The sequence below is a fragment of the Nostoc sp. LEGE 12454 genome (assembly GCF_056620565.1).
Genome location: NZ_JBWQXL010000001.1, coordinates 115344 through 173014 on the forward strand (window position 1 = coordinate 115344; position 57671 = coordinate 173014).

General features: G+C 42.9%; 52 protein-coding genes, 1 tRNA gene and 2 pseudogenes (2 of these 55 cut by a window edge). 16 read left to right on the top strand and 39 right to left on the bottom strand.

All coding sequences use genetic code 11. From position 1 onward, the window contains the following. From AC1F2U_RS00495 to AC1F2U_RS00505, 3 genes are all read right to left on the bottom strand, one after another. Nucleotides 1–860, bottom strand: the 5' portion of a protein-coding gene (locus tag AC1F2U_RS00495; RefSeq protein ID WP_480259356.1) for an SfnB family sulfur acquisition oxidoreductase. Its footprint begins 349 nt before the window's first position; only the first 860 of its 1209 coding nucleotides appear in the window; its start codon is at nt 858–860; its stop codon lies beyond the left edge, outside the window. A gap of 167 nt (nt 861–1027) precedes the next feature. Continuing rightward, on the bottom strand, nt 1028–2125 hold the full coding sequence (sfnG, locus tag AC1F2U_RS00500) for a dimethylsulfone monooxygenase SfnG (RefSeq protein ID WP_480259357.1): 1098 nt from the start codon (nt 2123–2125) through the stop codon (nt 1028–1030). Nucleotides 2126–3090: 965 nt separating this feature from the next. Beyond that, complete coding sequence (locus tag AC1F2U_RS00505) at nt 3091–3807, bottom strand: biliverdin-producing heme oxygenase (RefSeq protein WP_480259358.1); 717 nt, start codon at nt 3805–3807, stop codon at nt 3091–3093. Between the two features lie 572 nt (nt 3808–4379). On the opposite strand from AC1F2U_RS00505, the gene glmM reads away from it, so the two are divergent. Beyond that, nucleotides 4380–5852, top strand: coding sequence for a phosphoglucosamine mutase (glmM, locus tag AC1F2U_RS00510; RefSeq protein ID WP_480259359.1), 1473 nt, complete (start codon nt 4380–4382; stop codon nt 5850–5852). Between the two features lie 186 nt (nt 5853–6038). On the opposite strand, the gene AC1F2U_RS00515 is transcribed toward glmM, so the two are convergent. The 23 genes and pseudogenes from AC1F2U_RS00515 to AC1F2U_RS00625 all read right to left on the bottom strand — a co-directional run bounded on the left by AC1F2U_RS00515 (nt 6039) and on the right by AC1F2U_RS00625 (nt 33443). After that, nucleotides 6039–7322, bottom strand: coding sequence for a glycosyltransferase family 2 protein (locus tag AC1F2U_RS00515; protein WP_480259360.1), 1284 nt, complete (start codon nt 7320–7322; stop codon nt 6039–6041). 8 nt (nt 7323–7330) lie between these two features. Continuing rightward, complete coding sequence (locus AC1F2U_RS00520) at nt 7331–7906, bottom strand: YybH family protein (RefSeq protein ID WP_480259361.1); 576 nt, start codon at nt 7904–7906, stop codon at nt 7331–7333. Nucleotides 7907–8092: 186 nt separating this feature from the next. Then, a complete protein-coding gene (locus AC1F2U_RS00525) occupies nt 8093–8215 on the bottom strand; it encodes a hypothetical protein (protein WP_480259362.1) in 123 nt (40 codons plus the stop codon). Nucleotides 8216–8340: 125 nt separating this feature from the next. Further along, a complete protein-coding gene (gene metX, locus AC1F2U_RS00530) occupies nt 8341–9420 on the bottom strand; it encodes a homoserine O-acetyltransferase MetX (RefSeq protein ID WP_480259363.1) in 1080 nt (359 codons plus the stop codon). Between the two features lie 172 nt (nt 9421–9592). Beyond that, nucleotides 9593–10897 carry an O-acetylhomoserine aminocarboxypropyltransferase/cysteine synthase family protein gene (locus AC1F2U_RS00535; RefSeq protein ID WP_480259364.1) on the bottom strand — a complete coding sequence of 435 codons (1305 nt, stop codon included), beginning with the start codon at nt 10895–10897 and terminating at the stop codon, nt 9593–9595. Nucleotides 10898–11068: 171 nt separating this feature from the next. Continuing rightward, nucleotides 11069–11629: a GNAT family N-acetyltransferase gene (locus tag AC1F2U_RS00540; RefSeq protein WP_480259365.1), complete on the bottom strand. Its 561-nt coding sequence runs from the start codon at nt 11627–11629 to the stop codon at nt 11069–11071. 66 nt (nt 11630–11695) lie between these two features. Then, nucleotides 11696–12415, bottom strand: a complete 720-nt coding sequence (locus tag AC1F2U_RS00545; RefSeq protein ID WP_480259366.1) for a glutathione binding-like protein — start codon at nt 12413–12415, stop codon at nt 11696–11698. Nucleotides 12416–12480: 65 nt separating this feature from the next. Continuing rightward, on the bottom strand, nt 12481–13257 hold the full coding sequence (locus AC1F2U_RS00550) for a class I SAM-dependent methyltransferase (protein WP_480259367.1): 777 nt from the start codon (nt 13255–13257) through the stop codon (nt 12481–12483). A gap of 142 nt (nt 13258–13399) precedes the next feature. Further along, complete coding sequence (locus AC1F2U_RS00555) at nt 13400–14002, bottom strand: SDR family NAD(P)-dependent oxidoreductase (protein WP_480259368.1); 603 nt, start codon at nt 14000–14002, stop codon at nt 13400–13402. A 60-nt stretch (nt 14003–14062) separates the two neighbouring features. Continuing rightward, a pseudogene (locus AC1F2U_RS00560) lies at nt 14063–14374 on the bottom strand (endonuclease domain-containing protein); the annotation flags it as partial. Between the two features lie 123 nt (nt 14375–14497). Beyond that, complete coding sequence (locus AC1F2U_RS00565) at nt 14498–15382, bottom strand: Arm DNA-binding domain-containing protein (protein WP_480259369.1); 885 nt, start codon at nt 15380–15382, stop codon at nt 14498–14500. 124 nt (nt 15383–15506) lie between these two features. Then, nucleotides 15507–15580 (bottom strand) — tRNA-Met (locus tag AC1F2U_RS00570). 165 nt (nt 15581–15745) lie between these two features. Further along, nucleotides 15746–18067, bottom strand: a complete 2322-nt coding sequence (locus tag AC1F2U_RS00575) for a peptidoglycan DD-metalloendopeptidase family protein (protein ID WP_480259370.1) — start codon at nt 18065–18067, stop codon at nt 15746–15748. Between the two features lie 791 nt (nt 18068–18858). Beyond that, nucleotides 18859–19320 (bottom strand): tRNA (cytidine(34)-2'-O)-methyltransferase, encoded by a 462-nt coding sequence (locus AC1F2U_RS00580; protein ID WP_480259371.1) that lies wholly within the window; start codon nt 19318–19320, stop codon nt 18859–18861. 345 nt (nt 19321–19665) lie between these two features. Further along, nucleotides 19666–20805 (bottom strand): glutamate--cysteine ligase, encoded by a 1140-nt coding sequence (gene gshA, locus AC1F2U_RS00585; RefSeq protein WP_480259372.1) that lies wholly within the window; start codon nt 20803–20805, stop codon nt 19666–19668. Between the two features lie 199 nt (nt 20806–21004). After that, nucleotides 21005–22825, bottom strand: coding sequence for a hypothetical protein (locus AC1F2U_RS00590; protein WP_480259373.1), 1821 nt, complete (start codon nt 22823–22825; stop codon nt 21005–21007). 379 nt (nt 22826–23204) lie between these two features. After that, complete coding sequence (locus tag AC1F2U_RS00595) at nt 23205–23438, bottom strand: hypothetical protein (protein WP_480259374.1); 234 nt, start codon at nt 23436–23438, stop codon at nt 23205–23207. 503 nt (nt 23439–23941) lie between these two features. Next, a complete protein-coding gene (locus AC1F2U_RS00600; RefSeq protein ID WP_480259375.1) occupies nt 23942–24070 on the bottom strand; it encodes a hypothetical protein in 129 nt (42 codons plus the stop codon). Nucleotides 24071–24188: 118 nt separating this feature from the next. Further along, nucleotides 24189–24320: pseudogene (locus AC1F2U_RS00605) on the bottom strand (ABC transporter); the annotation flags it as partial. Then, entirely contained in the window at nt 24289–26040 is a 1752-nt protein-coding gene (locus AC1F2U_RS00610) for a KR domain-containing protein (protein ID WP_480259376.1), read from the bottom strand. The pseudogene AC1F2U_RS00605 and the gene AC1F2U_RS00610, both read right to left, overlap by 32 nt. 26 nt (nt 26041–26066) lie before the next feature. After that, a complete protein-coding gene (locus AC1F2U_RS00615; RefSeq protein ID WP_480259377.1) occupies nt 26067–31826 on the bottom strand; it encodes an acyltransferase domain-containing protein in 5760 nt (1919 codons plus the stop codon). Continuing rightward, nucleotides 31729–32727: a beta-ketoacyl synthase N-terminal-like domain-containing protein gene (locus AC1F2U_RS00620; protein WP_480259378.1), complete on the bottom strand. Its 999-nt coding sequence runs from the start codon at nt 32725–32727 to the stop codon at nt 31729–31731. The genes AC1F2U_RS00615 and AC1F2U_RS00620 overlap by 98 nt, the downstream gene beginning before the upstream one ends. A 557-nt stretch (nt 32728–33284) precedes the next feature. Further along, the gene (locus tag AC1F2U_RS00625; protein WP_480259379.1) at nt 33285–33443 is read right to left on the bottom strand and encodes a hypothetical protein; all 159 of its coding nucleotides are present in this window, start codon (nt 33441–33443) and stop codon (nt 33285–33287) included. 1 nt (nt 33444) lies between these two features. Here AC1F2U_RS00625 and AC1F2U_RS00630 point away from each other — a divergent pair, with 1 nt between their 5' ends. Continuing rightward, the gene (locus AC1F2U_RS00630; protein ID WP_480259380.1) at nt 33445–33606 is read left to right on the top strand and encodes a hypothetical protein; all 162 of its coding nucleotides are present in this window, start codon (nt 33445–33447) and stop codon (nt 33604–33606) included. A gap of 296 nt (nt 33607–33902) precedes the next feature. Here the strand turns inward: AC1F2U_RS00630 and AC1F2U_RS00635 are convergent, their stop codons facing one another. Then, on the bottom strand, nt 33903–34085 hold the full coding sequence (locus AC1F2U_RS00635; protein WP_480259381.1) for a hypothetical protein: 183 nt from the start codon (nt 34083–34085) through the stop codon (nt 33903–33905). A gap of 850 nt (nt 34086–34935) precedes the next feature. Between AC1F2U_RS00635 and ndhL the strand changes: the two genes are divergently transcribed. The 4 genes from ndhL (at nt 34936) to AC1F2U_RS00655 (ending at nt 37354) form a co-directional block, all read left to right on the top strand. Beyond that, on the top strand, nt 34936–35148 hold the full coding sequence (ndhL, locus tag AC1F2U_RS00640) for an NAD(P)H-quinone oxidoreductase subunit L (RefSeq protein WP_181930688.1): 213 nt from the start codon (nt 34936–34938) through the stop codon (nt 35146–35148). 24 nt (nt 35149–35172) lie between these two features. Beyond that, nucleotides 35173–35484, top strand: coding sequence for a DUF3007 family protein (locus tag AC1F2U_RS00645; protein ID WP_480259382.1), 312 nt, complete (start codon nt 35173–35175; stop codon nt 35482–35484). Nucleotides 35485–35621: 137 nt separating this feature from the next. After that, nucleotides 35622–36449, top strand: coding sequence for a tryptophan synthase subunit alpha (gene trpA / locus AC1F2U_RS00650; protein ID WP_480259383.1), 828 nt, complete (start codon nt 35622–35624; stop codon nt 36447–36449). Nucleotides 36450–36685: 236 nt separating this feature from the next. After that, nucleotides 36686–37354, top strand: a complete 669-nt coding sequence (locus AC1F2U_RS00655) for a heterocyst differentiation related protein (protein WP_480259384.1) — start codon at nt 36686–36688, stop codon at nt 37352–37354. 142 nt (nt 37355–37496) lie between these two features. On the opposite strand, the gene AC1F2U_RS00660 is transcribed toward AC1F2U_RS00655, so the two are convergent. After that, a complete protein-coding gene (locus AC1F2U_RS00660; protein WP_480259385.1) occupies nt 37497–39419 on the bottom strand; it encodes a protein kinase domain-containing protein in 1923 nt (640 codons plus the stop codon). Between the two features lie 164 nt (nt 39420–39583). Here AC1F2U_RS00660 and AC1F2U_RS00665 point away from each other — a divergent pair, with 164 nt between their 5' ends. After that, a complete protein-coding gene (locus AC1F2U_RS00665; protein ID WP_334843242.1) occupies nt 39584–40072 on the top strand; it encodes a hypothetical protein in 489 nt (162 codons plus the stop codon). Nucleotides 40073–40143: 71 nt separating this feature from the next. Here AC1F2U_RS00665 and AC1F2U_RS00670 read toward each other — a convergent pair whose 3' ends face one another. After that, a complete protein-coding gene (locus AC1F2U_RS00670) occupies nt 40144–40404 on the bottom strand; it encodes a hypothetical protein (protein WP_480259386.1) in 261 nt (86 codons plus the stop codon). A gap of 136 nt (nt 40405–40540) precedes the next feature. Between AC1F2U_RS00670 and AC1F2U_RS00675 the strand changes: the two genes are divergently transcribed. The 4 genes from AC1F2U_RS00675 (at nt 40541) to AC1F2U_RS00690 (ending at nt 42104) form a co-directional block, all read left to right on the top strand. Continuing rightward, the gene (locus AC1F2U_RS00675; RefSeq protein ID WP_480259387.1) at nt 40541–40747 is read left to right on the top strand and encodes a helix-turn-helix domain-containing protein; all 207 of its coding nucleotides are present in this window, start codon (nt 40541–40543) and stop codon (nt 40745–40747) included. A gap of 113 nt (nt 40748–40860) precedes the next feature. Continuing rightward, a complete protein-coding gene (locus tag AC1F2U_RS00680; RefSeq protein WP_480259388.1) occupies nt 40861–41421 on the top strand; it encodes a hypothetical protein in 561 nt (186 codons plus the stop codon). Nucleotides 41422–41477: 56 nt separating this feature from the next. Next, on the top strand, nt 41478–41765 hold the full coding sequence (locus AC1F2U_RS00685; RefSeq protein WP_480259389.1) for a type II toxin-antitoxin system Phd/YefM family antitoxin: 288 nt from the start codon (nt 41478–41480) through the stop codon (nt 41763–41765). 9 nt (nt 41766–41774) lie between these two features. Further along, complete coding sequence (locus AC1F2U_RS00690) at nt 41775–42104, top strand: Txe/YoeB family addiction module toxin (protein WP_480259390.1); 330 nt, start codon at nt 41775–41777, stop codon at nt 42102–42104. Nucleotides 42105–42162: 58 nt separating this feature from the next. Here AC1F2U_RS00690 and AC1F2U_RS00695 read toward each other — a convergent pair whose 3' ends face one another. After that, entirely contained in the window at nt 42163–42369 is a 207-nt protein-coding gene (locus tag AC1F2U_RS00695) for a type II toxin-antitoxin system HicB family antitoxin (protein WP_480259391.1), read from the bottom strand. Nucleotides 42370–42505: 136 nt separating this feature from the next. On the opposite strand from AC1F2U_RS00695, the gene ygfZ reads away from it, so the two are divergent. Beyond that, complete coding sequence (gene ygfZ / locus AC1F2U_RS00700) at nt 42506–43501, top strand: CAF17-like 4Fe-4S cluster assembly/insertion protein YgfZ (protein ID WP_480259392.1); 996 nt, start codon at nt 42506–42508, stop codon at nt 43499–43501. Between the two features lie 5 nt (nt 43502–43506). On the opposite strand, the gene AC1F2U_RS00705 is transcribed toward ygfZ, so the two are convergent. The 4 genes from AC1F2U_RS00705 to AC1F2U_RS00720 form a co-directional block, all read right to left on the bottom strand. After that, complete coding sequence (locus tag AC1F2U_RS00705; RefSeq protein WP_480259393.1) at nt 43507–44439, bottom strand: DUF5331 domain-containing protein; 933 nt, start codon at nt 44437–44439, stop codon at nt 43507–43509. A 48-nt stretch (nt 44440–44487) separates the two neighbouring features. After that, nucleotides 44488–44826, bottom strand: coding sequence for a (2Fe-2S) ferredoxin domain-containing protein (locus AC1F2U_RS00710; RefSeq protein ID WP_480259632.1), 339 nt, complete (start codon nt 44824–44826; stop codon nt 44488–44490). 86 nt (nt 44827–44912) lie between these two features. Then, the gene (locus AC1F2U_RS00715) at nt 44913–45887 is read right to left on the bottom strand and encodes a cysteine synthase A (protein WP_480259394.1); all 975 of its coding nucleotides are present in this window, start codon (nt 45885–45887) and stop codon (nt 44913–44915) included. Between the two features lie 148 nt (nt 45888–46035). Then, nucleotides 46036–46956, bottom strand: coding sequence for a hypothetical protein (locus AC1F2U_RS00720; protein ID WP_480259395.1), 921 nt, complete (start codon nt 46954–46956; stop codon nt 46036–46038). A gap of 416 nt (nt 46957–47372) precedes the next feature. Between AC1F2U_RS00720 and mnmA the strand changes: the two genes are divergently transcribed. Beyond that, on the top strand, nt 47373–48428 hold the full coding sequence (gene mnmA / locus AC1F2U_RS00725; RefSeq protein ID WP_480259396.1) for a tRNA 2-thiouridine(34) synthase MnmA: 1056 nt from the start codon (nt 47373–47375) through the stop codon (nt 48426–48428). 413 nt (nt 48429–48841) lie between these two features. Here the strand turns inward: mnmA and AC1F2U_RS00730 are convergent, their stop codons facing one another. After that, on the bottom strand, nt 48842–49273 hold the full coding sequence (locus AC1F2U_RS00730; protein ID WP_480259397.1) for a hypothetical protein: 432 nt from the start codon (nt 49271–49273) through the stop codon (nt 48842–48844). Between the two features lie 555 nt (nt 49274–49828). Here AC1F2U_RS00730 and AC1F2U_RS00735 point away from each other — a divergent pair. Further along, complete coding sequence (locus AC1F2U_RS00735; protein WP_480259398.1) at nt 49829–50569, top strand: dienelactone hydrolase family protein; 741 nt, start codon at nt 49829–49831, stop codon at nt 50567–50569. A gap of 26 nt (nt 50570–50595) precedes the next feature. Here AC1F2U_RS00735 and AC1F2U_RS00740 read toward each other — a convergent pair whose 3' ends face one another. From AC1F2U_RS00740 to AC1F2U_RS00750, 3 genes are all read right to left on the bottom strand, one after another. Further along, nucleotides 50596–51552, bottom strand: coding sequence for an N-acetylglucosamine kinase (locus AC1F2U_RS00740; protein ID WP_480259399.1), 957 nt, complete (start codon nt 51550–51552; stop codon nt 50596–50598). A gap of 127 nt (nt 51553–51679) precedes the next feature. Beyond that, on the bottom strand, nt 51680–52945 hold the full coding sequence (locus tag AC1F2U_RS00745) for an MFS transporter (RefSeq protein WP_480259400.1): 1266 nt from the start codon (nt 52943–52945) through the stop codon (nt 51680–51682). Nucleotides 52946–52991: 46 nt separating this feature from the next. Continuing rightward, on the bottom strand, nt 52992–53414 hold the full coding sequence (locus AC1F2U_RS00750; RefSeq protein WP_480259401.1) for a GxxExxY protein: 423 nt from the start codon (nt 53412–53414) through the stop codon (nt 52992–52994). A 57-nt stretch (nt 53415–53471) separates the two neighbouring features. On the opposite strand from AC1F2U_RS00750, the gene AC1F2U_RS00755 reads away from it, so the two are divergent. Continuing rightward, nucleotides 53472–56456 carry a valine--tRNA ligase gene (locus AC1F2U_RS00755; RefSeq protein ID WP_480259402.1) on the top strand — a complete coding sequence of 995 codons (2985 nt, stop codon included), beginning with the start codon at nt 53472–53474 and terminating at the stop codon, nt 56454–56456. A gap of 169 nt (nt 56457–56625) precedes the next feature. Further along, nucleotides 56626–57060: a hypothetical protein gene (locus AC1F2U_RS00760; RefSeq protein ID WP_480259403.1), complete on the top strand. Its 435-nt coding sequence runs from the start codon at nt 56626–56628 to the stop codon at nt 57058–57060. Nucleotides 57061–57170: 110 nt separating this feature from the next. On the opposite strand, the gene AC1F2U_RS00765 is transcribed toward AC1F2U_RS00760, so the two are convergent. Further along, nucleotides 57171–57671: the final stretch of a beta strand repeat-containing protein gene (locus AC1F2U_RS00765; protein ID WP_480259404.1), read on the bottom strand. It continues 4254 nt past the right edge of the window; 501 of the gene's 4755 nt are visible here — the last part of the coding sequence; its start codon lies beyond the right edge, outside the window — the gene reads right to left on this strand; its stop codon occupies nt 57171–57173.

A 57671-nucleotide genomic window follows, 5' to 3' on the forward strand; every position in this document is an offset into this window, starting at 1 on the left:
TAGAGTGTCAGAGGGTCTTCGTAGCCTTTTTCTAAATTGCTGTCAACCCAAGGGCGGGTATAGTTGCGAACAAAGTGGATGGTGTCACGGACTGCGGCTTTAGCAATTCCTACGTCTACGGCGGCTTGGATGATTTGCGCGATCGCACCCATTGGTGTTGCCCTCTCAAAGGCTAAGTAGTGCGGAATCACGTATTCTGCCTTAACTTTCACATTTTCAATAATGGTAGTGCCACTAGCAGTGGTACGCTGTCCGAAGCTCGTCCAATCATCGAGTAGGGTTAATCCTTCGGCATCTCTTTCGACAAATGCCACCACTGTCTTACCATCTGGATTACCGGCAATCACGGGAACCCAATGTGCTAATAGTGCCCCAGCAGAGTAGTATTTGCGTCCATTGAGTACGAAGTCAGATCCATCTGGTGTTAATTTTGTCTGCACATCGTTCACAGACTTGGTGCCAATTTCCGAGAAGGCGTTACCGAAGCGCTTACCTTCTAGAACCAAATCAAAGAAGAACTTCTTCTGCTCATCTGTACCATCCAACCGGACTGCTTCCACCATGTAGAGATGGTTTTGGGGAATTTGACCGAGGCTAGAGTCAGCTTCGGAGATGATTTTAACTACTTCTGCCAATGTGGCATTCGATACAAAAGCACCACCATACTCTTTCGGGACTGTAATTCCCCACAATCCACTCTGAGAAAACTTTTCTACTTCCTCAGCAGGTAAACGCCGATTTTGGTCGCGTTCTGAGTCTCCCTTAGCAAACTCAGCCGCTAATTCGTGAGCGATCGCGATCGCTTCTTTGTCATCCCGAATAATATGCGCTTTCTGGTCAGTATTAATTACTGATGTCATGGTAAAACTCCTTGATTGTGATTGAGTGACTCATAATCGCTACTACTATGAGACAACGCAAAATATATTTATTTGAGCAGAGATACGTAGATTCTTTTAAATGAGGTACAGAATGCTGGATTCCAAATCAGATATAAACAATCCACCTTCTGCCTTCTGCCTCCTGTTTACACTCCAACCAACTCATCAGATGTCCGACGATTAGCTTTAAGTTCACGCACAATTGGTATTACAGTCTTACCAAATGCTGGCAAATCATCTGTGTAGTGTAAGAAGCCACCAAGAATTAGATCCACTCCTACTGCATGGAACTGGCGAATCTTTTCAGCTACTTGTTCAGGTGTACCAATCAAGCCCGATCGGAAGCCATCGTTATACTGCACCAAGTCTTCAAAATTGGAATTCGCCCACATTCCCTGACCTTCACGAGTAGAAGATCCCGCCTGTTTCACCGCTTCGCCAAATCCTTTGACAGCTTCCACATCAGCTTGGGCAATAATATCGCGCAATACTTCATGCGCTTCTGCTTCCGTATCTCGCACGATGATAAAGGAATTCAAACCAAACTTAATTGTGCGTCCTTCAAGACTCGCTAATTCAGACACATCTGCAATCTGCTCTTTCACACCTTCTATGGTGTTGCCATTCATGAAATACCAATTAGAGACGCGGCCAGCCATGCGCCGTGCAGCTTTGGAGTTACCACCTTGGAATATCTCCGGGTGGGGATTCTGATTAATTGGTTTAGGCTTCACCCAACCGCCGTTAATGCGGTAAAAGTCGCCTTTAAAGTGAAACTCATCCTCAGTCCACAAACCCTTGAGAACGCGGATAAATTCTTCTGAACGACGATAGCGTTCGTCATGGTCTAACCAATGTTCGCCATATATAGTGAATTCATCTTTGAACCAACCGCTAACTACATTCAGAGCAAACCGGCCGTTAGAGAGAAAATCAATGCTGGCACCCATTTTGGCAACTACTCCCGGATGCCACAATCCAGGGTGAACTGCTGCAATCAATTTCAATTTCTTGGTGACAGGAGCCAGAGCCGACACAGTTGTAAGTGCCTCTAGCTGGTACTCAGCGCCATAACTAGCGATAAATCTGGCTTGTGCTAGAGCGTATTCAAATCCAACTTCTTCAGCCGTCTGAGCTAGTTGAGCATTATATTCGTAAGTCCAATCTGTGCGTTGGGGAATTTTACTAACAACTAACCCACCACTGACGTTGGGAATCCAGTACGCGAACTTAATATCTACCATAATTGTGCGTTTGTAATTGAAATTGCTTGGTTATTTGTCTAAGTTTGCAAGTGATGTAACAAAGCCTAATTTGTCATCGCTAACAAATCAGCCAAAACTCGATCGGGCAAAATTTTAGTCAAAATCGAAAGCTTGAGAGCGGCTGGAAACTACTTTGAGTTTACAAGTAGACAATTTTCTGATGGTGGTAATATACCATAAACCTATCGTATTACCGTATTTCTAATAAATCAGACTCGATCGCGACAATTTTTTCGATGTCGTGACTCGATATACTTAAATTCCATTTCCATATTCCAAAATGGAATACTGCCGACTTTTGCTGAGTATTTAATTATTTTATATTTGCTAGTTATCAGGCTGGTTCAGCCAGAATAACCAGGCGCTGAAGGAGAAGATTTGATATTGGGAACTCTCATTTAATCTTAGAAGTCTGGCTTATAGCGGTTCTCGGTTCAGCGAGTTACAAGAACCTAACCTCTTAAGAAAAAGTAAGCATTCGCAGCTAAATTTGACCCGAAGCCGATATCTGGTCTTTACTACAGAATAGGTAATCATATATATTTCACTACAGCGATAGAAAAGATGAAGCGATCGCTGCTTTTCAAGAAGTACTTAGACTCAATCCCGATCATCCAAACGCAGTACAAGACCTTAACAAAATACAGCAGAATAGCCACGAGCGCTAACAAACAGTAGTAGGTACTGTGTACTGGGGAAGAAATTATTCCAAAATTTGGTTGGCATCTGAATCTAGATACTTATCTTGCCAATTCCCAATCCAATCAAAATTGAGGGGCAATTTCCCCATGCTTGCTTTCACGAATCAAAAGCAGTCACAGGGCTATTGCCCCTAAATATTTTAAGCGTTGTTCGCTCTTTCGCCAGAAACATCTATGAATTATCCTTCATCAGGCTTTCTGGACTTATGATTCCACACACCATACTCCGCAATCTCAACACGATTACTCAGCTGTGACGAGTTCAGTACTACCACGTGTACGACGCCGTGTAAGGCTATTATACAGCATCACACCGATCGCCTTGATCAAATTACCTTCCAATTCCTGGAATAGCTTCATGTTCGTGCCAAAAGCGGCGTTAGCTTCATTAACGATGCGATCGGTTGTCGCCTCGTCAAGGGGTAATTCATCCAAAATTTGCCGATATTTGGCTTTGAATGCCTTCTCATCAGTAATTTCTGGAAACTCATAAAAGGCTGTACCTTGTCCATCAGACAAATTCATTGCTGTAACAGCAATATTTTTGAGAATTTGTCCCCCGGATAAGTCACCTAAGTAACGAGTGTATGAATGGGCGATTAACAATTCCGGTTCTGTAGCAGATATTTCTCGGATGCGCTGTACGTAAGCTTCACCTGCGGGAGATAGTTTGATTTGCTCTCTCCAGTTTGCACCAAAGTAATAAGTTAGGTCTTGTTCTAGGCTATGCTTGCGGTTTAGCTGAGGAAAGTTAATTTTAGAAACTATTGGGTGCTGGCGGTGCTTTTCCATCTCCTCTTCCATCGCTGAGTAGACGAAGTAGAAGTTAGCAACAAGTTTCCGGTAAGAGTTTTTTTCCACTACTCCTTTTAAAAAGCACTTGACAAAACCTACATTTTCTGCCATTGTGTGGGCTTTCTTAGTGCCTACACGTAATTTGGTTGCTAAATTGCTGCTCATGCTAAATTTCTCAACTTTAAAAAGTTTACTGCCGGAGTTTTAATTCACTAACGGCTAAAAAGGCCATTAAAACGTTACCTTAAAACTATTTGATGAGAATTTATATTAAAATTTTTTAAGCTGCGATGATTTTGTAGTTTTTTACACAGCGACAAGGCTAAGAGAACAGAATTTTAGATTTTAGTATTTTGATTTTTTGTTGTTATTAGCTGAATCTTGCTTTCATTCTCAGCTTGGGTGAAAAATTTTGCGATTTACCAAAAGTAATATTTATTACATACTTGCTTGGTAAGAGCATTATAAAGTGTGAATTAATACAGATAAAAATCAAAACAAAAATTGTCGGCATAAAAGGAATAATTAGCTAAGATGTGGAGACTTTACTAATAAAGTAAAAACCAATACTAATTTTATCAAAGATTTACAATCCAAGAAAGAAAAATTCAGTATTATTACGTAAAGATGGCTCGATCTAGAATGAATTTCTAAAGAGAAAAAGCATGTCAAAATTGCTGAATAAAGTCTTAAGTGCTATTTATTTTTCATTGTGATTGTGTGGAGTGTTTAAAAATATGGTTTCATCTATAACTCGGACATCGGGAATTTCTGGGGGTTCTACTTCTGAAGTTGAGGGATTGGGCAAAGGGATTGAGAGCAGTTTTGGACTGAATTTAATCCCATTACCAGCAAATCCCTTATTTGGCACAGATGGGATTCGCGGACGAGTCGGAGAATTACTGAATGCGCCTCTAGCATTGCAAGTTGGTTTTTGGACGGGGATTGTTTTACGTAACCATGCTACTCAAGTAGGGCCAGTCATTCTCGGACAGGACTCTAGAAACTCCAGCGATATGCTGGCAATGGCTTTGAGTGCAGGGTTAACAGCAGCGGGGTTAGAGGTTTGGTATTTGGGATTATGTCCCACTCCTTGCGTTGCCTATCTCACCAGTATCAGTGATGCCATTGGCGGAGTGATGATTTCTGCCAGCCACAATCCTCCAGAAGACAATGGGATTAAGGTTTTTGGTGCTAATGGTGGGAAGTTGCCGCAGATATTGCAGACAGAAATTGAAGCGGGACTGCGTGGCAAGATATCACCGATCGCTAGAGTCAGTAATTGCGGACGGCATTACTCACGTTTTGAGTTAGTGGAAGATTATAGCTCGGCGTTGAAAAAACCCTTAAACGGTGCCCTAAATCTTCAGGGAATGAAGATTGTTTTAGACTTGGCGTGGGGAGCCGCAGTTGGGTTAGCACCATCAGTATTTACACAAATGGGAGCGGAGGTAATCTGCTTGCATAACGAAGCAGATGGCGATCGCATTAATGTTAACTGCGGTTCCACTCATTTAGACATTTTGGCAGCAACGGTACAAGAACACAACGCCGATATCGGCTTTGGCTTCGATGGCGATGCCGATCGCGTCTTAGCAGTAGACAATACCGGCAGACAAGTAAACGGCGATTACATTCTCTACCTGTGGGGACGACACTTACAACAAAACCAACAATTGCCAGACAACTTGATTGTATCTACAGTCATGGCCAACTTAGGCTTTGAGAAAGCTTGGCAGCAAATTGGTGGTAACTTAATTCGTACCGCAGTTGGCGACCAATACGTACAAGCAGAAATGCAGCGCACTGGGGGAATGCTAGGTGGCGAACAATCAGGGCATATTCTTTGCCGTCACTATGCCGTGACTGGGGATGGCTTGTTAACCGCATTACACATAGCATCTTTGGTGAAAGAGGCGGGTGTTCCCTTGAGCGAATTAGTAGATCGAAGCTTCCAAACCTATCCACAATTATTGCGGAACGTGCGCGTTGTCGATCGCGATCGCCGTTTGGGATGGCAAGATTGCCAACCTGTGCAACAAGCGATCGCTCTTGCTGAAGCTGCAATGGGCGATTCCGGCAGAATTTTGGTTCGCGCTTCTGGCACAGAACCAGTCATCAGAGTAATGGTGGAAGCAGCCAATGCCGAACTCACCAACTACTGGACAAATGAACTAGTTTCCAAAGTACAGCAGCATCTGATGGATTAAATTAGCTAATATCGCATTTCATCTGCAAAAAAACGCCAAGTTTAATTACAGCTTCTACGAATTAACCACCCTTGGTTATGTCTAGAAGCTGTGACATTTTGATTACTTATTAAACCCGAATTATCCAATACGTTTCGGTTAAGGTTTTTTAGGGATACAATATTGTTTTACTAAATAATTTTTCCTTCAATTAACTCCTCCCCTATGTTCAGTTTTTACCCAGCGCGATCGCTCCTTTTGCACACACATCTTTGAAGTGGCCACAATCATCACAGGAATCCAATGCACCATGTATAATGACCCTTGAATTGTTGCCCAAACCAAAGACCATCCTCGTAAATTTTGAAATTGGTAAAGTCCAGCAATAAAGGCAATTGTCAGAATGATGCTGAGTAGTGTCTGGAGGGGAAACAGAACTGGATGATGGCTATAAAATATAGTCCAAAGTAAGTCGGGTATTAGTCCAATTGGTAGAAGAAATTGCAATATAAAAAATAATATTAAATCAATTTCTTTTGCCCAAGCTAAAGTAAGAATTTGCGGAAAATAATCTAGATAACGCTGATAGCCACCTTCAGCCCAACGACAGCGTTGATTCCAAAGTTTTTCCCAAGTAGTTACACCTTCTTCCTGAATTGATGGAAATGTAACAAACTCAATTTCCGCATCTGCTAAATAGAGTTTGAAACAAAGATCCAAATCATCGGTGACAGTGTGCTCATTCCAACCTTGACACTTTTCTAACAATTCCCGACGAACTAACATCCCATTACCACGCAGTTCAGACATTCCACCAATAGCGATGCGATGGGTTTGTAGAAAGCTATCACAATTCATTTCCATCTGCTGACAACGGGTTAAGAAATTGGTATTAGCATTAGAAATCGCTTTTCGTACTTGCACTGCACCGATACCTTGCTTCTGAAATAGAGGTACTGTTTGCTGGAGAAAATTGACAGGTAATTGAGCATCTGCATCGCAAACTAGAATAATTTCCCCTTGAGTAAAGGGAAACACCGCATTCAAAGCCCCTGATTTACCACCTTTTGATTCCCGTCGATGAACTTGTAAAGCTGGAAATTGAGTTTGTAATTCTTTCAAAACCTGGGGGGTTTCATCGGTACTACCGTCATCAACAACCCAGATATCTAGGGAATCGCTGGGATAATTCAATTGGCATAAGCTGTAAACTAGATTAGCCAAGACTGGACTTTCATTTTTAGCCGGAACTAAAATCGAGACTGGCGGTAAATAAATTTCACTCTCCATCACCGCCGGCGCTGGTTTAGCTAACAGCATCCGTAACGTTTGCACAGTCAGGATTGCCGTTAATCCCAGCATCAACCATTGTGTTTCTGGTAGCCAGTGCAGCAAACTCACACCACCCCAGACTAATAAAACTACTAGGGTTGCTTTGAGACGGCGATGAAAGCTAATATTTCTACTGGGTTGATAGGTACTTATTCCCACTTTATTTGCTATATCTTTTCGGTTCGTGGCTTAGTTCTGCGACGTAATAATAGCATCGTCACTGCTCCCAACAGAAAACCGCCTACTCCTGCTGCAATTGCTAGAATCCGCCCCAATTGTTGAGCAGCATTCAACACTGGGTTATTCAACAGATTGGAGGAGAAATGTAGCGATTGAATCATCCATTTATCTTGGAATTTTTGCAGCACTGCTGTCCATCGCAAAGCCATATCAGCCGCTTTGCCATCTTTGAAAAAGAAGGACGCGATCGCTTCTCCAGAGGCAACATCGATTTCTGGAGTGAGAAATGTTCTGAGACTATCTCCTTTTAGTTGCATTTTGATATCTTTAATGGAACTGGAAAACTGCTGATTCCAGTACTTTTCAAACTCAGGAACTTTGTGAAATATCTGATTATCAACTGTTGTGATTGTGAAGTTTGGGTGCAAGTAAGGCTGTATTTTGGAAAAATCGCGAGTGTTTAGGGCTTGCAGGGCAATATCCCGCGTGCGAGTAATTGCATTTATCTCCTGTGGGTTGACATCTGCTAAAGCGTATAGGGGTAGATTCCAAATTACCAACATTAACAAAACACTCCAAAGTAGCTGAGTGCATTTGTATATGCTCACTCGTCTCTGTTTCATCATCTAAAAAACCTGTAGATTTGGTGACGCTTACTGATAATTGTTTTAATCTTAATACCCGCATTTTGCCACTTCTGTTGACTAGGGCTGATTAAAAGAATTTTTACAAAGATGTTTCGACTACGTTCAACAACCAGGTAAGAAGCTTTCCGCAGATAGCCACCGCAAATCTGGTACACTATCTTTTAGTTGGCGCTGTCGCAAAATCTCAACTCCCGCGACTGTCGCCACTCTATAAATTTTTTCCATATACACAAGCTTTAATTTGGTAGGGTGCGTTATAGAATTTATTCCTAACTCACCGAAAATCTCTAACGGTGCGTTACGCTGACGCGATAACACACCCTACAAAACTACAAAATGAGATTATTGAGTTATGAGGCTGAGAAATCTAAACTTTGCCGAAAAGAGATCAGCAGTTCATTCAGTACAGCCATGTCAATTAAAAATGCATCATGTCCGTGGGTTGAATTCAGCCACGCCAGTTGAGCATTAGGGATTAAATTTGCCAATTCTTGTTGTTCTACTGGAGGATAGAGGATGTCAGAATCAATTGCAACAACTAAAGTTGGTTGCTGGATGCTTTGCAGAATAGATTCATAATCTGACAAATCAGGACTGGTGCGATCGCGTGCAATATCGTGGCGATCCATTGCATGGGTGAGAGTGATGTAAGTGTTGGCATCAAATCGTTCTGTTAGCTTTTGACCCTGATGCTGTAAGTAACTGGTTATAGTAAACTGCTCAGATGCATCATACTCGCGTCCAAAGCGGCTTGTAAAGCTATCCCAAGAACGGTAAGTAGACATCGCCATCATCCGCGCTACTGCTAGTCCTTGCTTTGGCGGCGCATCCAGAGTATAGTTCCCTCCTTGCCAGTTTGGATCGGCATAAATTGCCTGTCTTTGGGCTTCACTTAATCCAATACACCAAGCTGAATGTCTGCCAGAAACAGCAATGGGTGCGATCGCTTTCACCTTTTTTGGATATAACAACGCCCACTCCAGTGCTTGCATTCCACCGAGCGAGCCACCAATTACTAACCGCAGAGATTGAACACCCAGGTATTCTAATAGCGCAACTTGCAGGCAAACCATATCTCGGATTGTAATCTTAGGGAAGGATACGCCATAAGGGTTTCCCGTTATGGGGTTGACAGTAGTTGGCCCAGTTGTGCCGTAACAACTTCCCAAAATGTTGCTGCATACAATAAAGTCGCATTCTGGATTGAAGGCTTTCTCTGAACCAAATAAAGGTTCCCACCAATCATCAGCATCAGCCGAACCAGTTAAGGCATGACAAATCAGCACCCCATTATTGCCTTGAGCATTTAACTGTCCCCAGGTGCGATAAGCAATCTGAACCCCAGTTAATGTTTCGCCGCCTTCTAATTGAAATGGCATTGTCAGTTGGTAAAACTGGGTTTGCGGTGAGATGAAGTCTGAGTAGATCATATCTAGGAGTGGGGAGTGGGGGCAGGGGAGCAGGGGAGCAGGGGAGCAGGGGAGCAGGGGAGCAAGAAAGAAGTTGCAGTCAGTTTCCCCCCTCCGCACCTCTGCCCCTCCGCACCTCTGCCTCTTGTGCCCACTTGCCCTGAGCGTAGCCGAAGGGATGCCCAATTAAAAACTAAATCCTAACTTGCTGGAATGCTTGCTCAAAATCTTCTTTGATGTCGTCGATATGTTCAATTCCCACTGATACTCGCACCAAATCGGCTGTCACGCCTGCTGAAAGTTGTTCGTCATTACTTAGCTGTTGATGGGTTGTAGAAGCGGGATGAATAACGAGGGTTTTCGCATCACCAACATTTGCTAAATGACTCGCTAATTTCACATGATTAATAAAAGCTTTACCCGCCTCTAGTCCACCTTTGATACCAAAGTTTAAAACTCCCCCAAATCCATGCCGAAGATATTTCTTCGCTCGTTCATGAGAAGGGTGATTGGGAAGTCCGGGATAATTAACCCAAGATACTTGCTCTTGCTGCTCTAACCACCGAGCCAATTCTAGGGCATTGCTCGCATGACGATCTACACGCAAAGAGAGAGTTTCTAATCCTTGCAGTAACAGAAAGGCGTTAAATGGACTCAAGGACGGGCCAAAATCTCGTAACCCCTCGACTCTAGCGCGAATAATAAAGGCAATGTTACCAAAAGAACCATTGGGGCCAAACACTTCTTGAAAATTTAGCCCATGATAGCCGGGTGCTGGCTCAGTAAATAGAGGAAATTTGCCATTACCCCAATCAAATTTACCCGAATCGACAATTACACCACCAATGGAAGTACCATGTCCACCAATCCATTTAGTTGCAGATTCTACTACAATGTCTGCACCATGCTCAATGGGTCGAGCTAAATACCCACCAGCACCGAAGGTATTATCCACAATTAAAGGAATGCCGTTTTCGTGGGCAATGTGAGCTAAAGCGGCAAAGTCGGGAATATTGAATTGAGGATTGCCAATGGTTTCAACGTATAGGGCTTTGGTGCGATCGTCGAGCGCTTGACGAAAACTTTCTGGGTCATCTCCCTCAACAAACTTGACGTTAATACCTAAACGTGGCAAAGAAACTTTAAACTGGTTATATGTTCCTCCATACAGAAAACTAGTGGAAACAATATTATCCCCAGCCTGAGCGATGGTACTGATTGCCAAGAATTGTGCCGCCTGACCGCTAGCGGTTGCTAATGCTGCTACGCCTCCTTCTAAGGCAGCAATCCGCTTTTCAAATACATCCGTCGTCGGGTTCATGATGCGGGTGTAAATGTTACCAAATTCCTGGAGAGCAAATAACCGCGCTCCGTGGTCGGCGTCGTCAAAAACGTAGGAAGTCGTTTGGTAAATCGGTACAGCACGAGCATTAGTTCCAGGAGCTGGCTCTTGTCCAGCATGAACTTGCAGGGTTTCAAAACGATATTGTTCTGACATAAGCAGTTATTTGAGTTTCCAATTATACAAACAATTAATAATAATTGAGCCTTGTTTTGGATGAATCAACTGTAATTCGGAAGGCTTACCGTATTTTAGCTGCTTACGCCCAGAATTCCTCATCTTTACTCCAATTGAGAAACTAAACATCAGCCTGTATCTGTTGCTAACTTACTCACTCAGTTTTTTATTTTTAAGCACAAATTGCTCCAGATCGTGATATTGCCCTTTGAAGAAGGCATACTGTTTCTGTATACCCCGACTGTGAAAACCTAACTTTTCTAGCAACTTTTTAGAAGCGATATTTTCCAGCATGACGTGGGCAATAACGAAACGCAAACCCATTTTCTCAAACCCAAATTGCAAGATAGTACTCACTGCCTCAGTCATAATGCCTTGCCTCCAAAAAGTACTGGCAAGCTCATAACCTACTTCGGCTGAGTGTTCTTGTGGATTCCAGGTAAACCCACAAGAACCAATCAAAACGTTGTCTTGCTTATGGACAATTCCCCAGCGAATTCCATCTCCTCGCTCAAACCGCTTGGCTCTACGTCCAATGACAGCGATCGCTTCTTTAATAGAAGTGAAGGTATCAAGATCGTGAAACTGAGTCACGCTTGGATCGGAGAATACAGCAAAGGTAGCTTCAGCATCCTGTAACGTTGTCTCACGAAGAAGGAGCCTTTCTGTTTCTAATTGAGGAAAGGAAGATAGTAAGAAGCCATTGCTCATAGTTGCGACTGATGATCTGGGGTTAGAGCTAAATTAGCCATCGCCACAGTAACAATTTCATTAGGCTCAAGGCTGAATAGTCTTCGCCGACTGGTTAAATAACAAATCTCGCAACTTATCTGGATCGAGCGCTTCAGTTTTGAATGCTTCTGCTTTTTCGTAGGCACGAATTGTTGCTGGACGCGCTTTAATTGTCTCAAACCAGCGCTTGAGGTGAGGAAAATCCTCTAGGTTTTGACTTTGGAGTTCATGCGGCACAATCCAGGGGTAAGCAGCAATATCGGCGATGGAATAATCGCCAGCCACAAATTCTTTATCTGCTAGTTGTTTATTCAGCACTGCATATAAGCGTCCCGTCTCATTCACATAGCGGTTAATCGCATATTCAATCTTTTCGGGAGCATAAGTACTAAAGTGATGATTTTGTCCCGCCATTGGCCCTAATCCTGCCATTTGCCAGAACAACCATTCTAAAACTTGAGTGCGTTGGCGTAGCCCGCCGGAGGCATCGCGTAAATCTTGGGGGATTAATTTCCCGGTTTTTTCTGCCAAATATAGCAAGATTGCCCCAGACTCAAATACCGAAATTGGCGCACCTCCATCTGCTGGTTCGCGGTCAACGATCGCAGGCATACGATTGTTAGGAGAAATCTTTAAAAATTCTGGCTTAAATTGATCCCCAGCCGCAATATTCACAGGAATTATAGTGTATGGTAAGCCGACTTCTTCCAAGAAAATTGTAATTTTATGACCGTTTGGAGTTGCCCAATAGTAAAGTTCAAGCATGGTTCTTTTCCTAAAAATTGCGCGATTGTTTTGTAGGTTAATAGTGCGTTACAGACATCTCTTAATTACGAATTAGATGGCGGTGATTTGGCGATCGCAGCCCAAACTCTATGGTGAACCTGAAGAATTGGTGTAGGATATTGTGTTTCGAGCAATGTTGCCAATTCTTGGTCAAATACTTCTACCTTTTCTAGTGTCAAACTGGCTCCCACACCAGCACTAGCACGAATTCGTCCTCGCCAAGCTTCGTGTGTATAAGACACAAATAAATCGTAAGAAAATGTGCGGATTTCTCGGAATCCTCCTTCGCCAATATCTTGTAACCACAAGGGATACAAACCATTACCGCCGCCCAAATTCCACGCGGGATTATGAGCCTTAATCAGTTGTTCTGTTGCGTGAACTACATTACCTTTTAAGGGTATCCAATCAAAATGTGCGATCGCAAGCAAGCCATTTACTCTCAATATACGAGTAATTTCCTTGACAGCACGCGGACGGTCAAACCAATGCCAACACTGTCCAGCTGTCACCACATCCGCACTGGCGTCTGGTAACTCGGTATTCTCGGCACTTGCAACTCGATAATCTACTTTAAGTTGCACAGATTCGCTTAACAGTCTGGCTTGTTCTAAAAGTGAGGCTGATGGATCTAGGCCAATTACATAAGCACCTCTATCGGCAAACCCCCGCGCTAGCGTTCCTGTCCCTGTACCGAGGTCAACAATATTCTGCCCTGGTAAACCTATACCATATTCAGACAATTTGTTAAATAATGAACTAGGAAACCCAGCGCGGTGTTTTGCATAATCAGTAGCAGTTGCACCAAAATCAATTTTCATACCTACAAAACTATTCTTGTAACAATTGTCTTGGCTAGAAGTTCTCTACCCACGGACGTAGTTCTATTTCATAAGTCCAAGCACTGCGGGGTTGGCGTAGGATACTCAGATAAGTTTGAGCGATGTCTACGACGGGCTACGCCTACGCATCCGGGTCAAGGGTACTATCAGGATTATCTGCTGGATCTTGGCGAACTGCTGAACGGATTGCACCATCAATCACGAAATGCGCCACATGAATATTTTTTGGTGCTAATTCTCTAGCAATACTCTGAGCCAAACCGCGTAGTGCAAATTTACCCATTGCAAAGGGAGCAGACAGAGGATAACCCTTAACACTGGCTGAGGCTCCAGTAAAAAATATAGCACCACCACCAAGTTGCAAAAACCTTTTGGTAGCAGCTTGAGCCACAAGAAAGCCACCATAAGCAGTCACATCTAGGGTTTTTGCCACTTCACCAGGGTCTAGATCGACAAGAGGCCCCCGCACCCGAAAACTGGGATTATAAATGACAATATTTGGGGAACCGACTTTACGATCGATATCAATAAATAACTGTTCTACTTCGTCTGGCTTTGAGGCATCTGCGGCGAAACTAACCGCCCCAATTTCACTGCTCAATTGAGTAAGTTTTTCAATTTGGCGAGCCGCTAAAGCTATGGTAAATCCTTCTTTGGCAAATAAGCGAGCTAAAGAAGCGCTCAGTCCATTACCTGCACCGACAATTAAAGCTGTTGTTGCCATAAATTCAATTCTCCTTATCCTGCAAAACTTTAGTTCCCCTTTTCCCCAAAAGAGAAGGAGTTAGGGGATGAGGGTTTGTGCAATTCGATGTAAAACTAACTCGATATTATTAAATATTTGCTCATTACTAAAGCGAATCACAGTAAAGTAATTAGATTTTAACCAGTTTTCTCTGATAAAATCTTGAGCCTGCTGATTTGCATGAATACTATCATATAATTCAATAATTAGTAGTTTTTCATGACAATAAAAATCAGTGAGCTATCTACCAATATTATGTTGTCTGCGAAATTTTGTATTTAACAAACGTCTATTTCTTAAACATTCCCATAATATTTCTTCTGCTGGTGTTTGTTGTTTTCTTAACTTGCGGGCGCGTTCTAGGGCGTGTCATCAATTAGGTAAACTGGAATCAGAATTGCTAAAAAAGAATCAAGAAAACCAGTTAGTACAGGTCGCCAAACTCTATTTAAAAAGTTATGGCTGTTTAGCTCTCTACCATTGCGTGAACAAAACAATAATGTTTCCCCTCCACCCATACCCAATAGAGTTTAAGAGTTCTTTTAGCTGATTATTGATTGGGAATAATCTTGTTTGGTGAGTTTTTGTATCCTTCCTGACTCTTACATCAGAAGGAAAAGCTTCGGTAATTTTGATATGTGTTGAACTAATATGTTTCCACTTCAGCGCTACAGCTTCTTCAGGTCTACAGCCTGATAGAAATAATAGACGAACATAATTGGCATAATGTGAATGAGGCAATGGTGAATACTTAGGACAATATTTATCGCTAATAAAAGCATCAATAATAGTATTTATTTCCTCTCTGTTAAAGGTGAGTATAGTGCTATTTTTTCTTTTGGTCTTAATACTTTTAGCTAAATCTTTGAAGAGATTACTTTCTATTAGCTTAGATAGGACAGCCCAATTACAGCAAGCATTCATTTGTTTAAGAGTGCGCTTGGCTGTTTCAGCAGAATAAGTACTCAGTAAATGATTCCTTATGATCACTGCTTGATTAGGATCAGTAGTAGGTAATGCTCTGATGCGCTTCTCTATTAATGAGTAGTCACGGACAAGAGTTGATTCCTGTACTTGACCACTTTTAAACTGAGTATACTTTTCCCATAACTCAAGTAGGCTGTATACCTTTTGTTTCTTAGGGGTAGCGGTGTGGTCAGCTTTGTATTTGGCAAGGGTAGGGTCAAAATAGCCAGCTAGGATATCTAACTCTATTCGTCGTGCCTGAATCTCAGCAGCCACTCTGTTCTCTGGAGTGTCAACCAAATTCAGAGATAAGTATTTCTGATTGCCATTAAATAAAGCTCTAGGAAATCTTAATCTAAGATAACCTTTAGATACTTCAATACCAACTTTCATGGTAATCCTTTGACTATTTTGGATAGTCACTGGATAGTCAAAAGAGCCTTATTATAGAAATTCAGCTCCCTAGTACTACTGATGACTAGAAGCTGAAACTCTTATATTATCATTACTTTTAAAGTGGCTCAGGTCGGAGTTGAACCAACGACCCCAGGCTTATGAGTCCCGTGCTCTAACCAACTGAGCTACTGAGCCATATTTATTCAAGTCATTAGCTAATATAGCATAAAAATTTGCTCAAGACTAGTCCATTTTGGAATTTTGTTAGAACTTTCATCCCTATTGAGGTAATAAAAGTAGAAGAGGGAGGTAGACTCCCTCAACTAACAAGGCAATAATTTAGTTACAGACAGCCAAGAATTATAGGCGTTGCGGTAACATAGCTATTGGGTTAACAGCACCCTTGCCTGATGGATGGATTTCAAAGTGGGTGTGTGGCCCAGTACTGTGACCAGTGCTACCCATTAAAGCAATTGTTTCTCCCTGATGTACTGCCTGACCAGGTTGCACCAGAACCTTGCTGTTATGAGCATAGCGAGTCGTGCTGCCATCAGGATGGCGGATTTCGACGAGGTTGCCATAGCCACCATTGTTCCAGCCAGCTTTTTCTATCGTCCCCTCAGCTGAAGCTACAACTGGCGTGCCAGTGGAGTTAGCAACGTCAATTCCTTTGTGCATTCTACCCCAGCGCCAGCCATAGCCAGAAGTTAGGGTTCCCTTTGCTGGCCAGGTGTAAGCTAAGGTTGAGGAAGATGGAGGAGGTGTAAGTTCGTCAATGGGTCTGGGAAGATATTGATCTACTGCTGCCAAAGGTGGTAATACCTGTGGAGAAACTGTGGTTCCTCGCATATTTCCTAAGGAGTCAGAGGCATTTACTTTTCCAGCAGGCGTTGCCACCCTTGTGGCAGATTGAGTGCGAGAGGGAGTCCACTGGCTAGCAGAACCTAGATTAGGCAAGAATTCTGGGTTTACTGCTTCGCTAGGGCGTACAGTAGTACGGAATTGGGGCTTAATTGGCTGAACGCTATAGTTAGCCCGAATCGGTGTCGGAACTGGAATTGGTATTGCTACACTATTCGGTCTAGATACAGGGTTAGGTACACTGAAATTATTGGGCGTAGAAACAGGAGTGAGCATAGCAGCATTATTTGCTTCGATCGCTGCTGCTGGCACAGCTAAATTACCAGACTGTTGAGCGCGATATTTCTGCTGTAACCTCTGGATTTCTCCTTGTAAGCCCCGCAAACGGTCATTATTGTTATTGTTTACCCTTGCTACCCTATTTGCTGGTGTCTTCGGCTGTTGCATTTCGGCAAAAGCTTGTGGCACTGGAATGTCACCACCAACGCCATAAGACTTAGCTGTCGGGGGGGCAGTTTTTAAGTCGGTTGCACTATTTGCCTGAATCTGTACAGTTACCGGTGTAGGGACGGCAACGCTACTGTTGTCGGCAATAGTTGGTGATGGTGAACTAGGTAGATATGAGTTAGCACTACCAATATTCAAAGGGGAGGTAGCAACATGAGGAGTTTTGCTAGACTCTACAAAAGTCGGCTGACTCGCTACAGTTGCCTCAACTTGAACTGCCTCAACTTGAACGGCAGGAATTTGAACCGCAGGAATAACTAGTTTTTGACTAATTCGCAGTTCATTGGGATTATTGAGGTTATTTGCTTTAACTAGTTCTGATACTGAAGTGTTGTATCTGCTGGCGATCGCTGCTAGTGTATCTCCAGGTTTAACTTCATAAGCTGTATGCGTCGAGGAGGCAATCACTATTGGCGCCGATGGTACAGATGCACTTGTCTGTGTCTTCTGTTTTAACCTCGATATCAGGTTCGCTTGGCTTGCATCGCTAGAAGTGTCTGACTGGACTGCTAATGCAGTCTTCTCAACCACAGTTGTCGGCTGCGCCAATTCTATATCAGCTTGTGATAAATTTTTGGTCTCTCCAGACTGCAACTGCGCCAGACTCTTTCTTAAACGGTTCGATTTTTCTTGTAAGCGATTTAGTGCGAACTCTTGTTGCGCCTTAAGTTGTGCATTTATTTCACTGTTAGCTGCGGTTGACGTTGCCACTGTTTGTGGCTGCGCAGTTAGTGATATATTTGTACTATCAACACCATCAGCACTATAGTCAGACAGCTTATTGACTGTTGGAAAACTAGTTTCTGCTAAAGTATTGTTCAATCCCTGTGCCATTTTGGGCTTCAGGTAAGTGGAATTTTTATAACCTGCTGTTGTTTGAGAAAACGTGTTTGATGCAGGAACTTGCAAAGATATTCCACTTGCCGCTACTTGCCATTTAGCTTCAAGCCCAGGCACTTGTGATACTGCCGTTGGTTCCACGATTACAGGATTTTCCGGCACGCTCGCTGATGAGACTGCTTGGGACTCCAGCTTTGTGGAGGCGAATTTCACCTCGGTGTCAGGAACAGCAGGAATCGCTGAGGTTGCCTTTTGGCTACCTACTGGCACCGCTGCTTGGGCTTGATCGCTTTGTCGAGTCACCAAAAGGCTGGTTGCTCCCATAGAGATTGCCAAGCCAATCATCGCCGCTTTTGTCCGCACCCGGCTCTTAACTTTTGGATTCATTACATTTAGCAGTTCTACCGGGGCATCATCGCTGCTAGGGGTATTGTTCAACACAGCTTTTACTCTCTTTTTCAATGCTCGTTTCAAAGACGACCTCCTTACGATCACTAGCGCTTAACTAACCTCGATTTTTCAGTTGGATACTAGTCAATGATTTAGATCGCAACAAATGATAGATCGAGATCACATTCACCAGAGATGCTTACGCAAGATTAACCTGCTTCTCTGATTTAGACAAGTTCACATCTGTTTGCAAAACTTAAATTTTGCTGTGTTTACTTGTCCGAACCACTCCTAACACCACTTAGGACGAGATTTTACTCTTTACCATTATCCACGCTTGTCTTGCGTCAATCGCGGGGACTGGACAAATTTGCCAAGTCCAAGTCGCTGCTGAAAATTAAATTGCGGCGACTTCTGGAAAAGTTATGCCCCCTGCTGTAGATATCTTCAAGATATTTCTACCCCATCCGTCTTCATCAACACGAGACTTTACGTTGATTATTCCCTAAAAAACAACCGTATTAACTATCGGCTACTTTTGGGATGATTTCTGTCCTTGATTGAGCAAAAATAGCTCAAATGTAATACATGACTGGATTTTAGCAATTTCGTTCCTAGTTTAGGATGTTTTAAATTCATCAAAATCTATCATTCAAATTTGGCAATATCCCAAGTTTCATATACAAATTTCTTATAATAACCTTACTATACTTGTAAGTATCTTCCACTACATTTCGCGAATAAACCCAATTTTTGGTATATTGTTTTACATATTCTTGCGGCATCGAGAAAATTTTTGCAGTCACAAATAAATCGTCTAATAGGTTTCTGGAAAGCTTATAAGTAAATACACTTATAAAGAGGAATGTAAACAACTATTCTAAATAGCCTAACTGACGGCGGGTTTCAAATAAGCCGATTGCTACACTCACTGACAGATTCAAGCTGCGAACCCCTGGTTGGCTCATAGGAATATAAACGGTAGCATCGCAATCTGACAGAATTGCTGGTGGTAAGCCCGTGGTTTCACTACCGAACAGTAGCCAATCATCAGGTTTAAACTGAAAGCTTACATAATTACAATTTCCATTAACCGTATAACCCAACCATCTGCCGCCACGCCTCTGATGTACGATTTTAAAGGCTTCTAGTGATTCGTGATAGTGTAGTTTGACATAAGGCCAGTAATCTAAGCCGGCTCTTTTGAGGTAGCGATCGCTAATTTCAAACCCCAAAGGCCCCACTAAATGCAACTCTGTACCCGTAGCTGCACAAGTACGAGCAATATTACCTGTATTAGGAGGTATCTGCGGGTTAACTAAAACTACCTGAGGCATTATCCGTACAATTTAGGTATTGTATAAAAAAATTTATGGTCAATGTTAAATCTACCAAAAGATAGAGGCTATTCATAGGTTTTGTTAATAATAATCAAGCATCCTCTATCGATTAGATTTTTAAAAGGAACTACAAATTATCCCAGATCAATGCCTGAGAGGATATTTGCCTACAATCGGGAAATATTAAGTTTTGTGTAGAGAAAGTAAGTGCTTGTGTCTTTTAGGGATGGTAGTGACTGCAATAAAATCTTCCATTGGTATGAAGACGAAAGTGGGGAAATGAGGGAACAAGGGGATAAAACAAAGTGTTTTCTCAATGCTCAATCCCCAATGTCTTTTGAGTTAACCCAGCAGAGACGAACACAATTTGTCTTCGAGTTCGATTTCGCGCTCTTGGGTGGCGAGAATAGCCTGGGTGATGACGCGGTGAGTGTCAAAACCGACTGCGTGTAATTGCAACCACTGTTGAGCTTCATTGCCTTCGCGGAGGATTTTGTGCAAAGGGGAAAGGAAACAGCTAAAACCTTGTTGCTTGGCGATCGCCCAAACATCTTGGTAAATTTCGGCAATCCAATCTCTGGCTACAATGCTTCTGCCATCTTGCCAATGCCTCAACTGAGCATCAAGACTACCAGCAGCAGCAGCAGCTTCGTTGTCACCAGTGAGGGTGACGAGTTCTTCAGCAGAGAAAGTGCTTTGGGTTAACGGATCGATGCTGGGGTTTTCGATTATTTGCAACAAACGCGCTTCTAATAAGGCAGTAATAGCTAGTAAGGCAATGGGATCTGTGACTAAATCGCAAATTCGCAGTTCTAGGCGATTCAAGTCATAAGGACGGCGATCGCCATTTGGTCGCACCGATGCCCACAAATGCCGCACATTCTGCATGGTTCCGGCAACGAGTTGATCTTCCACCCACTGGATATGATCGGCGTGGCTGGCAAATAAGGGCACATGGCTGGGCGTTTGTGGGAAAACGCCCCAACGGGTGGAGTGATAGCCAGTAGCTTTGCCATCCAAGAACGGAGATGAGGCGCTGAGGGCGAGAAATAGGGGTGCTTCCATACGGATTACCCGACACGCGCGCATTAATACTTCTGGGTCGCTGATGCCTATATTTATGTGTACGCTAGCAGTGACTACTTTCGTACCGTAGGTGTTCTCAATGTAATCATGATAGGGGTTTGCTGGATCGGAACGGAGAAAGCGATCGCTCCCACCCAAAGATAAAGTACTCCCTGGTATTAAGGTGTAATCGCCCAAACGATTGAGGTAGTTTCGCAACTCCCGCCGAGGACGCAGCAAGGCACACAATAAATTTTCGTAATTATGGGATGGTTGAGTTATGTACTCGACGTTGCGGCTATCTGGTTCGCGCATAAATCCATCCAAAGCCGCAACAATCTTGTCGGAGAGGCCGACGATTTCACCTTGAGGCGTGCCCGTGTACATCTCAATCTCAAAGCCTTTTAATAAGACCACCTTGTTCTCCTCGGCTCTCTCTACCTATAAATTGTATCGAACAAGACGAATCTCTGGATCTATCTTTAAGTCAATCAAAGGTTAAGAATCATTTAATTGACATCCCCGCGAAATGCAAGCTCGGTATATTTCTGGGCTGTCTTTGATAAATTATTGATAAATTATTACTATTGGAGTATGAAAAATATCCTAGTGTAGGTTAAGTACAGGACAAAATAAAATCATTGGGTGAATCACTCTCTTGAACAATCTTGAGACGTATAAACTGCACCCATACTTCATCACTAAGTAAGTTTAAAGCAGTTTCGGGATTGTTAATTGCGATCGCACCGATAACTTTACGCCATCCCTGTTGCAATAAATCAATAAAAGCCTCTTCAATAGAAACTTGACTCAGCAAAGAAAGTGCAGTTTTAAAACTTGCTGAATCACTTGATAAGTTTTTTGACTTTAATCCCTGTATTGCTACATTCAACCATACAGGCAAAAGTTCAAGCCAATTGTTTTTCTGTATCTCTTTGAGTGCAATATCTTCCATACCTAGCACACCCCAGATACATAAAGACTCTACAGCCAGTTGAAAATCGCGGTTTTCTAGAGCATTTTGCCATAATTTTTGAGCGTGATTTTGGAAGCGATTAGCGAGAAATTCATAAGCTTCCTGTACTTGAAGGGGAATTGTCACTTTATAAACTGATTCGCCTAGTGGTAAGTAATTGCCCCGATAAGATAGCCAGTTATGAGATCCGCAAAGATAGATTTCTCGATCCACTATTACTTCTTTGACATGGGAATCTCCCAACCAAAAAACCAGTACGGATGGTAAACCATCAGGTGTTTTTATCGCTCGAAGTTTTTTTTCTACTTCTGGTGGAATTGGTTTATCTTCATCTTCTTGTCGCTGCGCAATGCCATGTCCAATTAAAATCGATACTCCGCGATTAGCTAATTTCTGTAACAGAGTTAAAAATTTTTCATTGACAACTGCTTGATTCACCCAAGGAGAATAAATAATAACTTGGTTTTTAGCCAAATTTAAAACTTCTAAAAAAGCTTGGCTAATTTGTCCATCTCGTAACTGAATAGCTTCACCTACTAATGATTTCTTACCACTTTTTATAGTAGATTTTAGCGCCTTGGTGCGAATACTTTCGAGTCTAGTTTCTATTTCAGTACTTTTCTGCTTGAGAATTGTTTCACGTTCAAAATTGCTGGTTTCAGTTGACAATTTACATAATGTTTCCAAAGATATTTTACCTTCATTATGTAGAAATTCCAACCAATTGGATGCTGACTCTAAAATTTGTTTTATATTTCTTATTTGAATGCTCAATTTATCTTCAAGGGCATCAAAAATAATCAAAAGCGATATTTTTCTCCAAATTTTTTGACTCGAAGCTAGTACCTTACAGGAAGTTACAATTTTTCCCTCTTCTGGTACATGAAGTGCTAAACCTGAAGCTTGAATGCTTTTTTGAATTTCCTCAAGCGGTAAGGAAGCAATATCAGCAATTGTATTATCAATAGTTATAAAGTCTGCCAAATCAGGCAAATTTATTACTGTCTCATTTAAAGATTCCGATTGAAAGGTTATCTCGTGGCTTAAAGGGTCTGTAACAGCATTAATTTGTATAGGATATGGTGGCTGTGGTACAGACCCTTTTTCATAAAATGAACGTCCTTCAGGAGTAACTGTTAGTGCTGATGTTGCTGATAGAGTTTGTAAGGAACGAAGAGTTGCAGTAGTAGTTTTAATAAATACAGAATCAAGCCCAAGTACGGAGGCTAATTCATCCTCTGTTGGCGGAGGTTGAAACTCAATAGCAGCACGGATGATAAACTCTTCGAGTACGTTAAACTGGCGGGGTTCTTTAATATTTATTTCTACCGGAGTTTGAAGCCAACTATAACGGAATTGGCGCGCTGCTAAAACTGATAATCTAGGACTTTGCGCTTCAATTTCGTCTACCAAATTTTTGAGATTGTCATCAATAGGTTTAGCAAAAATGGTGAAAAACATCAACTTCTACTGTAATTGCTGTAACACGTTTTACTCATAATCGGGTTAAAGTAGCGATCGCAAAACCTAAAGCCACTGCAACCACATTCAAAACTAGATTTTTCCAGGCCACATCTATGAGATAAGAAACAATAGCGTCACAGAAAGAGCAACATCACCTCCAGCCAAAAACGTAATCATATTACTTCCATCCTTAACCTGCGTTGGTAACAATAAAAGTGCTTCTGGATTTTACCGTATTCCCGTTAAAATTCTAGTTATTGCTTGTGACAATCAATATAATTAACCATAGATAAACATAGATTCTCATCGAGGCGCACAGATGTACGCCCCTAAGCAAGCCTATATTTCATTCAAATGAGAATCGCTACAGCAGGCTTTATGGAATAGGAGTGGTTTGTATCTCTTCTAAGGTTGGTGGAGATTTAGTAGAGCTAGCGCTACTTTCTGGTGTTGAAAGTTCATCATTTACAACTCCATCCCATGAATAATTGCAGATTTTAGTGCGAAGTAATGTACCAAATGTCAGGTTAATTACTACAGCGAAGGAATCGATAAAAATTAGATTCAAAAAGCGATCGATCATTAGACCCCCTTGAGCTAAATTGAGCATCAAGTGATATTTGCTTTCTTACTACACATGCTACAACGTCTATTCCAGAAATGCATGGTGTCATATATCGTGTCCGGCTAAAGACTTATCATTCAATACAGTTCAGTAAAGCCTTTCTTCCTTCTCTACGAGACGCTGCACGAAGGGGGTTCGTTAAAAAAATTAACTTTGGCAAAGGATTTAGCCTTAACCGTATTGACTTATCATTTAGACCGCAGGGGGCAGGCTTGCCATGAGCGACTAGTGCCGAGCATCTCGACTTCGCTTAATGGAACCGGAGCCGAGGTAAGCCGAACGGGAGCAGGGGAAAAGAGGCTTTTCGGAATTCTGCACAGATTAGGATGCTGTTGTACGGCGTTTTCCAATTCCTGAATACGCTGCCTAAGCTGTTGGTTCTCAGTCTCCAACTGCCGTAGCGATTCCATTTCATCTAGCCGTTGCTGTAACTGGATATTCTAGTCTTTCTGTTGCCTGTACAGGCTTTGCAAGGATTGGATTTGCTCTTATACTTGGACTTCGGCGCTGGCTGTGGCTTCTGACTGTAGCCCAATCCTCAATTCCCGATCCAGTCGCTCTAACTCTTGCTGGTGTTGTTCTTTGAGTGCTGCGTAGGCGTAGCCCGTCGTAGACATCGCTTCCGTATATTCTGCGGGATATGTTCTTTCTTTGGGGAATGGGACACTGGGGGCATCTAAATCAGTATTTAATAACTTCTACATTGAGAAAGATAGAGAACTAAATTTTCCTTAACTAAAAAATATCTGCTGGATCTGCCGAGCGTAGTTTATTCATAGCTAACAGTCCGGAAACTGTAGACATTAAAATTGTTGAGATTAAAATAATTAATATATTATTTAACCTCATTCTCATTGGTAAATTGGTATTTTTTGCGTCGATCGCTGTGCAAGAATAAATGATTGCCGCTTAACATTTGCAGCTTAAAGTTGCTGCGAGTTTGTTCGCGCCAAGCCGAAAGTAAATCTTCAGTTATCACCTTGTCTTGAATCCCTCCAAACACAGAAATAGGACAATTTAGTGGCTCTTCCTCTGTGTAGCTGTATCTTTCAGCCAACAATGTTACTTCCTTTAAAATCAGTGGTAACAATCCCACCAGTTCTGTATTGTCCCGATACAATTGGGGTAAATCATTGATAGATACTCCTTTGACTGACTCGAATTCAGGGAGCTTCTCAACAGAAGGATGTAAATAGGGTATCTGAGGAGCTTGTGAAGCACCAACGAACAAGTGAGCAGGAGTTTTACTATTTTCGCGGCGCAACTGACGGGCGAGTTCAAAGCTGACCAATGCCCCTAGACTGTGACCATAAAAAGCGAATGGTTTGTCTAGATAAGGAAGCAGAACTTGTATCAAGGTTTCCACAATAGAGGTTAGCTCGTCGAATGACTGTTCGCCCAAAAAGTCTTTACCTCCGGGAAGCTTAACGGCACAAACTTCTACATCTGATGGTAAGCAATCTGACCAAGGAAGAAATTCTGAGGAACTGCCTCCAAGGTATGGGAAGCAGAACAGACGCAAGCAGGCATCCGGATTTGGTTTGGGGAAAACAAGCCAATCGGTTGGAACTGCGGTCACTGAAGAAGGTAATTGTGTCTGGGAAGTTCCCATCAGTTGCTCAACTAGCTCCACTGCTAGTTGCGAAATACTTGGGCCCTGCATGAGTTTCATTGTGGGTACACTCACACCCAAAACGCTCTCTATTCGGTTACTCAGTTCTACTCCCATTAAGGAGTCAAGTCCCAGATTGGTCAGCGATTTTTGACTATCCAATTTGGCAGGAGAAGTTCCCAATACCCGAGCTACGAGTTCTCGCAGGTGAGATTCCAAAATTTGCAAACGCTCTGTTGGTTGGGCTGTCATCAGGTCGCCTAAGAGCAAATCTCCTTTGCTGTTGCGCCCGTCCGCCTTTGCTAGAACAGCTGCCTCGTTGACTAGCTGAGAAAATCGCGCTGATGCGCCAGCTGGGTAAATCTCGCTCAACCGTTGCCAGTTAAAAGGTGCTACCCCTGTCTGCACTGCCTCAACACGGAGTAATTGTCCTAATATCTGTAGTGCTTGGTGCGATCGCAAACCTTTCATTCCCATCTGGTCTAAATACTGACCGATTACAGTGTTATCAGCGACATAACCAACATCAGCAATCGCACCCCAGTTGACGGTCAAGGCTGGCAGTCCTAAAGCGCGGCGGTGATGTGCCAACGTATCAAGAAAAGTATTAGCGGCCACATAATTTCCCTGTCCTGCATTTCCAATAATGGAACTAAACGAGGAAAATGACACGAAGAAATCTAAGGTTGCGTTCAAGGTGTGGGTGTGTAAGTTCCAAGCTCCAATGACCTTGGGTGCGATCGCTTTTGCTAACCGTTCCTGGTTGAGGTCGAGCAGGAGAGCATCGTCCAGAACCATTGCTGCATGAATAATGCCTCGCAACGGTGGCATAGACTGGCTAATGTTTGCCAGAACACTCTTCACTTCCTCCTCGTGTGACACGTCTGCTTTAGCGACCACTACACGAACATCTGCTGACTCCAATGTTTTTACCGCTTCCTTTGCTGCTGACGAGTCAGCACCACTACGACCCATCAGTACTAAGTGCCGCGCCCCCCCTTTCACCAACCACGAGCCACTGCTAAACCAAACCCACCTAGTCCACCAGTAATTAAGTAAGTTGCGTCAGGGTGAAAAGTGACTGTTTCTTGAGATGAGGGAACTACCTTTACATCTGGCTCTTGCAACGATATGACAATCTTGCCGATGTGCTTGGCTTGCGCCATGTAGCGGAAGGCGCTTACTACCCTCGATATTGGGAAGACTCTGTGGGGAAGCGGGTGAAAGGTTTTTGCCTCAAAATATTCTATGACTTCACCAAATAAGGAGCCAGCAAAATCAGGGCGATCGCTTAACAGCTTGTCCAAATCTACCGCAAAGAAGGACAAATTATTTTGAAAAGGTCGCAGACCCAGCTTATTGTTCTGCTCAATATCGCGCTTCCCGATTTCTATAAAACGTCCATAAGCTCCCAGCACAGAGAGGCTCTTAGGGATAGCCTCTCCTGCCAAAGAGTTGAGGACAATATCTACACCTTTACCGCCAGTGATTTCCATCACCTCCGAGGCAAATGCGGTGGAGCGAGAATCCATTACATGTTCTACGCCAAGCGATCGCAAAAATTCCCGTTTTTCTGGACTACCTGCCGTCGCGAAAATCTCTGCACCCACTGTCTGAGCAATTTGGATGGCAGCAAGACCCACACCACCTGCTGCTGCATGGATGAGAACCCGCTCACCCTGACGCAGCCTTCCCAAATAGTGCAAGGCGTAGTAAGCAGTCAGAAAAGTCACAGGGATTGTGGCGGCTTCTTCAAAACTAAGATGCGCCGGCTTATGCACTACAGCGCGGGCATCTGTCGTTGTATGCGTACTAAAGCTGTGAGACGCACAAGCAATAACTTCATCACCGATCTTAAACCCTTCAACGCCAGAGCCAATGGCGGTAATGATTCCGGCACATTCTATACCAAGCGATCGCCCGGAGAAAGTCCCCTCCAAACTAGCATCATTTAACAAATTTATTGTCTTGGCAACATCCTTGAAGTTCAAACCTGTGGCGCAAACCTGAATTTCCACCTCTCCCGTCCCCGGTTTTGAGAGCGCCATCGCCCGCAGTTGCAAGTTATCTAACACTCCTGGTGCAGAGATTTCCAAACGGAAGGGTTCTCGATTTTGTGCCAGAGATTTTGATTTTTGAATCAAATTTGCTGGCGATAACCGTATTAACCGATTTACATAGCGCTGCTTACCCCGTAAGGCGATTTCATCTTCTTTATCGTCTGCCAGCAACTCTTCTATGAGAGACTGAATCTCCTCTGGGGCAATAACAGGACTCAAATCCACGCGAGTGCAGCGAAGATTGGGATGTTCATTGTTAATGACTCGGCCCAAACCCCACAAAGGAGATTGGGCAACCGAGAGAGATTTTAAACCTCCTACTGTCTGGGTAGAGTTCGTCACCAAAAATAGACGCAGAGAATCCGGCCAATTGACTTTAGCCAACGCCCCAAGCAAATGCAGTACGCCCAAACAGCTGTTTGTTAAAGTTGATTCTAGGGTAGCTGCTGTCATTTTCTCACTTGGAGGTGTGTCTAGACTCCACAGATAAACTACGTCACGACAAACGGGCTGATTTGCATCAAGAGCTTCTAGGAGTTGCTGCATATCTTCTGCATGTTCCGGGCGAATTTGGAAGCTATCTGCATCAAGGCGCTTGAAGTCAGTTCCAGGCTCTATTAAAATCGGGATTTCTTGGCGTTGTTTGAGTTGTTCTGCTAGCTGTTGCCCGACTCCAGAACTGTCAGCAAAAATTAACCAAGTTCCTGAATTTTCAGGCTTTAGAGGAATTGCTGATTCGGGCTGAACTTCTTGCCTAAGCTTTGGACTAGTAGCCAGAATAACGGTTTGGAGAGACTTATGTGTTTCGGGTGGTGTATCTGCAATGCTAGCAACTTCCGCAAACCCGACATCTTTTAGCAAATCTCGCCACTGAGTCTGGCAAAGCCAAGGGTGCGATCGCCGTAGTTGGACATCAGTAAATGACCACCAGCCCTTGAGCAATCCAAATACTAAATCCTGCCAATAGTCATCGGCTGTTAGTTCGAGCAAAACCAGCAAACCCCCAGATGCAAGAAGCTGTTTAACATTTTCCAAGGTCTGACGAAGGTCACTGGTGGCGTGCAGTGCGTCCGATGCTAAAATCAGGTCAAAAGAATGGGGCTGGAAGCCTTGTGCTATGACATCGGCCTCAATATCTAAAATTTGGTACTCAACGAAGGAATAATCGCGAAACTTTTGTTCGGCAGAGATTGTAAATTGTCGAGAAATGTCAGTAAATACATATTCCGTCCGATGTGGCATCAGCTTTGGCAGCACGTAGGATGTCATTGAGCCTGTACGTGCACCAATTTCTAAAATCCGCACTGTTCGTCCTTCTGGTAAACGTTCCAGCGCAATAGCGATCGCTTTCTCAACCAGCAGGTTATAGATCCGATAACTAGGTGAATCTTGGTACAGATGCTCAGATGTTGTCACAGAACCTTTAGGGAAAATCAATTGCAGAGGATCGACCTCCCCAATCATTACCAAAGCCAGCTTCTGACCGCACCGCCCTAACAACGTCAGTTCCGCTTGGTAAGCAGGAAATTCTGCTAAAAGTGCTTTCCAAACCTCAATAGGTTGCTTCATTTCTGGTAGGCGGCAGACCTCCCACTGGTCATCTACTTGATGCAGCAGGCCATCTTCAGCTAGGATTTCTAACAACCGCCTTAAAAGACGTAGATGCACAGACAGTATGCCTAATTGTTGGGCAAGAGTTTCCGCACTTATACGAGTATGCAATTTCGGCTTCCACCCGAGTTGCTCGAAAGCTTTGAGAATGTAAAAAGCACATAAAGCATCCATTTGTGGCTTTACCTGCGAGTAGTACTGCTTCCTTCCTAATTGCACGCTCAATTGAGCTGCTTCAGATTGGAGATTCTGAGCGATTTGCATTGGGAAGGGCAGATAATCAGGGGTGAGGCGAACTAACTCTTGAGTAGGACGCGCCTTCATCTCCCATTGGTATTCGTAGAGGTAATCTGCTTTCTCTAAACTTTCCTGCTTGCTCTCCAGGGACTGGCAGACAAATCCGAGAATTTCTACCAGTACGTTTCCCGCATCATCGATTAGTTGCATATCTCCTTTGAGACGGGTAGCGCTTTGCTCGCTCAGACGGGCATAGCTCCACATTTGCAGCTTTGGACGACCGTAAACTCTTACTTGGTCTATCTGTACTGGCAAGTAAGTTACTTGAACACAGACAGTGGCGAGGGACACCTGAAAACAAGTATCAAGGATAGCTGGGTGTAACTGGTATTCCTCGACTTCTGTCTGTAAAGCATTACTGACCTGAATTTTAGCCAGCGCTTCGCCTTCACCGCTCCAAAGCTGCTCTATTCCTTGAAAACAAGCACCATATTCGAGTCCTATTTCCTGGAATTGCCGATATAAATCGCTCTTCAAAATTTCGTTGGGACAACGGCTCTTAATTTCATCCAGTACAACCTGCTTAGATACAAAGTGATTTTGAACGCGAGTTAGCTTACCTGTTGCGTGTCGAACCCACTCTGATTGGCTACCTTTGACATTGCTGTTAATCTCGAAGGATGTTTGGCTTGGCTCCAGACTTAACTGAAGTATTGACGCACTATTTTCTGGTAAGAAGAGAGCTTTTTGAAATTCAATTTCCTCTATAATATAAGCGTCATCTTTGAAAATTTCCGATCCTGCTGCCAAAGCCATTTCCACATAAGCTGCTCCCGGATAAACCACGGCTCCTTGGACGCGATGGTCATCAAGATAACTGAGGCGATGCTTGTCAATCTCTGCATCCCACATCGGTTGACTTGATTTCAGACGGCTTCCTAAAAGGGGGTGGACTTGTTGCCCCAACATTGAGCGCTGGGGGATTGTTCCAATTCGCACTCCCATAGATTCTTCAGACTCGTGCCAACAACGCGCTCGCTGCCAGGGATAAGAAGGCAAACGCACGAAACGCCCTTGCTCTGGATAGAGATAATGCCAATCAACTGGGTATCCTAGCGTGTAGAGCTTGCCAAATGACGAGAGCATCGTAGCGCGTTCCGGTTCAAAGCGCCGCAGGGTTTGAAGCACTGTTCCAGATATCTTAGCTAAAGTGAGACATTCGGAGATTGAATTAGCGAGAACTGGATGAGCGCTGATTTCGAGGAAGGTGTTATAACCAGCTTGAATAAGGGAAGAGATCGCCGCTGCAAAAAGAACCGGCTCCCTCATGTTTAGCCCCCAGTAGATGCCATCCAACTCTGAACCTTCTACTTGCTTGCTCGTAACGGTAGAGAATAAGGGAATTGTGGCTGTTTGAGGCTTGATTTCTTGCAATGATTGTGCCAGTTCTGCCTTTAATGGCTCCATAAAGGGGCTATGATAAGGCACCTCAACTTGCAGGAAGCGACAGAAAATTTGTTTTTGTTCCAAAGATTTGGCAATTTCTGACAAGGCGGCGCTATCCCCAGCCAGGGTAACGGCAGTGAGACTGTTAACGGCTGCAATAGAAACGCAACTCTCGTATTTTAATCCTGCTAATACACGCTCGGCTTCCTCTTGAGACAGCCCAACAGCTAGCATTTTCCCAAAGCCCGCTGCCGAGGCTTGAACGCGGCTGCGATGGAAGATGACCTGTAGAGCATCTGACAAGCTCAAAGCTCCGGCAACGTGGGCGGCTGCAACTTCACCAACACTGTGACCTACGATCGCTTGGGGCGTAATCCCCCAGTCACGCCACAAGGCAGCTAGAGCGATTTGCACGGCAAAGATGGAACACTGAGCGATTTGGGTAGAGTTGATACGGCTCGTCTCTTCTGATGCTAAGAGTTCTGACAACAATGACCAATCAGCATATTCCCGCAGCAACTCGTCACACTGTTCGATGACTTCTCGGAATATGGGTTCTGACTCCAACAACTGACGCCCCATCGCCCACCATTGCGGTCCCATGCCAGAAAAAACGAAAGCCAGCTTGGGTTGAAAGTCTGGAACTAGGTGATTAGAAGACAGACCTGGACGGTTTTCTCCCGCCAGAAATGCTTCCAGATTTTCTACCAGATTTTCTTTGGTATGAGCCACCAGTGCCAACCTATGGTCGTGATGACCTCGGCGATTGCTGGCAGTGTGGCAGATGTCTGTCAATGAAACATCAGCGCCCTCAGAAAGAGCGGTTAAAAACTCATGGATTGCTCGCGCAATAGCCACAAGTGCGTCCGGACTCTTTGCCGATAGGGGCAATAGCACGGGAAGAGAACCGCGCTCCTCATGGCCTATATCCGTTACATCCGTTGCTAATCCTGACAAAAGCACATGGGCATTCGTTCCCCCAAATCCAAAGGAATTTACACCAGCTAGTCGCGCTTCTTTTGAGTTTGGCCAAGGCTCAAGGGTAGTAGGCACCCGCAACCCCAATTCCTCAAAAGGAATTTTGGGATTCGGTGTCTGAAAATGGAGATTTGGCGGAATCTGGCGGTGCTTGAGAGCCAGTGCGACTTTGATGAGTCCAGCAATTCCTGATGCTGTTTCCAAATGTCCAATGTTGGTTTTAACTGAACCAACTGTGCAGTACTCTCCCAGATTCCGATTTTTACCTAGTACGTTTCCTAGAGCGATCGCTTCTATCGGATCGCCTACAGGGGTGCCTGTGCCGTGAGCCTCAATATACTGTATCTGCTGTGGCGATATCCCTGCCTTCTGGCAGGCTTCCTGGAGTGCTTGCTTCTTGAGACTGTCCGTTAGGAACCGTGATGCCATTAGTTTGGCCATCCTGGTTGACTGCGCTGCTGAGAATGACAGCATAAATCGGGTCTCTATCTGCTATGGCTTGAGATAAAGGCTTCAAGACAACAATACCGGCTCCTTCAGCCCGGACATAACCATTGGCTCGTGCATCAAAGCTAAAGCAACGTCCATCGGGAGAGAGCATTGATGCTTTAGAAAATCCTATGGTTGCTTCTGGTCTGAGTATCGCATTCACGCCTCCTGCTATTGCCAGCACAGATTCTCCATTCCAGATACTTTGACACGCAAGATGAACTGCAACCAGCGATGAAGAGCAGGCTGTGTCAACAGTCATACTTGGTCCTTTGAGGTCAAATACGTAGGAAATGCGGTTAGCTGTGACACAGTTAACGCCGCCCAAATTTGTGTAAGCGTTAATGGAGTCGCGATCGCTCCCTTGGATGTTTTGGTAATCGCTACCTGATATTCCAATAAACACCCCTGTCTTCGAGTCAGCAAGGCGTTCGCTCATCTGCCCCCCATCTTCCAGCGCTTCCCAGGCTACCTCTAGCATCACTCGTTGCTGTGGGTCTATGCGTGAGGCTTCGCGGGGAGAAATCCCGAAAAATTGAGCATCAAAAAAGTCTATTTTATCTACAAAGCCGCCCCAGCGGGTTCGCATTTTGCCTGGTTTTGTTATATCTGAATCGTAAAATTTATTTACATTCCAGCGTGACTCTGGCACTTCGGTAATAGCATCTACACCCGAAACCAGCAGTTTCCAGAAAGCCTCTGGACTATTAGCACTGCCTGGAAAACGGCAGCCTATACCGATAATCGCTATAGGTTGTGCTATCTTACCACTGTCTGCACTTTCAAAGTCGGTAGTTTCTTTTGAAGTTTGCGGCTTAAGATATGGCACATTCTGAGTCATAATGCATTTCTTCTTAAAAGAATAATTTCATTTTGGCGTTGCATAATTAAGTGATGAACTGTCCTCATTGTGCATCTCATCCATATTTGTAAGAACAGGCATCAACGTGATAAACAAATTTATATTTGCGTGTTATGCGAACCCCAATTTATAGAATCATTTTCAAAACAAAGTTATTCAGATAAAATTAAAAAACAATGTTTGACAATGTACGTTATTAATAGATATCATCGTTGCTGTTTCGACTAAATTAATGCTGTGATTTGTTTTAAAAATATGCAATTACAGTTAAGAAAACTACTTAATTATTTTGTTGAGCAGCCCACTATATATTTTCTAAATTAAGTTGCTTTATAGTTTACATCTGCAATTGCGAATTAGAAAAAAGCAAATTGGAGATGAATTGTATAATTTGATATTCTTTATCTAATAAGCACCAATTTACAGCTTATCAACAGTATAATCAAGGGTTAGTACAAAAGATCCTACTAAACCCACTTTTCCTACTTTACCGAATCAGCGATACTGTAGCTAAATATACAATTATTCACTTGTTGCTACTTCTCCCAATCAACTAACACCCCATCCACAATCGCAATCCCCCATTGCGGAAACTTCGCCAATAGTTTTTTAATCACAATTTGCAAAGCCGGATCATCATTCCAAGACGAGAGCAAGTACTCGAATCCTGGGTTTTCTCTTAAAATACCTGCCATTTTGAGCCTTTCGAGTCTTCCAGTACGTGCTTTGTCGGTTGCTCAGTGTCAGAAAATGTTCAAGGAAATTCAAGAGGGTGAACGACAATTATCTGAAACAGAAGCAGATGTACAAAACTTACCCTCTGCATTAGGACTTGGCGTAAAACAAAGTGAGAGATAGCAGTACAAAAAAGCTTGAAGTAAAGTTTGATAGCGATCGCACTCAACAATTACTTGAAAATGTGCTTCAATACTTGAAAATGTGCTTCAAGCGAATGAACAACCGCTACCTATGACAGCAGTAGCGAAACGCCTTGGGTATTCTAAGCGAGTTCTTTACAGGCATTTCCCAGAGCTATGCCGAGCGATTTCAGCCGAGTACGTTAAGAAGTATATGAAAGAATCTCGCATCAAACGAATCGAACAGTGTTGCGAGGAGGTAAAACAAGCTGTTAGGCAAGTTCACACTGAAGGTATTTATCCTAGCGAGGCAGCTATTTCAAAGCTGTTGGCTAAACCAGGATGTTTTCGCGACAAAAAAGTTCGCGCTACTTTAAGGGCAGCGCGAAGATAAATTTGTTTGGAACCATAACCATAACCTTGCCACCCTTTATTAGAAGCATAAGCTTGCCGTTGCGGCAAAGTTATGGGTAAAGTCACAATCGAAGCCTTTAGGTATTTTAAATTTTTAGTGGGGGTGGAGGGACTTGAACCCACACGACCTTTTACGGTCAACGGATTTTCATTCTCCCGCAGTTTTCACTGCTACCTGATGACAATAGCCTGCTCAGATTTTGAGAATTGGACTCTCCCTTTACCCTCGACTTAACGTTAGGGTAGCTCCCGTCGGGTCTCTGCACCTTCCGAACAGTTGATGAGTTAGGAGTTAGGAGTTAAGAGTTTTAAATTTACTCAGCACTCAACACTCATGACTCAGGACTTTTTTCGGCTTGGCTCAGGATTGCCATGTCTGTCACCAGATTTAGGTTTCCCTGAGTTTGAGAGCTTCCACTTGAGGGATTTCTCCTTCAAGGCTCAATTATTTAAGTCCGTAGCGTCTACCATTCCGCCACACCCCCAAAGGTGTTTGGCAACTAGTGTAACTAGTTATTTTTTAGAGGTATCAAATACCTCCTTATCTATTCCACCATCAATTGTGTCTTTTGTCCAACTAGATTGAAAATATTTTTTCCAGATTGTGCGATCGCTTCAGAGAGTTGGAAATCTTCTTAGTTTTCTCGTAATAATCTGGATGAGTTTTCGATTTTGTCTGACTAGAGCTTTGTTTGCTAGTGGATTCACATAATAGCATGATATTAGCTTTTGTCATGCAATCCGTTGAATCGCCCCCAGTAAAAGTACTCCAGCCCGTCAAAGCTGCGCTTTCGCCTCCCCGGTAGCGGTTTCGAGGAATTCTGACGCAGTTATGTTAAAAGCATTATGACTATACTTCTCTCTTGTCTGTCTCTTCAGCCTATGATGGAAAACAGATGCTTAAGACTTGAAAGTTATGATTGTCGCCCTGCTATATCTGATTTTGGCTGGAGCTTACCTTCTGGTAATCCCCATTGCTGTTTTGCTGTACCTGAAGCAGCGTTGGTATGTAGCTAGCTCCATTGAGCGTGTCTTTATGTACTTTTTGGTGTTTTTCTTCTTTCCGGGTCTGTTGGTTCTATCGCCGTTTGTAAATTTCCGACCCCAACGGCGACAAGTTCAAGTTTAACGAGATTGGTAGGTCATAACTCTCATGCGACGGATTGACGCGATTGGAATTGGCTTAGGTGTTTTTATTATCGGCGGCTTGGCATACTTAGGATTGCAGCTAGTTGGTTTGGATAATCAAAAAGCTGGTATATGGAGCCAAGTCTTGCTAGTCAGTGCCTTAGTTGGCTGGTTAGCCACCTATTTTTTCCGTGCGGTGGGACAAAAAATGACCTACCACCAACAGCGGGAACAGTATGAGCAAGACTTTCTGCAAAAGCGGCTAGACGAGCTTACTCCCGAAGAACTAGCACGAATTCAAGCCGAAATAGAACAAGAAGAGCAATCTCAGGTGTAAAGTTATCATTGGTCAGTTGTCTCATTTGTCCTTTGTCATTTGTCCTTTGTCATTTGTAACTTGCCTAAAGCTAATGACTAGTGACTAATGACCAATGACCACTGACCAATGACCACTGACTATTGACACTTTACTAAATGACTGCAATTTCTGATTGCTTTAAAACCCTTGGGCACAATCGTGAGTGCGCTCTGATTCCCTTTATCACTGCTGGCGATCCAGATTTAGAAACTACAGCAAAAGCCTTGGAGGTTCTAGATCGTAATGGAGCCGACATTATAGAAGTGGGTATACCATACTCCGATCCTCTGGCTGATGGGCCAGTCATTCAAGCTGCTGCTACCCGCGCCTTGCAAAGGGGTACGAAGTTAGAGCAGGTGCTAGAAATGCTGCAAGGGATTACTCCCAAATTGCGATCGCCAATTGTTCTGTTAATCTATTACAACTCAATTTTGCACCGGGGAATTGAAAAATTTCTTGGGCAAATTGCTGCTGCTGGGGTTGCAGGATTGGTAATACCTGATTTGCCCTTAGAGGAAGCAGCAGGATTGCTCCAAGCAGCTAGTGAAATGGAAATTGACGTAATCTTGTTGGTTGCTCCCACCAGTTCTGCTGAACGGATCGAAGCGATCGCTCGTTCTTCTCAAGGATTTATTTATTTAGTCAGCGTGACTGGGGTTACAGGAGTGCGATCGCAACTGGAAAACCGCGTGTCCGATTTACTCAAACAAATTCGTAGTGTTACTGATAAACCGATCGCAGTCGGCTTTGGAATATCTGAAGCTGAACAAGCCCGACAGGTAAGGGAATGGGGCGCAGATGGTGCGATCGTGGGTAGCGCTGTTGTCAAACGGTTAGCCGAAGGGACACCAGAGCAGGGACTAAATGCGATCGCCCAATTTTGCCAAAGTCTCAAGGCAGCCATCAAGACGACCAATACCAGCACAAATACTGCTCTTGATTAGACGGAGAAAGTAGATTAAAAAAGTATAACAGTGTAGTTTTTCTATCCTTGTTTGGTAGACAATTTGACCATTATGGTCTTGAATATTAACATCAGATATGATGATGTAAAAAAACTAGCTGATAGAGTCGCTTATAGTTTGAGTATTATGTGAAATTAACTAGGCATAATTTATGAGTGTGAGAGTGAGTCAGTCACAAATGATTATAGTTACGTCGCAATCGAGGAGCAAAGGCGATGAGTGAGAGTATGGCGTTTATCGGTGGGGTTGCCGTAGCTGGGCTGGCGGCTCTCGTATTGCTCAAAGGAACAAATACCCCTCTACAACCTAACTTTGCTGTTGCTCCACAAATGCCAGGTGTAGTAACGCCCCAAGGAATGCAGCCACAAATGTATCCTTACGGGCCTTATGGGCAACCAGTGTATCCTGGTCAGGTTCAGCCGTCAGTTGCTCCCAATACTGACCAGCGCTTGGAGATGGAGAAGTTGAACACGCAGATGCAACTAGAGCGTTTAAAAAACGACAACGAACAGCTAAAGCAGCAAAATCAACAACTCCAGGGCCAAGTTCAAAATTTCAATACTCAGCAGCAGTGGCAATTAGCCCAGCAAAATAACCAACCAAAATCAGCAGCAACATTCCAGCCGCAAAATAATTGGTGGTCTTCACCCGTGCTTTGGGCTGTGGGAGGCGCAACTCTCACTATTGGCGGTGGTGTTGTTGTCGCTGGGGTATTGGCTTTGTTCTCACCACGGCAGCGTCCAGCCCGTACTGTACAAGTTATTCACCCTTACCAAGGAAATACGCCGCCTTTGGTTCCAGTCCGTCGTGCTGAGTTTCTGCCTGCTTCGCGGATGGAAGCAAGACGAGTTGAAGCCCAAGAATACGACGAAATGCACGGATAGGGAAAATAAAATCACAGATAAAAATCGTTTCCAGATTATACCTGGAAACGATTTTTATTGGGCTGCTGCTGCGAATTCGGAAGGCGGCAGCCCTCAATTAGCCATTCCCAGCCAGAAACTGAACTGTGTTTACTGATAACTGTTAAAAGTCAGTTTTAGGAGTTTCTGTGCTGTTAGGACTCTCTGTAGTTGCAGGTTGCTTAGTATCGGGAAGTTTCTGTTGGGTATTTTTCTGATTACCTTGATTTTCTAGCTGATTTAGTGTCTGTTTTGCGAGATTTTCGGCTGCTTGTTTAAATAATGGTTCTATTCTATTTCGCCAGTATTTAGTATTAGGCAATTTTTCTGGATGGTTTCTATAATCTAAAACTTTATCCCATTTACCATCATCTATTGCTTTATTAATCTCATTAGATAACGCTTCTGCTTTAGCCCAATCTTCCTGCCACTGGGCAATCATTTTGCCTGTTTCTTGGATACCAGAAGCAGCATTTTCCGGAACCGATCTTAAAAGTGCGATCGCTCCAATTATATTCCCTGAATCATACTTCTTTTTTGCTTGTTCTACAATATTGGCACTGTTATCATTAGGCTGCGATCGTTGTGATTTCTTTGCGTCCTCAGTTGACCCCTTCGGCTTGTCTGTTAATGGAGTTACTACATCCCTAGATTTTGGTTTTGCTTGGGGAATTGTTCGAGTCGCAATCAAGCTACCATCATCTACAATCCTAGTTGCAATGCCCTTTTCACGTAGGCAAGAACCCCATTCTTGATTATTAGTTATCACATCCGAGTGTGCCCAAGCCAAACCACCAGATTTAAGCTTAACTTCTATCCAACCTCGTTTTGTTCGCTTGCCAGTCACCTCAAAATTGGTGTTATTAGCAACAGTTTGCACAATATTATTAGAATTTATCGAACTAGGTTCAGAACGAATATTAGAATTTCCGACGACAACAGCCGAGCATTTATTTGCTAAGGCGGTATCCTTACCTGTAACATTTAAAGCTAAATTTTTCACATTTGGATATACATTTGCTATCAAGGCAGCTGCACCACCCGCTAGTAATATGCCAATTAATATCGGCCAGGGGTCGGATTTACTAGAGTCTTTACGCGCAGGTTTGACAGGATTTGCTGGTGCAAATGCAATAGTTTGCAGCCGAGATACTTGAGGCTGGGATTTGGCTATTTGGTAACTGGAATTGTTGGCGACTTCTTGAGGTGTGGAAAGTGCAGGTACAGGATTAATCGCGTCTTTACATGCTTGCAGTGCTTCTGTAGCGTTTTGGTAGCGGTCTTTGAAGTGATAACGCACCATCTTGGACAATACTGCCGCCAGTCCCTGATTCACAGTTACTGAATGCCGCCAGATAATTTCCCCCGTTTCCGGGTCTTCTTGCAATTCTGTTGGCTGTAATCCTGTTAATGCTTGAATGGCGATGATGCCAAGGGAATAGATATCGCTGTTGGGACGGGGTTTACCTTGCCCTTGTTCTGTGGGCATATAGCCAGGAGTGCCGATAACCACTGTAGCAGAGGCTTGTCCGCCCACTGTCACCAGTTGTGTACGCAGTTGTTTCACTGCTCCAAAATCAACTAAAACTAACTTATTATCTGAGGCACGGCGAATGATATTATCCGGTTTGATGTCGCGGTGAATCACGCCTTGGCGATGGACAAATTCGAGAATCTCTAGAACTTCCTGCAATAGTTGAACTACTTGGCTTTCACTCCAACGTTTACCAGGTATCAGTTCTTCAGCTAGGGTATGTCCTTCAACATATTCTTGTACTAAATAAAACTCATGGTTTTCGTCAAAGTACGCTAGCAGCCTGGGTATTTGGTCATGGTTGCCGAGTTTTTCTAAGGTTTCGGCTTCGCTGTTGAACAGACGTTTAGCAGTATCAAAAACTCTGGGGTCAGTTCCGGGTTTGAGGTGCTTGACAACGCAAATGGGATTGCCTGGTCGCCTAGTATCTTGGGCAATATAGGTTTGACCAAATCCTCCCATCGCGAGGACTCGAATTACTTGGTAACGATGGTCTAGTAGCTTGCCTATCATATTCCCTCCCCAGAGTTATTACCTAATTTTCCAGCTGGTAATAAATATCTCCAAATTTTCTTCAATGAAATCCGCTATCTTGAGAAAAGATTTAGATTAAAAACGCAGCTTTTTAATAAACGCAGACTAGTTTATTTTTCTTTTAGTGCCCCTGTTTATTACCAATGCCACCTAAAATAACAAATCCAGTTGCATGGCAGCAGGCTGAAATCCTCATGCAACCTGCTTTCATTCGCGTTATCGATAATATTCGCAAGCAGCTTGATGAATCTTCTTGGACAGGAACTTACCATGATGTCTTGATTTGGCCGCCTAGCACCACTGATGAAATCAAAGCATTGGTAACTGAACTGTTGCAAGCAATGGAAACTGCAACACCCCAAGAAGCAGATGAAATCAGAGGAACTCTGGCTCGTCTGCCGATGCCCCATCCAGGATATCATCTACGTTTGCAGCGTCAACAGCAAGAAGCAAGTATCGATTTGTGGGAACTGTGTTATGAAGTGTGTTTTCTTGAATACACACCACAGAAGGAAGTTGCTGATATTGATACTAGTTTAATCGATGAATTCGGTGAAGTCGATTGGCTGCGTTTGGATGCTAAGTCAAAAGAGTTGGTTGAGCAGGCGTTTGCTAAGTTGCCAGAGAGTTGAAACCCTGAAAATAAAATACACGAACTAAGCCCACGCAAGTGGGCTTATTGAGTAAGGCGATCGCTTTTTCTTCAAGCAGCAAAATCTTCACTCATGCGGCTGTAGTCAATTGAGTTGTTAGGTTCTGACTGTGTTTTCAATTTGGCGAAAAATTCTGCCATCCCTGGTATTTCTAATTGATGAAATGCGATTTGATTGTCCTGACTCTTAGCCGAAATATCTGTAATAGCTTGTAGAGTCATCTTGGTTGTTTCTGAGACAGTTTTATTTTGGACAAGAAATTGCTCCATTCCTGGTATTTCTAATTGAACAAATCTAGAATCATTTTCCATTGGTTCACTCAAATGCTGTTGTGTATATCATGCTCATTACGCAGATACGCAAAGCAATGGACACTCATAAAACAAATCTGAATACGCGCAATACGCAAAGTACGCAGATTAATGGAAATGCGATATTCTGAAAAGTATGAATAGTCCGCAGTTTAATGAAGCTCTGGAAAGGCTAAGGAAAGCACCTCGCAAAGTAGAGGTGTTGAAGTTGTTGCTGGCTGGATATACGAATGATGAGATTGCTCAGTTTAGGGGACGTGCAGAAGGAACTGTACGTAAGCAAATATCAAATGTATATAAAGATTTTGGTATTAAAAGCGAATTTCCAGGCGATGCCCTTTAAGAGACAAGTTAAAGGATTTATTTCTCAAATACAAACCTGAGTGGGTAAGTAACTGCTCTCCTGCTATTACTAATGAAGCTAGCAACCAGTCGGAAAAGATAAACTATAAGGGCGTGCCTTCTTTAGTTTTGTCAGGTGACGAAATTTATGAAGAACTTGGGGAAGAATTGATGTTTTTAGCTACCAATATGCTTCAAGAGATTGGTTTTGAGCAGAAGTTTAAGATGAGCAAGACATCGCAATATGTAGGCTATCGACTTCAAAATCCTGAAAAAGGAAGTAATCCTTATCAACTTATTTTATTAAAACAGAAAGAGCGTTTATCTATTTCTATCCCTTTAGATATTTTAGAACCACATTTACTCAACCTAAAGTATTGGGAATACAGTGATGCCGTAGAAGAGATATGCCTTTGTACAAAGGGAAGGTTTTGGGTATTACCTAATAAAAAAGAGATTTTTTTAGAATCACTCCATCTTAATTATTGGCACATCTTGCAAGTTGAAGGTAAAACAATGGGCGATTGTTGCATAAATACATGTTATAAGAAAGATCCTCCACTTGAAATAATGTGGGCTGCTATGAATGGTTATGAAGAATACGAGCGCAGATACATTGCTTTCTCCAATATCACCTTAGAAGAATTTAACCATCATTCAAAAAATTCAAGCTGAAGCAGCTCTTTAGTTACCTGCCAGCAAAGAGTAACAGATAAATTAAGGAACAAAAAATGTCTAATAAAACAAACTACACCGAAGCTTGCAATAATTTTGAAAAAATTTACGAAGAGGCAATTAGCACTCGTGAACCTGTAGTTGTTAGTCGTGAAGGTGCAGAAAGTGTATCCGTCATTCCTACTGCGGAACTTAACAGCATCATAGAGACAGCATACTTATTTCAATCACCTGAGAATGCAGCACGTCTTTTAGATGCTTTACAGCGTGTGAAAGCTAAGACTAATATGCCCCAAACTATAGACGAGTTGCGTAAAGAGTTCTCGCTCTACGAAGAAGAGTAAATAAATTCAATGTCGGATAATTTAGAACCAGAAGCACTTCCCCAATCTGAAGTTTCTCAAGAAAATAATTTAGAAAGCAACCTCATTTTTGACCGGAGATTTCTGGAAGACCTTACCTACTGGGTAGAGACAAATAGAAAAACTGCACTCCGCGTCTTATCTTTAGTTGAAGAGATTAGGCGGAATCCCTTTGAAGGGACAGGCAATCCTGAAAGATTGAGATACTATGATGCAAATGTATGGTCGCGCCGAATCACTCAAACTGACCGGATTGTTTACGTAGTAAGTGATAACCGAATCGAGTTTATTCAGGCGCGATACCATTATAGCGAGCGCTGATTTCATGATTAAGTGATGTAAACAAGCTGGGGTGGAAAAAGAGTGATGCCTACGGCGTTTAAGCGGTATCTATTTCTACCTGAAGTGTCTTAATTTGAGGAATAATAGTAGCTACTGGTGGTTCAAAATGCAGTGACAAAGCTTGTTCAAGATTAGCCAATGCCTCAGTTTCAGTCTCACCCTGGCTAGCAATATCAATCTCCAAACACTGTGCCACAAACCAGTTCCCTTCCTGCCATACGCTTGCAGAAAAAGTTCGTTTCATAAGTTTTTATTGTTCGGCACTTTCTTTTGATTTAATTATACGCTACAAGAAAATCGGAGATGCATTGAAGCCGCAAACGCTTATTTGTTAAGATTTCCAGTACAACAACATTAAAACAGGGCAACTTCTCATCACCATGCCAACATCTACACTTGACGATAAAGACGCAGCAGCTATCGAAGCTGCCAGAGTTGGGGTTGCAATCTGCGATCGCACCGCCTGGGGACGCATCAAAGTCGCTGGCGACGATCGCCTCAATTTCTTACACAACCAAAGTACTAACAATTTCCAAATACTCAAGCCAGGACAAGGCTGCGATACAGTTTTTGTCACTTCCACAGCCAGAACAATCGATTTAGCAACCGCCTACGTTAGAGAAGATGCGGTAATCTTGCTAGTTTCACCCAACCGCCGCCAATATCTCATGGAATGGCTGGATAAATATATTTTCTATGCCGACAAGGTGGAATTATCTGATATTACACAATACACCAATACCTTCAGCCTCATTGGCCCAGGAAGCGACGCTGTTTTAGAAAAGTTGGGTATTGGCGAACTTATCGGGCAACCTTACGGAAGTCACAAAGTATACACAATTGCTTCTGCCGAGGGTGTAAGGGTTGCTGTGGGTAGTGGGTTAGCTGCGCCCGGATACACCTTCACTTTCCCCTATACTGACAAAGCAACAGTGTGGAATAAATTGTTAGAAGCTGGGGCAGTAGAGATGAGCGATCGTGCCTGGGATGCTTTGCGAATTTTACAAGGCCGCCCCGCCCCAGATGCGGAACTCACAGATGATTACAATCCTCTAGAAGTTGGTTTGTGGCAAACAATTTCTTTTACTAAAGGTTGCTATATTGGGCAAGAAACTATTGCTCGGTTAAACACATATAAAGGTGTAAAACAACACCTGTTGGGTATTCGTCTCAGTGCCCCTGTGGAAGTTGGAAGTGCGATCGCAGTTGGAGATGAAAAGGTCGGCAAACTTACTAGTTACACCCAAACCGCTGATGGTTACTTTGGACTAGGTTACATTCGCACCAAAGCTGGTGGTGTAGGATTAAAAGTCAAAGTGGGAGAAACTGAGGGTGAAATAGTAGAAATCCCGTTTATTTCTCACGAGTACCCCTAAGTAGTTCAAATAAAAATATCTTTCTCTTTCTCTCTAGCACCGTAACAAAATTCATCTACCCAAGAAGCTATACTACGGGCATTTGTGGTTGGTAAATTCACTTTGCTTTTAACCTCTTGTGGTTGAATATTCGGTTGTTTGTCGTTACTTTTAACCTCAGTAGTAATTGCTAGCGATCGCACTGGTTTGCCATTACTAGAAATTTCAGTGGTAAGTGCCAACGATGCACCCACAGGGATTCGGACAGATGGCGCGTTGCTCTTAACTTCGGTAGCTAATGCCACAGATGGCATAGTTTTGGTTTTGCTGTTAACCTTACTGGTCATTGTCGCCGATGCTCCTGAAGGTAACTGACCAGAGTGCCAGCGTACTGGTTGATATTTCCTTAGCAAACCGGAGGATGGCGTTTTTGCCGGAGTATCTGGAGCAATTTTAGTTGCATTTACTACTATCAACTCAGGTTTGCGTGTGCGAACTACTTCAGTGGTAGCTGTAATTGATGGCACAAGTTTATCGGCGCGTGACAAGTTGGAATCTAGAGTCTTAGCAAGAGAATGAAGCGCAATCTTGCTGGCAGTTACAGCCGATGATAGATGTTTATCCTCAGAATGCTTCTCATCTGGCGACTCGCTTTCAACTTGGCTTATAGCCATAGAATGCTCTGATTTTATTAAACGTAACTCTTCATCAGGATTGAAGTTAAGACCTAAAGCAGCGACTATTTTATCTGGATCGTTATTTAGATCCAGCATAAAAGAAAGTATTTCGTCAAACTGGGGTTCTAAAACAGACAGTGTTGCTAAAATAAAACCGGACAAAGGACGGCGCAGACCATCATAAGTGGCCCAAATTCGCATTTTGACCAGCCAGGAAATATTTTGCTTGTAGTAAATAAGCCACTTTTGTTTTAAGGATTGACGCAGCTGCTGGATATTCATTGGATGCCTCACTTCAGTCAACAAGATTGCAGACCTTGATATTTTTAATTAGCTTGATTTCTGGGGATGAAACCGATAATAGAGCATCTGTTTGACTCTTTGACCACCTAGCAAATGATTTTCTATCAGTAGAGATACTTCATCCGGTTGAACGCCGCTATACCAGACCATATCGGGTAATATCAGCACCATTGGCCCATTACCACATTGTCCTAAACAGCTGCTAGCCGTTACAGTTACACCAGGGATTGGCAAAGCTGTAAAAGCTGCTAAAACCTTGGTTGCACCTTGCTTTTTACAAGTACGATTTTGACAGACTCGCACACATTTAGAAACAGAGTCTCGATCTATTTTTGAGAAGTCTGATGGTTGAATGATATTGGTCATTTGTCCTTTGTCGTTTGTCATTTGTCATTTGCCAAAAGTCAGAAGTCGGAAGCTAATGACCAATGACTAATGACTAATGACAATTACTAATCTATTGAAAGTCCTTTTGAGGCTAGCCATTCAGGGTTGAATATCCGCGACTGATATCGGGAACCGCTATCACACAAGATGGTGACGATGGTATGTCCTGGTCCCAATTGCTTCGCTAAGGCAACAGCTGCCCCAACATTAATACCCGTTGAGCCGCCCATTAACAAACCATCTTTCCTCAGCAGTTGGTAAACTACTCGCAAAGCTTCTTGATCGTCGATTTGGATGGCATCATCAGCAGGTGCGCCTTCCATATTGGCTGTGACACGACCGTTACCGATGCCTTCAGTGATGGAATTTCCTTCTATGTTGATTTCGCCAGTTTTGACATAGCTATAAAGCCCACTACCCAGCGGATCGGCTACAACACATTTAATTGCTGGATTTTGTTCTTTTAAGTACAATGCTACACCAGCATAAGTACCACCAGTACCTGTTGCAGTTGTCCATACATCTATTTTACCATCTGTTTGTGTCCAAATTTCCGGCCCTGTGGTTTCGTAGTGGGCAAGGCGATTGGCTAAATTATCAAACTGATTTGCCCAAATGGCATTTTCCAACTCAGCAGCTACTCTGCCAGATAGCTTGACATAGTTGTTCGGGTCTTTGTAGGGTACGGCGGGGACGGGACGAACTTCTGCTCCTAGTGCTGTCAGCGCGTCTATCTTTTCTTGTGACTGGGTATCGGGAATAATAATTAGGCATTTGTAGCCTTTGGCGTTGCAAATATGTGCTAGTCCAATGCCAGTATTACCAGCGGTTCCTTCTACAACAGTACCACCAGGTTTGAGTAGACCTTTCTTTTCTGCATCTTCGATGATGTAAAGTGCGGCGCGGTCTTTGACAGAACCCCCAGGATTGAGAAATTCTGCTTTGGCAAGGATTTCACACCCTGTTTCTTCGCTAAAACTGTTTAAGCGAATTAAAGGGGTGTTGCCAACAGCGCCAACGAAGCCATTCTTTATATCCATTTTGACTGTACTTGTGTGAGTCTCTATAAAAATTTTGGCTTATAGCTGTAGCATGATTTACAACTGATTTGCTTAAAATTCTATGATACTTACATTGGAGGCCTTGCCGTTGGTGTACTTCCTATCTCACTCCTAACTCCCCACTAATTTACTTTCCGTAATAAACTCTGGCATTACCGTATCCGAGCTTTCGCATATACTTGTTCCATTCCTCAGCTTGGAATCGATTGGGGAAAGGCCCGACTGCTACGTGTGGGCCCCGTGGTTGCGTCCTTTCGAGGACTCCGCCAGATCGTGCTAAATCTTGTGTCAATCCGCCTAGATTCTGCCTAACTTGTGCCGCGATCGCAGGTAATTGTTCGGAAGTGGTAGGAATGGCGACATAATATCTAGAGGCTCGCCTATTAGCATTTATATTATTGCGATCGTCTCTATAGTTATAGTTGCCATTGTCTGCATTTATTTCCTGTCCGTTACCAAAGCTGATAATTCGGGCGTTATATATGCCTCGTGACTGTAGCTCATTCACCCGTTGTTGGGCGTTGGCTACTCTGTTAAAAACTCCTGACTGAATTACAGTCCGACCTTGGAACTGGCGAATGTAAGCACTGGGTTCAATCTGACGTATTGCTTCTAGTGTCTGGAAATCATTACCATCAACGTAAACTAAATAGCGCTCAAAGTTCTGGTTATATTGACTAAACTGTGAACGTTGAGAGGGCTGAAAGTTCTGCTCAAATTGATTATTCGGTAATGGTTGGGAAGGCTGAAAATTCTGCTCAAATTGATTGTTCTGTAATGGTTGGGAAGGCTGAAAATTCTGCTCAAATTGAGTGTCTTGTACTGGTTGGGTAGGCTGAAAGTTAACTTCCGGTTGATTGAAGTCCTCTGCTTGAATTGGTTGTAACTGCGGTGATGGCTGTTGACCAAAGGGAATTGGCGGTGGCGGTAAAATCTCACCAGTTTCTTGAGCCAGTAGCACGTTGCTGTTGGAAATTTGTGCTTGTGCTGGCGTAGAGCCGGGAATCAGTACTAACCATCCTCCCACTAACAAAAAGAGAAATCTCATAGTGGGCTTACAACCCTCAAAACTTCGGCGCAGCATCTGAAATGGGATAAATTGACTTGATATTCCTCTCGACATAATAGTTAGAAAGTAGTCACAGTATTTTTAGGTAATTTCCATCAGGAACTAATTAGTTCACCGTTGTAGCAACTATATAGCGTTAACGTAAAGTTACCTCATCTGCGTGGCAAAAAATACATCTGTAATTAATCTTAGATGAAAGCTGTTTACGGACGTGCTTGCTTCCGTTATGGATGGAAGAAACAAGTCAAATTTTCTTCCCTTCTGTCTGGTTGTTGAGCGATTACGCTCAGTGACCACCTGCCTCCTGCCTTTAAAACTGAAGCGCTTTAGTAGCAAGGCTTTGAAGAGCGTGTGCTACAATTGGACAACCACGCAGCTATCGTGTCGTGCTTTGTATGAAAAAAGTCGTCGTTGGTCTTTCTGGTGGCGTTGACAGTTCCACCGCCGCAGCTATCCTGCACCATCAGGGCTATGAAGTGATTGGTTTGACTCTTTGGCTAATGAAAGGCAAAGGTCAATGTTGCTCTGAAGGTATGATCGACGCGGCTGAACTCTGTGAACAACTGGGCGTTCCTCATCAGATTGTAGATATTCGGGATCTCTTTCAGACGCATATTGTCGATTACCTAGTGACTGGTTACAGTGCGGGGATTACGCCTTTGCCTTGCTCTCAGTGCAATAAAACGGTGAAGTTTGGGCCAATGGTGCAGTATGCTCGTGAAGAATTGGGATGCGATCGCATTGCCACTGGTCATTATGCCCGCATTAGCTATGACGAAGCAACTGGACGTTATCAGTTATTAAGAGCTGTTGACCGCAACAAAGATCAGTCATACTTTCTCTATGATTTGTCTCAAGATTTACTTGCAGCAACTATATTTCCTTTGGGCGAATTGGAAAAAACTGACACGCGCCGGATTGCAACTGAATACGGACTGAAAACTGCTGATAAACCAGAAAGTCAAGACTTATGCTTAGTGGAAAGTAACGGTTCCATGCGGGCATTTTTGGATAAATATTTAGCTCCCAAAACAGGCGATATTGTCGATGTCACGGGCAAAGTTTTGGGACAGCATGATGGTGTGCATCACTACACCATTGGACAGCGCAAAGGCTTGGGGATTGCTGCTGCCGAACCGTTGTATGTGATTGAATTAGATGCAGAGAATAATAAAGTAGTAGTAGGCGATCGCACCAAGGTAACTCAGCCAGAATGCACTGTAAATCGGGTAAATTGGGTTTCTATTGCCGAACCATCCACGCCAATTCATGCCGAAGTGCAAATTCGCTATCGTTCAACGGCTACACCAGTGACAGTAATTCCGTTGGAAAACTCTCGTGTGCGTTTGGTGTTTGATGAACCCCAAATCAGCATTACCCCCGGACAAGCGGCAGTGTGGTACGACGGCGAGAAAGTGTTAGGTGGCGGAATTATTGAACAGTTTAGTTAAGAATCACCCCTTTGTAGAGACGTAGATTTATCGCGTCTCTTCCCTTAACCGAACTGTCTTGGATGATACACCCTTTTCATCAACAAAATCATAATTTTCGTAATAATCGCCTTTTATAGAATTGCCAAAAGCTCAACCTGACTTCTCACCGTATTTGGAAAATTTCTCTCCTAAAAGGCTACGGTGTAGATACAGTGTATTAAAGCGATCGCTTTCCGATTAACGATCCCAATCTACCCCCACGCTTGTCACCACGCCCAAATAATCCGGTAGAATTTTTGCATGGGTGCGTCAGTGTACACAGAAGCAGCTTACGGAACGGCACTGTTGGCGATGGAAGAGAGAAAAAGGGGTTAATCAACAGCGCATCTTTCGGTAAATATCTTCTAAATCAGTATCTATCTCAGTGACAATCAACATATTCCAGGTGAACCATATAAAATTGCTTGACCTTTACGATTAATCGTGCGTATCCAGTGTTTTAGAACTAGTTGGGAAACTCCAGTATCTTCAGTACATTTGTTTAAGGTATAAGGTTCACTTATAATTGGGAAAATATCAGGTATTGCCTCTTTAGATACTGCTTGTAAAAATAACGGAAGATAATGTTGAAACCATTCTTTAAACTTATTAATTAATTCTTCTTTAGATGAATTTAATATTTCTGTTTCATTAAAAAAACAACTCTCATGAATCTGTGGAAAATCAAATGCATATACATCTTCAGCAATTTTATTTGCTATCATTATAGGATTGATTTCTAAAATCTTTTTTGCAAGAAAGGAACCTGCATTGTTTATTAATCTTATATCTATACCTGAATCTATTAACTGTATACTTAACAATGAAAATATATCTAAATATTTGTGTAGTCGAAATTTACTAGGAGAAACTAATATATAAATATCTACCTCAGTTCGTCCATTGTCTGTTGTTATATAAAAATTCTTGGCAGCAATTTCAGTTGGTATTTGTTGATATATGAAGTCGCAAAATTTAATAAATGGACTTTTTACTATGTTTAAAAAATCTTTATACTCTGGAGAATTATAAATACTATTATCATTATGCTTATTTTTGTATTGTTGGATTACTTTAAAGGTATTTTCAGAGAAAAATGTTTTTTCTTCGTGATTATTATTTATAAAAAGTAAAAGTTTCTAATATTTTATGTTATAAATCATTTCAATCTACTTATTGAATAAATAAAACGCTAGCGTAAAAATACTTAGAGTAATGAGATATGGTTGCTTAGTAGCTTCGCAACAAACTTTCACTGAGGATATTAAACGATCGCATTGATAGTAAAAGAACGCCAAATTGTGGGTTTAAAGTAACCGGATGCTGCGGCGCTATAGTGTAGAAGCTAATGACAGCAAGCGTAACACGGAGACAAAAAAGTGCAAATCACTAAGCGCAATGTTGAATTAAGAGTAGATGGCAGCTTAATGCGTGTTTATGTAGCGGCTCCCAAAGCAGCAGGAAAATACCCTGGTATTGTCTTCTACAGTGATATTTATCAGTTAGGTGATGCAATGATTCGTCTAGCTAACTACTTAGCAGGATACGGCTATGTAGTAGCAGCCCCAGAAATTTTTCACCGAATTGAGCCAGTTGGTTTAGTAATTGAGCCAGACGATCTGGGAAGGATGCGCGGTAATGACGATGCGCGTCGAACCTCCGTAGCTGATTATGATGCCGATTGCCTTGCTGTGATTGAATTTATGAAAACAGAGAGTGCGGTTTCTCCAAATCAAATAGGCACTCTCGGCTTTTGTATTGGTGGACATTTAGCTTTCCGCGCAGCCTTTCAAAGCGAAATTCTGGCTTGTGTCTGCTGTTACCCTACTGGTATTCCCAGTGGTAAACTGGGTAAAGAGGTAGCCGATACAATTCAGAGGGTAAGTGAAATCAAAGGCGAGATGCTAATGGTGTTTGGTACTCTTGATCCTCATATACCAGATAGCGATCGCCAAATCATAATAAAAGCAATTGAGAACGCTAACATACCTCACCAAGTTTTCTTGTATGAAGCAGAGCATACATTCATGCGTGACGACGGTTATCGTTATGATTCTAGTGCTACTACCGCAGCTTGGTTTGAAATAGTAACTTTCTTGGGGCGCATATTTGCAGAGTGAAAACTTATATTATTGCTTTCTTCGCGTCAATTTTGAGTTGTCTGCAACGCTAACAAACCAGCACCATAAGCAGGTTCATACCTCGGAAAAATCACGTTTACATTAGGAAACTTCTTAACAAGAGACGCTGCAAATCTTTCATGGATCTTGCATCTACCGCGCCAGACACTTCCTGTTGTGACTACTTCTAAAACTGAGTCGGCATTAAAAATTGCATCAATTACTGTAGATGTAGCTTTTACTAACTCTTTTACAGCATTATCAATTATGATATTCGCTACTATATCACCTGATGCTGCTGCAAAATCTACAATTGGTGCTAAAGCAGCTATCTGTTTAACTCCCCATTCTCGGCGATATACTACTTCTATTAAATCTTCTATACTTTCCAAATTAAGATGCTGTTTGAAACCATCTACCAAACTCGTTGATATTTCTCGTCCATCATAAGATTTTAATGCTGCGTTCATGCCTGCGATCGCAATTTTATAAGCGCTACCTTCATCTCCTAGAATATATCCCCAGCCGCCGACTCGCTTAGTATGTCCTTCATGATTTCGACCGAAAACTATCGAACCAGTACCGGCTGCAACCACAATTCCTACAGGCTGACCAATTCCACCAACTAAAGCAATTAAAGCATCGTTACAAATTACAATATTGGCTGGTTGTAGTGCCCAATTAATAAGCAATTTATTATTCTGTAACTCTTTAACTAAACCTTTTACTACTTCGATATCTGTTGCACGACCTACACCTGCTAAACCCAAACATATCGCATCAATATTCACAGAATTTGTAATTATTGCTACTTCAACTGCATTTTTAATTGCAGATTGAATAGATTGTAGAGTGGCTTCGATACCTATACTCTGATAATTAGATGGGCCTGCTTCAGCACGACCTAGCACTAGATGCAAATCATCCATTAAGACACAAACAGTCTTGCTACCGCCGCCATCTACCCCCAAAACATAACTCATATAGCAGTCCTAAATCATCTTTTAAAGTCTCCATTTCTTATCTCTCTGTGTTCTCTGCGTCTCTGTGGTTCGATTATAATTATATTTTTCATAACTCATTTATAATTGCTATTAAATTGTAACAATATTAACTATTTTGACGCTTTACTTCTTCTTTTAAAGGAATAAAAAATATAGCAATCATCCCAGGAATTGTGAGCAAACAAACCAAGATAAAAAATAGCGGATAACTAAGTTCTTTTTGTAAATAACCGCTAACTAATCCGGGTAACATCATTCCTAAAGCCATAATGCCAGTAGATATGGCAAAATGAGAAGTTTTATATTCGCCTTGGCAAATATACATTAAATAAACACTAAAAGCTGTAAATCCAAAACCATACCCAAATTGCTCCAAGGAAACCAAGGGATATACTAATGTTAGTGAAGGCTTCGTGTAAGCCATATATACATAAAATACATCAGGTAAATTCAATGCTAGAGCCATAGGAAAGAGACATTTTTTCAATCCATATTTAGAAATTAGTAAACCTCCTAAAATTCCTCCACAGATTAGGGATATTATCCCAAATGTACCGTAGACTAATCCGACATCTGACGTTGATAGCCCTAAACCACCTACTTCTGGTTTGTCCAATAAAAATAAAGAGGCTATCTTGACAAGCATTGCTTCGCCAAGCCTGTAGAGCAAGATAAATGCTAAAATGCTTATAATTTTATCTTGAGCAAAATATGAGCTAATGATAGACCAAAAAGGGATTGTTTCTGTAGCCTGTAGCTGTTGTTTATTATCTGACTCAGGTAAGGGTAAAAATAGACGATGAGAAATAAGCAGGATTGCTAAAATTAAAGCTGAGAAGCCAATAGCTAGAGTCCAACTTAAAGGAATATTATTGAGTGATACTTCAAGCTGACCTGCTAAGACTACTAATATTCCTGAACCGAAGATAACAGCCATTCTATAAAACAGTGAGCGAATGCCAACAAAGAAGGCTTGTTGTTCTGGAGATAAAGCCAACAGATAAAAGCCATCGGTAGCAATGTCATAAGTTGCAGAAATAAATGCTCCTATTGTTAATGTTGCGAGGGAGATGAAAAAGAAATTTGATAGTTGTAAGGAGATGGCTATCAAACCCAAGCAGCAGAACATGGCAAATTGGGTATAAAGTATCCATTGACGTTTGGTAGAGTAAGTATCGACAATTGGGGCCCAAAACATTTTGATGACCCAAGGTAGATAGAGAAAACTTGTCCACAGGGCAATTTGAGTGTTATCTATTCCGAGTTTTTTGTAAAAGATTACGGAAACTGTGTTGATGATGATGTAAGGTATGCCGGAAGTGAAATATAAGGTGGGGATGAATGTCCAAGGGGAGGTTGTTAGGTGTTTCATGGATTTGAGGAACGAACCGCCAAGACGCCAAGTGCGCCAAGGAAGATTAAGAGAGGATGATGCGTTTGATGCCGTCTTTGAGAAGGGGGACGTTAAAGTTGATGAGAAGGGCTAAGGGGTAATTAGTCATTTTAAGGTATGAGAGGACTTGAGCTTCGTGGATTGGGGCTAAATTTTGAACAGCTTTTAATTCCACAATTAAACAATTGGCAACTAGAAAATCTAATCTCCCCTTGCCTACTTCATGTCCTTTGTAATTCACTATTACCCCCTTCTCAACCACATGAGGTATCCCGCACCTGAAAAATTCTATAATTAGCGCCTCCTTATACACCTCCTCCAAAAACCCTGGCCCCAACACCCTATGCACCTCAATCGCCACCCCAATCACAGCGTAAACTAATCTATCCACCTCCTCACTTGGCTCACTTCTCTTGGCGTCCTTGGCGTCTTGGCGGTTCGTTTCCATCAATCCCTCTCCAACCCTGTGGCAAAATTTATTAGAGTCCTTCCTTAGTTTTCCCGCATGACCGCAACCATTCCCAATCTCCCCAGTCTCTACGACCCCTTTTCCACCGAAGCCAAGTGGCAAAAATTCTGGGAAGACAACCAAGTTTACAAAGCTGACCCCAACAAAGGCGGCGAACCCTACTGCATCGTCATTCCCCCCCCAAATGTCACCGGCAGCTTACACATGGGTCACGCCTTTGAAAGTGCCTTAATTGATACCCTCGTGCGCTACCACCGGATGCAGGGACGCAATACCCTATGGCTACCCGGAACTGACCACGCCAGCATTGCTGTGCATAGTATGCTGGAAAAGCAACTCAAAAAAGAGGGTAAGACTCGCTACGAATTGGGGCGCGAGAAGTTCCTAGAACGCGCTTGGCAATGGAAGGCGGAGTCTGAGGGAACGATTCTGAATCAGCTACGACGCTTGGGTGTCTCGGTGGACTGGTCACGGGAAAGGTTTACCCTTGATGAGGGTTTATCTAAGGCTGTTGTCGAGGCATTTACTCGTCTCTACGAGGAAGGCTTAATTTATCGTGGTGAATATTTAGTTAACTGGTGTCCCGCTTCTCAGTCGGCGGTGTCTGATGTAGAAGTAGAAAATCAAGAGGTGAATGGAAATCTCTGGCACTTCCGCTATCCCCTCACCGATGGTTCCGGTTTTGTAGAGGTGGCGACAACTCGACCAGAAACGATGCTGGGTGATACGGCTGTAGCAGTTAATCCCAATGACGATCGCTACAAACATCTCATTGGTAAAACTGTAACTCTGCCAATTCTACAACGAGAAATTCCGATCATTGGCGATGAATTTGTTGATCCCACTTTCGGCACAGGCTGCGTGAAGATAACTCCCGCCCATGACCCGAACGATTTTGACATGGGTAAGCGTCACAATCTGCCGTTAATCAACATTATGAACAAAGACGGCACTCTCAACGCCAATGCTGGGGAGTTTCAAGGACAAGACCGCTTTGTTGCTAGAAAAAATGTGGTTTCTCGCCTAGAAGCAGATGGCTTTTTGGTGAAGATAGAAGATTATAAGCATACCGTTCCTTATAGCGATCGCGGTAAAGTACCTATTGAACCCCTCCTCTCGACTCAGTGGTTCGTCAAAATTCGCCCCCTAGCTGATAACACTCTCGAATTCCTCGACCAGCAAACTTCTCCAGAGTTTGTCCCCCAACGCTGGACAAAGGTCTATCGTGATTGGCTAGTAAAACTCACTGATTGGTGTATCTCTCGCCAATTATGGTGGGGACACCAAATTCCGGCTTGGTACGCTATCAGTGAAACGGATGGGCAAATTACTGATAATACGCCGTTTGTAGTCGCAAAATCGGAAACTGAAGCTTGGGAAAAAGCTAAATTACAATTTGGTGAAAATGTCAAGTTAGAACAAGACCCAGATGTGCTAGATACTTGGTTCTCTTCTGGACTCTGGCCATTTTCGACCTTGGGCTGGCCGGAACAAACTCAAGATTTAGCGACTTACTACCCGACTACTACTTTGGTGACAGGCTTTGACATCATCTTTTTCTGGGTAGCGAGAATGACTATGATGGCTGGGCATTTTACGCAGCAAATGCCTTTCCAAACGGTTTACATCCACGGCTTGGTGCTGGATGAAAAAGGCCAGAAGATGTCAAAGACCAAAGGTAATGGGATTGACCCATTGTTATTAATTGACAAATATGGTACTGATGCCCTGCGGTATACCTTAATTAGGGAAGTGGCTGGCGCTGGTCAAGATATCCGCTTAGAATACGATCGCAAAAAGGATGAATCGGCTTCTGTTGAGGCATCGCGCAACTTTGCAAATAAGTTGTGGAATGCTGCCCGGTTTGTGATGATAAATTTGGATGGACAAACGCCGCAACAATTGGGGAACCCAGTAGCCACCGAATTGAGCGATCGCTGGATCATCTCGCGGTATCATCAAGTTATCAAACAAACCACTAATTACATCGATAATTACGGTTTAGGGGAAGCAGCAAAAGGACTCTACGAATTCATCTGGGGTGATTTCTGCGACCAGTATATTGAACTAGCGAAATCCAGATTGCAAGCAGATGCCGATCCAGTATCGCGGCGGGTAGCACAGCAAACTCTCGGCTACATATTGGAAGGAATTTTAAAACTGCTTCATCCGTTGATGCCTCATATTACCGAAGAAATTTGGCAAACTCTCACCCAACAACCAGCAGATTCCCCGCAAACTTTACCATTACAAATATATCCTCAGGTAGATGCAAGCCTAATTGATTCAGCTTTAGAAGAACAGTTTGAATTACTCATTGCTACTATCCGCATAATTCGGAATTTGCGAGCTGAGGCAGATATTAAGCCTGGGGTAAAAGTGACAGCGAATTTGCAAACTGAAAGCCAGAAAGAGCGGGAAATTCTCACTGCTGGACAGTCTTATATTAAAGATTTGGCGAAGGTTGAGACTTTAACCATTACCGACAAGCAAGAAAACCAAACTGTTGCTGCGAAAAAACCTCAGAGGGGTTTGAAGACAATTGGCTTAATTATCGTGGCTATTGTCTTTGCTAGATTGGGTTTAGCTGCGGGAAATGCCATTGATGACATTCCCATCGTCGGAACTTTCTTTGAACTAGTTGGTTTTGGTTACACAGCGTGGTTTGTTAGCCAAAATTTACTCACTGCTCAAGCAAGACTTAGGTTATGGAGCCGATTTTTCCCGCAGAGTGAGTTAGAACAACCACAAGAAGCAGAAAATGCGATCGCAGGTGTAATTGGTACAATACAGGTGCTAATTCCTCTAAGCGGTGTGGTAGATATTGAAGCTGTACGTGCCAAGCTAGAAAAAAGCTTGAGTAAAGCTGAAGCAGAAGTTCAATCCCTGAGTACCAGATTAAACAATCCTAGTTTCGTAGATAGAGCTAGACCCGACGTGGTACAGGGGGCGCGTGATGCCTTAGCAGAAGCACAGAAGCAAGCTGAAATTTTGCGCGATCGCCTCAAGGGGTTAATGTAGGCATAGCCTGCGTCCCTTAGGATAACTGTAATGGGTAATGGGAGTGTTAATAATTCTCAATTACCCATTACCAATTAACAAGATCCAAATATCAATTCTGGGACTTATTATTTTATTAAATTTTTTTAATTTTTAATTTTTAATTTTGAATTGGAGCAAAGCGACTCTCATGCTATATCTAGCCCAGGTGCGTAAAAACGATTTTTTAGACCAGCACCAGTTACGCTTGTTGGCGCGTCAAGAAGCTGATAACTTGTGGGCGATAATTCCCGAAGAGGCTTTTATTCTCCTGGGAAAGGGAAAGATGATGAGTGAGAACTTGCTTGTTTTAGTAGAACTTTCCCCTACAGGCGACATAGAAAGACTAGAAGACGCCACCAACTGGGTACTGCATCTGGTACAAAACTACCTCACTATCGGTATTACCCCGGAATTTTTGCAGCACGAAGCCGAGCGAGCAGAACATTGGCGACAATCCCTGACGTTGCAAAACCAAGACTTAGCAAGGCGTTCTTTAGAGTTAGAAGCTAGACGCGAACAAATTCAAGCCTTAGAAGAAAGCCTCAAACGCGAGAAAAATAGTTATTCCCAAGAGGAAAGTTAAAAGTTTGCAGTGATGTTGCACTCAAGTGTGTATTTATGACAAATTACCCAGCAAGAGTTGATTTGTCTCTTACTGGGTAATTTACTAATGCTAGCTATAGCTAGCTTTAGTTAAGCAATCACAGTAATATTTGCACTACTAAGCACTGCTTTATTTGAGAACAGGGCTATCTGAACTTTTGCAACGCTACCAATCCCATCTTTATCAAAGAATAAGTTCCCCGTAGTTTGATCGTAGATGAAGCGATCGCTTGTGCTTGTAGCACTAGTGCCAAGTCGGAACAAGCCCGAATCAAGCGTCGTATCTTGAGGTTGGTTTAGCCCAAATTCTGCTTTAGAAATGAAGATAGTATCATCTCCAACAGTAAAATCAGCGATCGTATCATAGCCTCCAGTGCGAGTATCTGTCAGGTATAAGCTATCTCGCCCATTTCCACCAGTCAGCATATCTTTACCAATTCCACCAAATAAGCTATCGTTACCTACACCGCCTAACAAGCTGTCATTGCCTGAATTACCAAAAAGGCTATCGTTACCATCTCCTCCCGATAATGTATTAGCACCAGTATTTCCAAACAGGATGTTATTAAGGTTGTTACCTGTAGCAGTAAT

Coding starts and splice junctions, on each gene's coding strand:
- sfnG (WP_480259357.1), bottom strand. CDS start 2,125: ATGGTAGATATTAAGTTCGCGTACTGGATTCCCAACGTCAGTGGTGGG.
- AC1F2U_RS00505 (WP_480259358.1), bottom strand. CDS start 3,807: ATGAGCAGCAATTTAGCAACCAAATTACGTGTAGGCACTAAGAAAGCC.
- glmM (WP_480259359.1), top strand. CDS start 4,380: ATGGTTTCATCTATAACTCGGACATCGGGAATTTCTGGGGGTTCTACT.
- AC1F2U_RS00520 (WP_480259361.1), bottom strand. CDS start 7,906: ATGTTGGTAATTTGGAATCTACCCCTATACGCTTTAGCAGATGTCAAC.
- AC1F2U_RS00525 (WP_480259362.1), bottom strand. CDS start 8,215: ATGGAAAAAATTTATAGAGTGGCGACAGTCGCGGGAGTTGAGATTTTG.
- metX (WP_480259363.1), bottom strand. CDS start 9,420: ATGATCTACTCAGACTTCATCTCACCGCAAACCCAGTTTTACCAACTG.
- AC1F2U_RS00535 (WP_480259364.1), bottom strand. CDS start 10,897: ATGTCAGAACAATATCGTTTTGAAACCCTGCAAGTTCATGCTGGACAA.
- AC1F2U_RS00540 (WP_480259365.1), bottom strand. CDS start 11,629: ATGAGCAATGGCTTCTTACTATCTTCCTTTCCTCAATTAGAAACAGAA.
- AC1F2U_RS00545 (WP_480259366.1), bottom strand. CDS start 12,415: ATGCTTGAACTTTACTATTGGGCAACTCCAAACGGTCATAAAATTACA.
- AC1F2U_RS00550 (WP_480259367.1), bottom strand. CDS start 13,257: ATGAAAATTGATTTTGGTGCAACTGCTACTGATTATGCAAAACACCGC.
- AC1F2U_RS00555 (WP_480259368.1), bottom strand. CDS start 14,002: ATGGCAACAACAGCTTTAATTGTCGGTGCAGGTAATGGACTGAGCGCT.
- AC1F2U_RS00565 (WP_480259369.1), bottom strand. CDS start 15,382: ATGAAAGTTGGTATTGAAGTATCTAAAGGTTATCTTAGATTAAGATTT.
- AC1F2U_RS00580 (WP_480259371.1), bottom strand. CDS start 19,320: ATGCCTCAGGTAGTTTTAGTTAACCCGCAGATACCTCCTAATACAGGT.
- AC1F2U_RS00590 (WP_480259373.1), bottom strand. CDS start 22,825: ATGTTTTTCACCATTTTTGCTAAACCTATTGATGACAATCTCAAAAAT.
- AC1F2U_RS00595 (WP_480259374.1), bottom strand. CDS start 23,438: ATGCTCAATTTAGCTCAAGGGGGTCTAATGATCGATCGCTTTTTGAAT.
- AC1F2U_RS00600 (WP_480259375.1), bottom strand. CDS start 24,070: ATGTCTACGACGGGCTACGCCTACGCAGCACTCAAAGAACAACACCAG.
- AC1F2U_RS00610 (WP_480259376.1), bottom strand. CDS start 26,040: ATGGGTCGTAGTGGTGCTGACTCGTCAGCAGCAAAGGAAGCGGTAAAA.
- AC1F2U_RS00615 (WP_480259377.1), bottom strand. CDS start 31,826: ATGGCATCACGGTTCCTAACGGACAGTCTCAAGAAGCAAGCACTCCAG.
- AC1F2U_RS00620 (WP_480259378.1), bottom strand. CDS start 32,727: ATGACTCAGAATGTGCCATATCTTAAGCCGCAAACTTCAAAAGAAACT.
- AC1F2U_RS00625 (WP_480259379.1), bottom strand. CDS start 33,443: ATGGCAGGTATTTTAAGAGAAAACCCAGGATTCGAGTACTTGCTCTCG.
- ndhL (WP_181930688.1), top strand. CDS start 34,936: ATGATTGTCGCCCTGCTATATCTGATTTTGGCTGGAGCTTACCTTCTG.
- AC1F2U_RS00645 (WP_480259382.1), top strand. CDS start 35,173: ATGCGACGGATTGACGCGATTGGAATTGGCTTAGGTGTTTTTATTATC.
- trpA (WP_480259383.1), top strand. CDS start 35,622: ATGACTGCAATTTCTGATTGCTTTAAAACCCTTGGGCACAATCGTGAG.
- AC1F2U_RS00655 (WP_480259384.1), top strand. CDS start 36,686: ATGAGTGAGAGTATGGCGTTTATCGGTGGGGTTGCCGTAGCTGGGCTG.
- AC1F2U_RS00660 (WP_480259385.1), bottom strand. CDS start 39,419: ATGATAGGCAAGCTACTAGACCATCGTTACCAAGTAATTCGAGTCCTC.
- AC1F2U_RS00665 (WP_334843242.1), top strand. CDS start 39,584: ATGCCACCTAAAATAACAAATCCAGTTGCATGGCAGCAGGCTGAAATC.
- AC1F2U_RS00670 (WP_480259386.1), bottom strand. CDS start 40,404: ATGGAAAATGATTCTAGATTTGTTCAATTAGAAATACCAGGAATGGAG.
- AC1F2U_RS00675 (WP_480259387.1), top strand. CDS start 40,541: ATGAATAGTCCGCAGTTTAATGAAGCTCTGGAAAGGCTAAGGAAAGCA.
- AC1F2U_RS00685 (WP_480259389.1), top strand. CDS start 41,478: ATGTCTAATAAAACAAACTACACCGAAGCTTGCAATAATTTTGAAAAA.
- AC1F2U_RS00690 (WP_480259390.1), top strand. CDS start 41,775: ATGTCGGATAATTTAGAACCAGAAGCACTTCCCCAATCTGAAGTTTCT.
- AC1F2U_RS00695 (WP_480259391.1), bottom strand. CDS start 42,369: ATGAAACGAACTTTTTCTGCAAGCGTATGGCAGGAAGGGAACTGGTTT.
- ygfZ (WP_480259392.1), top strand. CDS start 42,506: ATGCCAACATCTACACTTGACGATAAAGACGCAGCAGCTATCGAAGCT.
- AC1F2U_RS00705 (WP_480259393.1), bottom strand. CDS start 44,439: ATGAATATCCAGCAGCTGCGTCAATCCTTAAAACAAAAGTGGCTTATT.
- AC1F2U_RS00710 (WP_480259632.1), bottom strand. CDS start 44,826: ATGACCAATATCATTCAACCATCAGACTTCTCAAAAATAGATCGAGAC.
- AC1F2U_RS00715 (WP_480259394.1), bottom strand. CDS start 45,887: ATGGATATAAAGAATGGCTTCGTTGGCGCTGTTGGCAACACCCCTTTA.
- AC1F2U_RS00720 (WP_480259395.1), bottom strand. CDS start 46,956: ATGAGATTTCTCTTTTTGTTAGTGGGAGGATGGTTAGTACTGATTCCC.
- mnmA (WP_480259396.1), top strand. CDS start 47,373: ATGAAAAAAGTCGTCGTTGGTCTTTCTGGTGGCGTTGACAGTTCCACC.
- AC1F2U_RS00740 (WP_480259399.1), bottom strand. CDS start 51,552: ATGAGTTATGTTTTGGGGGTAGATGGCGGCGGTAGCAAGACTGTTTGT.
- AC1F2U_RS00745 (WP_480259400.1), bottom strand. CDS start 52,945: ATGAAACACCTAACAACCTCCCCTTGGACATTCATCCCCACCTTATAT.
- AC1F2U_RS00750 (WP_480259401.1), bottom strand. CDS start 53,414: ATGGAAACGAACCGCCAAGACGCCAAGGACGCCAAGAGAAGTGAGCCA.
- AC1F2U_RS00755 (WP_480259402.1), top strand. CDS start 53,472: ATGACCGCAACCATTCCCAATCTCCCCAGTCTCTACGACCCCTTTTCC.
- AC1F2U_RS00760 (WP_480259403.1), top strand. CDS start 56,626: ATGCTATATCTAGCCCAGGTGCGTAAAAACGATTTTTTAGACCAGCAC.